Consider the following 57,671-nt stretch of genomic DNA (forward strand, 5'->3'; position numbering starts at 1 on the left):
AGGCCGCCGGCGGGGCGCCGGGCACGGCCGCGAGCGACGACCCGGATCCGGACCCGGGCCGGGGGCGGGGCACCACGCCCGGCACCGCCCCCGGCGCCGGATCGGAGGTGACAGAAGCGGGTGTGGCAGAAGAAGACGTCCCCACTGTGCGGCTCCTGAGCAGTCCCGGCGTAAACGCCGTAGTCCGACACCGACAGAGTGGCAGACATGCCGCCCTCATATGCGCCGAGTTACGCAAGTGAGCCGCGATGAGGGGAAAAATCAGGTGAACAGCGTGCCGGAGCCGGGGTGGCGGTGCGGAGGGGACGCCTCGTACGGCGCATGGGCCCCACCCGGCACAGCCGCCCGCGGCGACCGGCGCGCCATGAGTCCTCAGTCTTCCCGCGAGCCGGCGTACATATCCTCCAGCAGGTCCTTGTATTCCCGCTCGACTACCGGTCGCTTCAGCTTCAGGCTCGGCGTCAGCTCACCGTGCTCGACGTCCATGTCCCGCGGCAGCAGCCGGAACTTCTTGATCGTCTGCCAGCGCTGCAGCCCCTCGTTGAGCCGCCGCACATAGCCGTCGATCAGCTCCCGCACCTCCTCGGTGGCCACCACCTCGGCGTACGACTTGCCCTCCAGGCCGTGCTCCCGCGCCCAGTCCATGATCGTGGGCTCGTCGAGGGAGATCAGCGCGGTGCAGTAGTTGCGGTCCGCACCGTGCACCAGGATGTTGGAGACGAACGGGCACACCGCCTTGAACTGGCCCTCGACCTCGGCCGGGGCGACGTACTTGCCGCCCGAGGTTTTGATCAGGTCCTTCTTGCGGTCGGTGATGGTGAGGTAGCCGTCCGGCGAGAGCTCGCCGATGTCACCGGTGTGGAACCAGCCGTCGGACTCCAGCACCTGCTCGGTCAGCTCCGGCAGCCCGTGGTAGCCCTGCATGATGGACGGGCCGCGCATCAGGATCTCGCCGTCCTCGGCCACCCGCACCTCCAGGCCCGGGAACGCCTTGCCCACCGTGCCGGTGCGGTACTCCACCGGGTTCAGGAAGCCGGGGCCGCTGGTCTCGGTGAGCCCGTAGCCCTCCAGGATGTTGATGCCGGCGCCGGCGAAGAAGTAGCCGATCTCGGGCGCGAGCGCGGCCGCGCCGGACACCGCGGCCCGCAGCCGCCCGCCGAACGCCTCGCGCAGCTTGGCATAGACCAGCTTGTCGGCGACGGCGTGCTTGGCCCGCAGGCCCATGGGCACGGAGGCGGTGCCGGTGCGGCGGAAGTTGTCCTGGGAGGTCTTGGCGTAGTCGCGGGCGACCTCGACCGCCCAGCGGAAGATCTTGTACTTGGCGGCCCCGCCCGCGCGCGCCCGCTGCGCCACGCCGTTGTAGACCTTCTCGAAGATCCGCGGCACGGCGCACATGTACGTGGGCCTGACCACCGGCAGATTCTCGATGATCTTGTCCTGCCGGCCGTCCACGGCCGTCGTGTGCCCGACGTACACCTGCCCCGCCGTCAGCACCTTGCCGAAGACGTGCGACAGCGGCAGCCACAGGTACTGCACATCGTCGGGGAAGAGGATCCCGTCGAGGTTGCCGATCACGATGGCCATGTACGACCAGGTGTCGTGCGGCAGACGCACGCCCTTGGGGCGGCCGGTGGTCCCCGAGGTGTAGATGAGGGTGGCGAGCTGGTCGGAGCGGAGCGCGTCCATGCACTCCCGCACCACGTTCGGGTGCTCGTCGAGGAGGGTCCGGCCGCGCTTCTCCAGCTCGGCGAGCGAGAGCACCCAGCCCTCGGGGTCGCCCTCGGCCGGGGTCGCGTCCCCGTCCTTGATCACCACGACGTGGGCCAGCTCGGGAAGCTCCTCGCGCTGCTCCCGCGCCTTGGCGAGCTGCGCGGCGTCCTCGGCGATCAGCACCCGGCTGCCGGAGTCGGAGAGGATGAAGGCCGTCTCCTCGGCGTTGGTGTTCGGGTAGACCGTGGTGGTCGCCGCGCCCGCGCACAGCACCCCGAGGTCGGTCAGGATCCACTCGATGCGGGTGGAGCAGGCCAGCGCCACCCGCTCCTCGGGGCGGACGCCGAGATCGATCAGTCCGGCGGCGATGGCGAAGACCCGGTCCGCGGTCTCGCGCCAGGTCAGGGGCTGCCAGTCGTCGGGGCCTTCGCCCGAGGCGGGTGGGATCGGATAGCGGTAGGCCTCGGCGTCCGGCGTCGCCTCGACGCGCTGGAGGAAGAGCGTCGCCAGGGACGGCGGGCGGTTCTCGAGCAAAGTCTGTGTGTCGGTCACGGCATCCTCCGGAGCCCGCCTCATTGCTTGCCTCTGTGCTTATTGACTCGCGAGTAACCTTCGAGCAGTGATCAGGGTAAGGGCCGGAACCTTACCGCGTAAGGGGGGTTCGGCCACCTTGTCGAAACTTCGGGAGCGGTGCGGCGGAACTTCGGGAGCGGTGCGGCGGAAGTGACGAATGAGTCAGCGGGCCCGCACCGGACCCGCTGACCCACGACCCGCCCCCGGGCGCGTCGGCTGCTTCTTCGGCTACTTCTTCGCCTTCGCGTCGCCCTCGGAGTCGGAGGACAGCACCGCGATGAAGGCCTCCTGCGGGACCTCCACGCTGCCGACCATCTTCATCCGCTTCTTGCCTTCCTTCTGCTTCTCCAGCAGCTTCCGCTTCCGGGAGATGTCACCGCCGTAGCACTTGGCCAGGACGTCCTTGCGGATGGCGCGGACCGTCTCACGGGCGATGACCCGGCTGCCGATGGCGGCCTGGATCGGCACCTCGAAGTTCTGCCGCGGGATCAGCTCGCGCAGCTTGGCGACCAGCCGGACCCCGTACGCGTACGCCTTGTCCTTGTGGGTGATCGCGGAGAACGCGTCGACCTTGTCGCCGTGCAGCAGGATGTCGACCTTGACCAGGTCGGAGGCCTGCTCGCCGGTGGGCTCGTAGTCGAGTGAGGCGTAGCCCCGGGTCTTGGACTTCAGCTGGTCGAAGAAGTCGAAGACGACCTCGGCGAGCGGGAGGGTGTAGCGGATCTCGACCCGGTCCTCGGAGAGGTAGTCCATCCCGAGCATCACACCGCGGCGGTTCTGGCAGAGCTCCATGATCGCGCCGATGAACTCGCTCGGGGCCAGGATGGTGGCCCGCACCACCGGCTCGTGGACCTGCGAGATCTTGCCCACCGGGAACTCGCTGGGGTTGGTGACCGTGTGGGTGGAGCCGTCCTCCATGTCCACGCGGTAGATCACATTGGGCGCGGTGGCGATCAGGTCGAGTCCGAATTCGCGCTCCAGTCGCTCACGGATGACCTCCAGGTGGAGCAGGCCGAGGAAGCCGACGCGGAAGCCGAAGCCCAGCGCGGCCGAGGTCTCCGGCTCGTAGACCAGCGCGGCGTCGTTGAGCTGCAGCTTGTCCAGGGCCTCGCGCAGCTCCGGGTAGTCCGAGCCGTCCAGCGGGTACAGCCCGGAGAAGACCATGGGCTTGGGGTCCTTGTAGCCGCCCAGCGGCTCGGTGGCCCCGTTGCTGTACTGGGTGATCGTGTCGCCGACCTTGGACTGGCGGACGTCCTTCACACCGGTGATCAGATAGCCCACCTCACCGACGGACAGGCCGTCGGCCGGGGTCATCTCGGGCGAGTTGGTGCCGATCTCCAGCAGCTCGTGGGCGGCGCCGGTGGACATCATCTTGATGCGCTCACGCTTGCCCAGCGTGCCGTCGACGACCTTCACATACGTCACGACGCCCCGGTACGCGTCATAGACCGAGTCGAAGATCATCGCCCGGGCGGGGGCGTCCTTGACGCCCACCGGGGCCGGGACCAGCCTGACCACCTCGTTCAGCAGCTCGGCCACGCCCTCGCCGGTCTTGGCGGAGACCTTGAGCACGTCGGAGGGGTCGCAGCCGATGATGTGGGCCAGCTCGGCCGCGTACTTCTCGGGCTGGGCGGCCGGGAGGTCGATCTTGTTGAGGACCGGGATGATCGTGAGGTCGTTCTCCAGCGCCAGGTAGAGGTTGGCGAGGGTCTGCGCCTCGATGCCCTGGGCCGCGTCGACCAGCAGGATGCAGCCCTCACAGGCGGCGAGGGAGCGCGAGACCTCGTAGGTGAAGTCCACGTGGCCCGGGGTGTCGATCATGTTGAGGATGTGGGTGGCGCCCGCACCCCCGCCCTGATCCCCACCCTGGGTGGGCGCCCAGGGCAGCCGGACCGCCTGGGACTTGATCGTGATACCGCGCTCGCGCTCGATGTCCATGCGGTCGAGGTACTGCGCGCGCATCTGCCGCTGCTCGACCACACCGGTCAGCTGGAGCATCCGGTCGGCGAGCGTCGACTTGCCGTGGTCGATGTGCGCGATGATGCAGAAGTTACGGATGAGAGCCGGGTCGGTACGGCTCGGCTCCGGCACATTGGTAGGGGTCGCGGGCACGCAGGGTCCTGTGTCTAGGCGGGACTCGGTGTTGTCAGTCAGTCCATGGTCCCACGACTGGCGACCGCCTCCGGGTTCGGTACGCTTCCGGGCCCCCATCGGCGTGGTTTGGGTGGCCGGGAAGCCTGCTGGTAACCTGGCCGACTGTGTCTCGTGCCCCTCTCGCGCGCGACACCGGATGCGAAACGAAACAGCGAAATCCAACGAACCTGCGAAGGCTCTTTACGTGGCGAACATCAAGTCCCAGATCAAGCGGAACAAGACGAACGAGAAGGCGCGCCTGCGCAACAAGTCCGTCAAGTCCGAGCTGAAGACCGCGATCCGCCGGACCCGCGAGGCCGTGGCCGCCGGTGACGCCGAGAAGGCCACCGCCGCCGCCCGCGTCGCCGCCCGGAAGCTGGACAAGGCCGTCAGCAAGGGCGTCATCCACAAGAACAACGCCGCCAACAAGAAGTCGGCCCTGGCCCACCAGATCGCCGGCCTCCAGGGCTGATTTCCGGGGCGCCTCGCCCCACCCCGCCGGGATACGGGCACAAGCGGTCCCTCTCACCCGCTCCGACCGGCAGCCGACAGCTTCGACTGCGGCACCGCGCCGCACGCGGCCTGCGTTCGCCACGCGGGTGCGGCGCACTCGGCTTCGAACGAAAGCCCCAGGCTCGTCCTTTCCCCAGGACAGCCTGGGGCTTTTGGCCTTTAATCGGGTATGTTCACGTCATGTCGATACCGGGGGAGTCTCCCAACCCGTACGGGCCGCCCCAGCAGCCCCAGCCACCTCAGCCCGGCGTGCCGGCCCCGCAGCCGAACCCGTACAGCCAGGGCCCGCAGCAGCAGTCTCCGTATCCGTACGCGCAGCCGACGATGCCGGCCATGCCCGCCGTCACCGCGCCGCCCCCGGGACCCGCCGGCTCCGGCGGCTGGTCCACGCCCGAGACGGCGGCCGGCGGCGGATACGGCCCGATGGGCGCCCAGCCTCCCATGCCGCCCGCCGGCCCGGGCGGCCCGAACGGCGGCGGCGGAAAGGGCTGGCTGTGGGCCCTGGGCGGGGCGGTCGTCGCCTCGGCCGTGTGGGCCGGGGTCGTCTTCTCGACCGGCGGCTTCGGGAACGGTGAGAAGGAAGCCGACCTGGGGACCTACCAGTACGCGAGCGACCTGTGCGCCTCCAGCGACTTCACCCCCATCGAGAACGCCTCCTTCAAGGAGAAGGACAGCACCAGCGGGAGCAACCCGCAGCACAGCAGCTCGAAGGACCCGGCCATGGACTCGATGACGTGCAACGTCGACTATGAGCCGAGCACGTCCTCCAGCGGCGACTACTCCTCCGCCTGGCTCTACACGACGGCGTACCTGCACCGGAAGACGGACCCGACGCCGGAGTTCAAGGCGACGTACATGTCGTACAAGAACCAGAAGACCTCCTCCACCCACTACAAGGTGACCAAGGTCAGCGGCGTCGGCGACGAGGCGTATGTGGTGGCCCAGGAGTACGAGAGCAGCAGCAACAGCAGCGCCTATGTGATCCTCGGCGTGCGCGACGGCTGGATGACGTACCAGACGACGTGGTCGCAGTACGCGTCGAGCTCCTCGGACAACCCGGTCAAGAGCAACTCCGAGATCACGGAGATGCTGAAGGAGAGCGCCAAGGGGACGCTGGAGAAGCTGCAGAAGTAACGCGGACACCGCCCCGCCCCGCCCGGGGTCCGCCCCCGGGCGGGGCGGGGCGGGGGGCTGTGTGCGATCTCGCGCCGCCCGCGCCAGGGCTCGGGGGCTAGCGGCCCGCGCGGGCGGCGCGGGCGATGGTGACCACTGCCTTCTCCAGCGCGTACTCCGGGTCGTCACCGCCGCCTTTGACCCCCGCGTCCGCCTCGGCCACCGCGCGCAGCGCCACCGCCACGCCGTCCGCCGACCAGCCGCGCATCTGCTGCCGCACCCGGTCGATCTTCCACGGCGGCATGCCCAGCTCACGCGCCAGGTCGCCGGGGCGCGCGCCGCGGGGCGCGGAGGCGAGCTTGCCGATGGCGCGCACGCCCTGGGCGAGGGCGCTGGTGATCAGCACCGGCGCCACGCCCGTGGCCATGGCCCAGCGCAGTGCCTCCAGGGCCTCGGCGGTGCGCCCCTCGACGGCGCGGTCGGCGACGGTGAAGCTGGACGCCTCGGCGCGGCCCGTGTAGTAGCGGGCGACGACGGCCTCGTCGATGGTGCCCTCGACATCGGCGGTGAGCTGGGCGCAGGCGCTCGCCAGCTCACGCAGATCGCTGCCGATGGCGTCGACGAGCGCCTGGCAGGCCTCCGGCGTCGCGGACCGCCCGGTGGCCCGGAACTCCGTGCGCACAAAGGCCAGCCGGTCGGCGGGCTTGGTCATCTTGGGACAGGCGACCTCCCGCGCGCCCGCCTTGCGGGCCGCGTCGAGCAGCCCCTTGCCCTTGGCGCCGCCGGCGTGCAGCAGCACGAGGGTGATCTCCTCGGCGGGGGCGCCCAGATACCCCTTCACGTCCTTGATCGTGTCCGCCGAGAGGTCCTGCGCGTTGCGCACCACCACGACCTTGCGCTCGGCGAAGAGGGAGGGGCTGGTCAGCTCGGCCAGCGTGCCGGGCTGCAGCGCGTCCGGCGCGAGGTCGCGCACATCGGTGTCCGGATCGGCGGCTCGGGCCGCCGCCACGACCTGCTGCACGGCGCGGTCGAGCAGCAGGTCCTCCTGGCCCACGGCAAGAGTCACGGGGGCGAGCGGATCGTCGGTCATCGTCTTCCTGGCCATCGCCGTCCAGCATCCCACGGACCGCCGACAGCCCGGCTTTCCGGATGCCCGACAATGATCCGGTGACCGACGCGCGACCCGACCCCGTACGACACGTCCTGGTGCTGCCCGACCGCGACGCGGCGGAGGAGGTGGCCGAGGCGCTGTCCGAGCGCTTCGGCGTCCCCGAGGAACCCCACCTGGTCCGCGACGCGCTGGCCGGGGAGGACGACGCGGAGGACGCGCAGTGGCTGGTGGTCGTGGAGGACCCGGCCGGGGCGCTGGACCCGGCGGCGCTGGACGCGTTCGCCGCCGAATACGAGGGGTGGCTGGAGGCCGATTGACATCCTCGCCGCCCTGGAGGACGGCGATTCCTGCCTACCGCGCCGTTGAAGGCTGCGGTGTCGGGTGGGTTCCTGCTTCGCCGCGCGGTGCCGGGACGATTTCCGGTCTTACCTGCGCTCCACAGCTGGTGGCCCCGCCGGCCGTGTGGCTACGCGCTATCGGCGTGCGGAGTCAGCTCGACGCGCAGGTCCAGGTCGAGGGCCCGGGCGAGTCGGTCGAGGACCGGAATCGTGGGGACGGTACCGCCGCCCTCGAACCGCGCCACCGCCGACTGGGTCATCCCCGCTCGCCGCCCCAGCTCACTCTGCGACAGTCCGAGATCCGCCCGCCGTTCGCGGACCGTCTCGCCAAGCTCGAAGCGCAGCCGCGTACTCCTCTTCGACCTCGGGCGTGAAGGCCCGTGCCAGACGCGCCTGCGCGAGGCCGGTCCGTTTGGTCTCGGTCTCAGCAGTCACGACTCCTCCTCATCCACGGTGTGGCCTTCCGACCGGCAGCGCTTGAGGGCCTGTCCCGCACGCTCCACCTCAGGCTCCAGTTCGACACCACCCCACCTCATAGCATCAACGCTATGGAATGCGTCGGTGCCCGAGAGGTCGGTCGAGGGTTGGTCCACCCGATCGAGACCGGGGCGGACACGTGCACGAGTGAGATGGTCCAGGTCATGTGACCGCTGCCCTCAGGGCCGGGCCGGTGATGGCGATCGGGCCGGCGGAGTCGGTGCGCAGGACGGCGGCGCCCTGGGCGCGGAGCGTGGCCACGGTTCTGGGCGACGGGTGGCCATACGGGTTGTCCGATCCACAACTGATCACCGCCAGTCGCGGGCTCAGCCGGCGCAGCAGGCGCGGGTCCTGGTAGGCGGAGCCGTGGTGGGCGACCTTGAGGACGTCCACCTCGGGCAGCGCGGGGTGGGCCGCCAGCAGGGCGCTCTGGGCGGGTGGTTCGAGATCGCCCAGGAGGAGGAAGGTCAGTCCCGCCGTGCGGACCAGGAGGGTGACGCTCGCGTCGTTCGGCCCCTCCACGCCCGGCGCGACGGGCGTGGAGGGTGTGGTCGGCCCGGCCGGCACGGTGGGCCCGGCCGGGGGCGGGGGCCAGAGGACCTCCCAGGACAGGGAGCCGACCCGGCGGCGCTCCCCCGGCGTGGCGGTGATCACCGGGATGTGCGCCGCCTCGGCCCGGCGGCGCACGGACTCGGCCTGTTCCGGCGGATCCCGCAGGGCCGTCGTCTCGATCGCCCCCACCGCCCGCCCCCGCACCGCGCCGCTCAGCCCGGCCACATGGTCGGCGTGGAAGTGGGTGAGGACCAGCAGCGGTACGCGGACCACGCCGAGCGCCCGCAGGCAGCGGTCCACGGCGCGCGGCTCCGGCCCGGTGTCCACGACGACGGCCGTGCCGGGTCCGGCGGAGAGGACCAGCGCGTCGCCCTGGCCGACGTCGCAGACCACCATGCGCCAACCGGGCGGCGGCCAGCCGGTGATGACACGGACCAGCGGGGCCGGGCGGAGGAGCGCGAGCAACAGGAGCAGCGCACAGAGCGCGCACAACACCCGGTGTCTCAGCAGGCGACCGCCGGTGAGCACGGCCACCGCCGAGACGGCGGCCAGCAGCAGTCCTCCCGCCCAGCCGCCCGGCCAGGCCGTCTCCGCCCCGGGCAGCCCGGCGCCGGTGCGCGCCACGGTGGCGATCCACCGGGCCGGCCAACCGGCCAGCCAGGCCAGGCACTCGGCGACCGGGAACGCGAGCGGGGCCGCCGCGAGGGCAGCGAAGCCGAGGACCATGGCGGGGGCGACCGCGAGCTCGGCGACCAGGTTGCAGGGGATCGCCACCAGGCTCACCCGCCCGGACAGCAGCACGACGACGGGGGCGCACACCGCCTGGGCCGCCACCGCCGCCGCCAGCATCTCGGCCGGCCGGGGCGGCAGCCCGCGCCGCCGCAGGGCGGCGCTCAGGCCGGGCGCGAGGGTGAGCAGCGCCCCCGTGGCCAGCACGGACAGCACGAACCCATAACTCCGCGCCAGCCACGGGTCGTAGAGGACCAGCACGAGCACGGCGGCGGCCAGGGCGGGTAGGAGGGACCGGCGCCGGCCGGTGGCGATGGCCAGCAGTGTGATCAGCCCGCACGCGGCGGCGCGCAGCACGCTGGGGTCGGGTCTGCAGACGATGACGAAGCCCAGCGTGAGTGCGCCGCCGAGCAGCGCGGTCAGCCGCAGCGGGATGCCCAGCCGGGCGGCGAGACCGCGACGCTCGACCCGGGCGGCCAGATGGGGCGGGCCGATCAGCAGGGCGAGGATCAGGGACAGGTTGCTTCCGCTGACCGCCAGCAGGTGCGTCATGTCCGCGGCGCGGAAGGCCTCGTCGAGGTCCGGCGGCACCCGTGAGGTGTCCCCCACGACGAGTCCCGGGAGCAGGGCCCGCGCGTCGGGGGCCAGCCCGTCGGTCGCCGCGCGCAGTCCGGCGCGCAGCCGTCCCGCCGCGCGCTGGGCCGCGCTGGGTCCCGCGAGGATCCGCGGCGCACTCCCGCCGTCGACGACGCGCACCACGGCGGCGAGGCGGTCGCCGCCGTGGGAGGGTGGGGCGAGGCGGCCGTGCACGCGCAGGCGCGTGGAGGGCAGCAGCCCGAGCCAGGCGGCCCGCTGCCGGGGCGATGCGTAGGTGATCACGAGGACCGGAGCGCGGGTGGTGGCCGCCGGGCCGCCACGGCCGGGGGCGACACGGGTGACCTCCGCCTCCATCACCACGGACGCGTCCGCGAGCGCGGCCCCACGCACCCGGGGGCGGGTGGGGCGCGGGTCGCCCGTGACGGTCAGCTCGACGGTGGCCTCGGCGTACGCCCCGGCCAGCGCCGGCACCGGCCCCCGCCGCACGTCCGCCGCGTGCGCCCACGCGACGGCCGCCGCCGCGACCCCGCCCACCAGCGCCGCGACCACACTCCCCGCCAGCCCGCACCGCCCCGCCCGGCGCGCCCCACCGCCCCCCGCCCCGCCGGGCCGCCGGGGTGGGGTGCCGTTCGCGGGTGGAGGCTCGGCGTGGGGCGGCGGTGGGGCGCCGCGGGAGCGGTGGGTGATCCACAGCAGGGCGGCGGCCGCCAGGCACGCTGTCACGCAGACCAGGGCCACCGTACGGCCGGGCGCCTCGAGGGTGAGCGCGGCCGCGAGCCAAGCCGCGAGGGCGGGGGGTACGAGGCGCAGGTCGGTCGGGCCCTCCTGACGTGGGGCGGAGGCGCCACGCGGGGAGGCGGCCTCGGCATGCACCGGGGCGCGGGGGCGCGCGGCCTGCGGGGGCGTCATGGGCGTACCAGGGGGCGGAGGTCGGCGAACCGGCGCTCGCCGATCCCGTTCACCTCGCGGAGTTCGTCGACGGAGCGGAAGCCGCCGCGCTGAGCGCGGTAGTCGAGGATGTGGCGGGCCAGCACGGGGCCCACCCCGGGGAGGGTGTCCAACTGCTCGGCGGTGGCGGAGTTCAGGCTGATCGGCCCGACCGGCGCGGGGCCCGCGCCACCCGCTCCCCCGCCCGCACCGCCGTCCGTACGGCCGCCCGTACCGCCGCCCGCTCCGGCTGGGGCGGCGGGGCCGCCGCCGGCGGCGCTGGGGGCGGGCGGCGCGCCCACCACGATCTGCTCGCCGTCGGTCAGGACCCGGGCCCGGTTCAGCCCGCGGAGGTCCGCGCCCGGCCGGACCCCTCCGGCCGCCTCCAGCGCGTCGGCGACCCTCGATCCGGAGCGCAGCCGGTGCACCCCCGGGTCGCGGACCTTACCCGACACATCGACCACGACCGAGCCCTCGGCACCGGCCGTCGGCGCCGCCCCGGCGGCGGGCCGCGCCCCGGGCGGCGGAGCCGGGGGCGGCTCGGAGGCCGCCGCGCGGGGAGGCTCCGGGGGCGGCGCGGCGACCGTCTGCGGTCGGCCGGTCCAGAAGTGGTACGCGGCGAAGGCCACCGCGATGAGCAACGCGACCGCCAGGGCGGCCAGGGTCCGCGGCTCGATGCCACAGCGGAGCTGAAGCCACAGCGGCAGCCGCTCCCTGAGCGCGAGCCGCACCCGGTCGCGGCGCGGGAGGGCCGAGTCGCGGCGCGGGAGGGCCGAGTCGCGGCGCGGGAGGGCCGAGTCGCGGCGCGGGAGGGTCGAGTCGCGGCGCGGGAGGGTCGAGTCGCGGCGCGTGGCCTGTTCAGGGCGCGGCACCGTCGCCTCGCGGCGCGGCGTGTCCAGAGCGCGGCTCGGCATGGTCGCCTCCCGGCCCGACACAGCCGCCTCGCCGCGCGGCGTGTCCAGAGCGCGGCTCGGCATGGTCGCCTCCCGGCCCGACACAGCCGCCTCGCCGCGCGGCGTGTCCAGGGCGCCCCGTGGCCTGTTCAGGGCGCTGCGTGGCACGGTCGTGCGGGTGGTGCCCTCCGGGGTGCCTGGGCCGTCCGGGGCGCCGGGGTCGCCCGGGGCAGCCGAGGAGTTCGGTGCGCCCGGGCCGTCCGGGGCGTCCGGGTCAGCCGGGCCGTCCGGGGCGCCGAGGCCGTCCGCGGCATCCGCGCCGGCGGCCTCGGCGCTCGTCTTGGCCGGCACCGGGCCCCGCTCCGTGGTCGGCCCCGCGCCCCGTGCCGTGTCCCGCGCCGCGCACGGGGTGTCCGGGCGCCCAGGGGCACCGTCCGGCGGGTGAGCGCCATTCGGGGCGGCCTCCGGGGGTGGTGGGGGTGGCGCGGCGGGGAAGAGCGCGGCCGCACGCGCCTGGCGGTGGTATGCGGCGGCGGCCGGGCGCGCGCCGAGGCGGCGGCGCAGCTGGTGCCCCGTACCGGAGGGCGGTCGGTGGCGCAGCTGATGCCCTGTGCCGGAGGGCGGGCGGCGGTCGTGACGGCGGCGTGAAGCCGGCCTCGTGGTTACTGTGCGTGATCGGGCTCCCATGCGTCCTGACGGTAGGCCGCCCCGCCCGATCTCGCCGACGGGCCCCGATTTCCGGGGATAACCCACCGGTTGTGGATAACCCGGTCACCCGGACGTGTCCCCGAACCGGCCCGTCGAGCCACCGCCCCGCCGAGCCCGGCCCGCCGCCGCTCCCCCTACCGCGGTGAGACCACCGCGCCCAGCAGCCCGGGCCCCGTGTGGGCGCCGATGACCGCGCCGACCTCGCTCACGTACAGCTCCGCCAGCCCGGGGACCCGCTCGCGCAGCCGTTCCGCGAGGGCCGTCGCACGGTCGCTCGCGGCGAGGTGCTGGACCGCGATGTCCACGGGGCTCCGGCCCGCCCGTTCCACCACGATCTCCTCCAACCGGGCGATGGCCCTGGACGCGGTGCGGACCTTCTCCCGCAGTTCGATCCGGCCCTCCTCCAGCTGCAGCAGCGGCTTGACCGCCAGAGCCGAGCCGAGCAGGGCCTGGGCCGCCCCGATGCGGCCGCCGCGGCGCAGGTAGTCGAGGGTGTCGACGTAGAAGTAGGCGGCCGTGGACTCGGCCCGCTTCTCGGCTGCCGCGACGGCCTCGTCCAGCGTGCCGCCGCTCTCGGCGGTCTCGGCCGCCGAGAGCGCGCAGAAGCCGAGGGCCATGGCCACCATGCCGCTGTCCACGACCCGCACCGGCACGGGCGCGTCCTGGGCCGCGAGCACGGCGGCGTCGTAGGTGCCGGAGATCTCGGCCGACAGGTGGAGGGAGACGATGCCGGTCGCGCCCGCCTCGGCGGCGGCCCGGTAGGCGGCCGCGAACATCCCCGGGCTGGGCCGGGACGTGGTCACCGGTCTGCGCTTCTGCAACGCCTGCGCGAGGGACCGGGCCGAGATCTCGGTCCCCTCCTCGAGTGCCCGGTCTCCGAGCACCACCGTCAACGGCACAGCGACGATGCGGTGCCGCTCCATGGCCTCCTGCGGAAGGTACGCCGTGGAATCGGTCACGATCGCGACATGGCGGGACATGACTGGGAGGTTATCGGGGGACGGCCCGGGCCGACAGCGCGACCCCGCCGGATGATCAGGTCGTGTTCTCGCGGCGCGCGCCCGGGGTGTCGGCCGCCGCTGTCTCCGGAGCGTCGGCCGCTGACGTCCCCTTCTGCCACCAGCGGTCCGTCCCGACCGTGGGGGCGGGGCCGGTGATCGACCTCGGTGGTCCGTCGGCCGCCGCGGGCCCGGCCTCGGGGCCGGGATGAGCCGCACCCCCGGAACCGGCCGCACCCCCCGAGCCCGACGAAGCCGCGGAGGCCCCCGAGGCCCCGGACGCCGACGAAGCCCCGGAGACCCCCGAGGCCCCGGACGCCGCCGCCGGCTCCGGGCCCGGCGCCCAGTGCCGCAGCGCGCTCGCCTCGAACGCGATCTCCCGGTCCAGCTCGTCCAGGTCGTCCCGGGCGAACCGCTGCGCCCGGTCCTGTGCCGCCCAGCGCAGCGATTCGGCGGAGCGCGTGATGCGCTCGGCGCGCTCCCGGAGCTCGGGCAGCCGGGACTCCAGGCGGGGCTTGGTGGGCTCCTGCTCCAGCCGCCTCAGCTCCTCGTCCAGCTCGCGGCCATGGGCGCTGAGCCGGTCGAACAGGGCCAACGCCTCGGACAGCGAGGCGTCTTGCGGCGCCCGCGCGCGCAGCGCCTCGTCGGTCGCCCGCAGCGAGGTACGCAGCGACAGGCGCAGCTCGGCGAGCTCGCCGGCCGGGCCGGGCCGCGCGAGCCGCATGGCCCGCAGGCGGGTGTCCTCCACGGTGCGGCGGGCCTGGCCGACCGTGCGGTCGATGCCGCGCTTGGCCGCCTTGACCGCCCGCACGCTCACGTAGACCCCGGCCGAGACGAGGACCAGGAAGAGAAGCAGCAGGGTCCAGACAAGGGCTTCCATGCGCGCTCCTTCGCGGCGGTGGGCCGGGCGGCACCGGGCGCCACCGGGCGGCTGCGCCGACCGGTGGCACCGGACTCGTCTTTCCACCGTAAACGGAAGGGGCGGGCCGGGGGTTCCCGACGAACCCCCGACCCGCCCTTCCGCACCAAACGGTCAGCAGGTGATCACGCGGGGACGATGTTGACCAGCTTCGGTGCCCGCACGATCACCTTGCGGATGTCCGCGCCGCCCAGCGCCGCCACCACCGCCGGGTCGCCCAGCGCCAGCTTCTCCAGCTCCTCCCCGGAGACCGAGGGCGAGACCTCCAGGCGCGCCTTGACCTTGCCCTTGACCTGCACCACACAGGTCACGGTCTCGTCCACGACGTACGCCGGGTCGGCGACCGGGAAGGGCTCGTGGACGACCGTGGTGTCGTGGCCCAGCTTGCGCCACAGCTCCTCGGCGATGTGCGGGGCCAGCGGCGCGACCAGCAGCACCAGGGCCTCGGCGACCTGGCGGGGCACCTCGCGGGCCTTGGTGACGTGGTTGTTCAGCTCGGTGATCTTGGCGATGGCGGTGTTGAAGCGCAGGTTCACCATGTCCTGGCGGACGCCGTCGATCGCCTTGTGCATGGCGCGCAGCGTCGCCTCGTCCGGCTCGGCGTCCACGACGGTGACCTCGCCGGTGGCCTCGTCCACCACGTTGCGCCACAGCCGCTGCAGCAGCCGGTACTGGCCGACCACCGCGCGGGTGTCCCACGGCCGCGACACGTCCAGCGGCCCCATGGCCATCTCGTACAGGCGCAGCGTGTCGGCCCCGTACTCGGCGCAGATCTCGTCCGGGGTGACGGCGTTCTTCAGGGACTTGCCCATCTTGCCCAGCAGGCGGCTGACCTTCTCGCCCTGGTAGTAGTAGGCGCCGTCGCGCTCCTCGACCTCCGCCGCCGGGACCGCGATGCCGCGCTTGTCCCGGTAGACATAGGCCTGGATCATGCCCTGGTTGTACAGCTTGTGGAACGGCTCGGCCGAGGAGATGTGCCCCAGGTCGTACAGCACCTTGGACCAGAAGCGCGCGTACAGCAGGTGCAGCACGGCGTGCTCGGCGCCGCCCACGTACAGGTCGACGCCGCCGGTCGGCTGTCCGTCGCGCGGACCCATCCAGTACCGCTCGATGTCGGGGTCGACCAGCCGCTCGGCGTTGTGCGGGTCCAGGTAGCGCAGCTCGTACCAGCAGGAGCCGGCCCAGTTGGGCATGGTGTTGGTCTCGCGGCGGTACCGCTTGGGGCCGGCGCCGTCGCCCAGGTCCAGCACCACGTTGACCCAGTCCTCGTTCCGGGACAGCGGGGTCTCCGGGGAGGTGTCGGCGTCGTCGGGGTCGAAGGTGCGCGGCGAGTAGTCCTCGACCTCGGGCAGCTCCAGCGGCAGCATCGACTCGGGCAGGGGGTGGGCCACGCCGTCCTCGTCGTAGACGATCGGGAAGGGCTCGCCCCAGTAGCGCTGGCGGCTGAACAGCCAGTCGCGCAGCCGGAAGTTGACGGTGCCCTCGCCGATGCCGCGGGCGGCCAGCCACTCGGCCATCCGGGTCTTGGCCTCGGTGACGCCCAGACCGTCCAGCGAGATCCCCTCGCCCGTCGAGTTGATGATCTTGGCGTCGTACGAGCTGAAGGCGTCGTCCCAGGTCGAGGGGTCGGTGCCGCGGTCGTCCGATGGTTCGACGACGCAGCGCATCGGCAGCTCGAAGGCCCGGGCGAAGGCGAAGTCGCGGGTGTCGTGGGCGGGGACGGCCATGATCGCGCCGGTGCCGTAGCCCATCAGTACGTAGTCGGCGATGAAGACCGGCACCCGCTCGCCGCTGACCGGGTTGATCGCGAAGGCGCCCGTGAAGACGCCGGTCTTGTCCTTGACCTCGGCCTGCCGCTCCACGTCCGACTTGGCGGCGGCCTGCTTGCGGTACGCGGCGACGGCCTCGGCGGGGGTGGCGTGGCCGCCGGTCCACACCTCGTGGGCGCCCTCGGGCCAGGCGGCCGGGACGATGGCGTCCACCAGGTCGTGCTCGGGGGCCAGCACCATGTAGGTGGCGCCGAACAGGGTGTCCTGGCGGGTGGTGAAGATCGTGATCTTGGCGTCGGGGTGGTCCGCCACGGGGAAGTCCACCCGGGCGCCCTCGCTCCGCCCGATCCAGTTGCGCTGCTGCAGCTTGATGGCCTCCGGCCAGTCCAGCGCCTCCAGGTCCGCCAGCAGCCGGTCCGCGTAGGCGGTGATCCGCATGTTCCACTGCCGCAGGTTGGCCTTGAAGACCGGGAAGTTGCCGCGCTCGGAGCGGCCCTCGGCGGTGACCTCCTCGTTGGCCAGCACGGTGCCCAGGCCCGGACACCAGTTGACGGGCGCGTCGGAGGCGTACGCCAGGCGGTAGCCGCCCAGTACGTCGGCCCGCTCGGCGGCGGTCAGCGCCTCCCAGGGGCGGCCGTCCGGGGTCGGGCGCTCACCGGAGGCGAACTGCTCGACCAGCTCGGCGATGGGGCGCGCCTTCTGGGCCTGCTCGTCGTACCAGGAGTTGAAGATCTGCAGGAAGATCCACTGGGTCCACTTGTAGTAGTCCGGGTCGATCGTCGCGAAGGAGCGGCGCGGGTCGTGGCCCAGGCCCAGGCGGCGCAGCTGGCGCCGCATGTTCTCCATGTTGGCCTCGGTGCTCACCCGGGGGTGGGTGCCGGTCTGCACCGCGTACTGCTCGGCGGGCAGGCCGAAGGCGTCGAAGCCCAGGGTGTGCAGGACGTTGTGGCCCGTCATGCGGTGGAAGCGGGCGTAGACGTCGGTGGCGATGTAGCCCAGGGGGTGGCCGACGTGCAGACCCGCACCCGAGGGGTACGGGAACATGTCCATGACGAACTTCTTGGGTCGCGCCACGATCTCCGGGGCGCCGGCCAGCTCACCGCTCGGGTTGGCCGCGTCATACGTGCCGTTCGCGTCCCAGAAGTCCTGCCAGCGGGCCTCGATCTCGGCGGCCAGCGCGGCGGTGTAGCGGTGCGGCGCGGCCGCCTCGGCGGCATTGGTCTCGCTCATGGTCCTCAAAGCTCCATCGGTCGTCTCTGCCCGCGGTACCGGGCGACTCTTGTCGCAGCCGCGTCTGAAACAAAAAGACCCCTCGCACAGGAGGGGACGCCGCGCCGATTCCGACCGGGTGGATCACCGGCCGGGACTGATCAGCGCGGCCCGCTAAGCAGAAGGCGTACGGCACGCATGGAGTCAGGTTACCGCAGGGCACAGGCGGCCCGCACGAAGGTGGCGGCCGCGGGGCCGGGATGCCGGACCATGAGGGGGCGGCCTCCGGACAGACGACGAGGGGCGGGCCGTCCTCATCGGACGACCCGCCCACTCACACTGTGGAGCTAAGGAGAATTGAACTCCTGACCTCTTGCATGCCATGCAAGCGCTCTACCAACTGAGCTATAGCCCCAGGTCTTGCTCCGCCCGGTTCCCCCCGGCGGCATCGCCTACATTACACGGACCGCCCGGCCTTCTGCCAAATCGGTTTCCCCCGCCCCCGCGCGCGGCCCCGTTGGGCCGTCGCGAAGGACCCTTACGCCGTCGCGGAGAACCCTTACGCCGTCGCGAACGAGTAGAAACGCTTCAGGGTGCAGTGCTCGTCGAGGAGCCGTCCGTAGATCGGCTCCCCCTCGAGCTCCCGGTAGGTCTCGATCGGGTCGCCCTTGATGATCAGCGCCCGCGCGCACTCCACACACCAGTACTGGTAGTCGGGGTTGAGCGGCTCCATGTCGCGCACGATCGGCGTACCGCTGCCACACCAGTCGCACTTCCGGCTGTGCGCTCCCAATCTCACTCAGCTCCAGCTGTGGCCGCAGGCCGTACACACATAGGAAACACCGCCGTTGTCACCGAGGACTTGGGCCACCTCGCCGGAGCCGCAGGACGGACATCGCAGGATGCTGGTCCGCGTTCCCACCGGCCCCTCCCCTTCGGACTCGTCGCCCCATCCCCTCCGGCCGCCGATTCTGCCACGGGAGGGCGCCCAGGTCAGCGGAGATACCTCACACGCCTCACCAGACCCGCGATCGCTCCGCACAGCGCCGTGCCCGTCAGCGCCAGGCAGGTCACCCACAGGGCGTCCGCCGAGGCCCCCACGCCCGTCGCGCGGCCCAGAAAGACGGCGCCGAAGACCGCCACGCCGGTCAGCAGGCCGAGTTGAAGCGATGTCACCAGCACCCCGCTGGCGTCCGCCGCGTCCTGCGGCTTGACGGTCGCCAACGTCCGGGTCAGCACGGGGCTGTAGGCCAGCGAGAGCCCCGCCCCGACTCCCAGCAGGCATACGAACAGCCAGGCGCCGCCGTCGGATCCGTCCCGCAGCACGAGCCCGACCCCGGCGAACGAGACCGCCGCCAGCAGGAATCCGGCCGTGCTGGTGACGGGGTGCCAGCGGGTCGGCAGACGCCGCCAGTTGAGGCCGACCAGGCCGAACGCCGCGCAGGTCGGTGCGAAGGTCAAGCCGGCCCGCAGGGCGCTGTAGCCGAGCGCGCCCTGCATGTGCAGCGTCAGCACGAACAGGAAGCCCCCGTTGGCCGCCATCGACAGGAGGATCCGCACGACCGCCAGCGGCATGCCAGGCGCCCCCACCACCCGCGGCGAGATCAGCGGTGCCCCGCCGCGCCGGGCCAGCCGGGACTCGTACGCCGCGAAGGCCGCCGCCAGCACCGCGGCCAGGCCCAGCATGATCCAGCCCCACAGCGGCCAGCCCCGCTCCTGCCCCAGCACCATCGGCACGGTGAACAGCAGCACCGCCCCCGCGAGCAGCAGCAGTCCGGCCAGGTCCAGGGACCCGTACCGCCCCGCCGCCCCGCCACCCGCGGCGCCCGGACGCTCCTCCTCGGCGCCGCGCAGCCCGCGCGGCCCCAGGACCAGCAGCACCAGCCCGATCGGCACATTCACCAGGAAGACCGGCCGCCAGCCGGTCCCGAACAGATCCGCCTGCACCAGCACCCCGCCCAGGATCTGCCCGAGGGCGGCGCCGGAGGCCAGCACCGCGGAGTAGGCGCCGAGGGCCCGGGCTCGCGACGCACCCGTGAAGGCGCGCTGGATGAGGCTGAGCACCTGCGGCATCATCACCGCCGCGCCCGCGCCCTGGACGAACCGGAAGGCGATCAGCGCTCCGGTCCCGGGGGCCAGCCCGCAGGCGAGCGAGGCGGCGGTGAAGGCCGCGAGGCCGGCGAGGAACGCCTGCCGGTGACCGATCAGGGCGCCGAGACGGGCGCCGATGATCAGCAGCACGGCGTAGGAGATCGTGTAGCCCGCGACGACCAGCTGCATCCCGGCGCCCGAGGCGTGCAGATCGGTGCGGAGGGTCGGCACGGCGACATTGACGATGAAGACGTCGATGACCGCCATGAGCTGCCCGGTCAGGACGATCGCGAGCAGCTGGCCGGGGCCGGCCGCGCGGCGGGCCCGGTTGTCGGTGGCATCGCTTCTACTGGATCCACCGGCGTCGTCGACGGCGCCGGACGGCGCGGAGCCGGTCGGGATGGTCGAGCCGGTCGGGGTGGTAGGTGTCATGGAAGCGAGCCTGGGGCCGGGCCGGTACGGGTAACGAGAGCCCGCCGATGCTGGTACTGGCAGCACCTGGCAGCCTTCCCCGGCGGCGGGGAGCATGGTCGGGAGCGTGGCCGAGGGCATGGCCGGAGGGACTGTGGGGGAGACGACGATGACAGCGAAGACCCAGCGCCGGCGGCCCGAGCTGGCCGCCTTCCTGCGCACCCGCCGCGCCCGGGTCACACCCGCCGACGTGGGCATGGCCCCGGGCCTGCGCCGCCGCACCCCGGGGCTGCGCCGGGAGGAGGTCGCCCAGCTCTCCGGGGTCGGCGTGACCTGGTACACCTGGCTGGAGCAGGGCCGCCCGATCAACGCCAGCGCGCAGGTGCTCGACGCGGTGGCCCGCACCCTGCGCCTGGACCAGGCCGAGCGCGAGCACCTGTACCACCTCGCCGAGGTGCCGTACGTCCCCGGCCCGGCGGCCGAGGCGCAGACGGTCAGCCCCGAGGTGCAGGGCATCATCGACGGCCTGGACCCGCTCCCGGCGGTGGTCTACAACGCGCGGTACGACATGCTGGCGCTGAACGCCGCGTACCGGACCCTCTTCCCGTCCCTCGCGGTAGCCCCCCGCTCCGAGCGGAACGCGCTGTGGCAGCTGTTCAGCCACCCCGATTGCTGTTCTATGTTCATCAACCGGGCCAATGAGCTGCCGCTCATGGTGGCGACGCTGCGCGGCGGATACGGCCGCCATGTGGGCGAGCCCGCCTGGGAGGGGTTCCTCCACCGGCTGCTGGGCGCCAGCGAGGAATTCGGCCGGATGTGGCACAGCGGAGACGTCGCCCCGCCCGGCTCGCGGATCAAGGTCGTCCGCCATGCCTCGGTCGGCGAGCTGCGGCTGATCTCGACCTCCCTGGTGATCCAGGGGGCCCCGGAGAGCCGTGTCGTGGTCTACACCCCGAGCGACGAGCAGAGCCACGCCCTCCTGGCCCGGCTGCGCACGATCGACGACCCGCTGATCGGCTGCCCCCGCCACGCCCGTCGGGTCTCCGAGATCCTGGCGGAGCGGGCGGCGGTCATGGACGCGGACACGAAAGATCCCGCTTCCCTGTGAGAGAAGCGGGATCGGTGTGACTCGACTTCTGTGGAGCTAAGGAGAATTGAACTCCTGACCTCCTGCATGCCATGCAGGCGCTCTACCAACTGAGCTATAGCCCCGTGCTCCGTCGCGCCGGAGCGCTTGGAACGAGATGAAGCTTAGCCTGTGACCTGCCGGAAAAGGAAATCCGGCCGCTCGCCGCCCCGACCGCCTCCTAGACGTCGTCGCCGAGCACCGGCTCGGGCAGCGATCCGGCGTTGTGCTCCAGCAGCCGCCAGCCGCGCCCGCCCTCGCCCAGCACCGACCAGCAGCAGTTCGACAGCCCGCCGAGCGCCTCCCAGGACATCGGCTCCAGGCCCAGCAGCCGGCCGATGGTGGTCCGGATCGTGCCGCCATGGCTGACCACGACGAGCGTGCCGCCGTCCGGCAGCTTGTCGGCGGCCTCCGCCACGACCGGCGCGGCGCGGTCGGCCACCTCGGTCTCCAGCTCGCCACCGCCGCGCCGCACCGGCTCGCCGCGCTTCCACGCCGCGTACTGCTCGCCGAAGCGCGCCGTGATCTCCTCGTGGGTGAGCCCCTGCCACTGCCCGGCGTAGCTCTCCCGCAGCCCCGCGTCATAGTTGACCTCGAGGCCCGTGACGGCCGACAGCTCGGCGGCCGTCGCCTTGGCGCGGCTGAGGTCGGAGGCCAGGATCGCGTGCGGCTTCAGCGCGGCCAGCAGCCGGGCCGAGCGGCGCGCCTGGGCGACCCCCGTCTCCGTCAGCTCGATGTCCGTGGTCCCCTGGAAGCGGCGCTCCAGATTCCAGGCCGTCTGGCCGTGCCGCCACAGGACTATGCGGCGGCCCCGGCCGCCCTGGGAGCCGTTCAGCGCAGCTCACCGTCCAGCCCGCCGCCGGCGCCCTGCGCCTGGGCGTGCTCCTCCGCCTTGCCCCGGGTGGCCTCGGCGTCGGCGGGCAGCTCGAGCTGCGGGCAGTCCTTCCACAGCCGCTCCAGGGCGTAGAAGACGCGCTCCTCGCTGTGCTGGACGTGCACCACGATGTCCACGTAGTCCAGCAGCACCCAGCGCGCCTCCCGGTCGCCCTCGCGGCGCACCGGCTTGGCGCCCAGGTCCTTGTTCAGCCGCTCCTCGATCTCGTCGACGATCGACTTGACCTGGCGGTCGCTGGGGGCGGAGGCCAGCAGGAAGGCGTCGGTGATCGACAGCACGTCGCTGACGTCGTACGCGATGATGTCGTGCGCGAGCTTGTCGGCGGCGGCCTGGGCGGCGGCGTTGATGAGCTCGATGGAGCGGTCCGTGGCGGTCACAGGCAGGCTTTCGGTCGGTGGGACGTGATACCCCAAGGGTCTCACGCCCCACCGTCACCCCGTCCGGCCGTTCGCCCGCCGGTCAGCTCTTCGGGTCGTAGTCCTGACCGAGGACCACCGTGATGTCCGCGTTCGAGGCGACCTTGCCCTTCCGCGCGGCGCCGGCGGCCAGCCCGAGGGTCTTGGCCACCTCCTTGGCCTGGGCGGCCTGCTTCGCGTCCGCGTACAGCACCTGGGAGGCCGCCTGCGGCGTGCCGCCCTGCTCGCTGGCGCCGACGACCGTGAAGCCGCCGTTGACCAGCGCGACCTGCGCCTCGCCCGCCGCGCCCCGCACCGAGCCCGCGTTCCGCACGCTGACGCGCGGCGCCGCGTCCTGGTCGGTGTTCTTGACCGCGCCGCCCAGGATGGTCCTGACCACCCGGTCGGTGGACCGCTCGCTGAGCGTCCCGTCCGGCTGGACGGGCAGCATGGTGGTGTCGTACGAGCCGTTCTTGACCCGCTCGGCCAGCCGGGCCAGCGAGGCGCCGAGCTGCTGCTCGCTCAGCGACGGGTCCGGGATCTGGGCGAGCGACTCCACGGTGCTGGTGGCGCCGTCCGGATCGCTGGAGACCTTCTTCAGCGCCGCCTGCATGACCTGCCCGAACCGGGCGAGCTGCTTGGTCTGCGCCTCGCCCTGCCCCCGGTAGGTGGCGTACGCGACGGCGGCCTCGCCGCTCAGCTCGCGCCCCTTGCCGCGCTCGACCAGCGGGCCGTCGCCCTTCGCGGCGCCCGGGACGGTGGCGTCGGCGTCCACGGTGACGCCGCCGACGAGCTGGACCAGGTTCTCCAGATACGGGGTGTCCAGCCGCCAGGTGCCCTGGATGTCGGCGCCCAGCAGGGTGCTCAGGGAGTCCCGGGTGGCGTCGGAGCCCTCGTCCACCACCGACTTGCCGAGCGTGGTGGAGCCGCCGTCCTCGGTGGACAGGGCGAGCGCGTTCGGCAGCAGGACGGTGGTGCCCTTCTTGGTGGTCTCGTTGTCGACCAGCAGGGCGGTGGAGGTGCGCCCGCCCTTGGTCTCACGCAGATTGACCACGATCACGTCGCGCTTCTGCGAGCCCCCGGCGGCGGCCGGGTCCTGCCCGTCGTCGGACAGGCCCGGCAGCTTGCCTGCGTACCAGAGGTAGCCGACCCCGCCGACGGCGGCGAGGACCAGCACCACCACGAGCGCCACCAGGCGGTTGCGCCCCTTCCGCTTGCGCTCGTCGCGCCGCTCGGTGCGGGTCTCGGCGAACTTGAGCCAGTCGATGACGTCCTCGGAGTCCTCGTCGGGCTCCTCGACGAAGGAGAACTGCTCGGTGCGGTAGTCCTCGCCGTCGGGCTGCTTGGCCGTCCGCGCGGACGGCACCGGGGACGGCTCCGCGGACGGCTCCGCGGGGCGTTCGGCGGGGCGTTCGGCGGGGCGGGGCTGCTCGTACGTCTCGTAGGGGCCCGCTTGCGCCGCGCCGGTGCGGTCGTACGGCGAGGTCCCCTGCGAAGAGGTGTCGTACGTGCCGGGGTCGTATGTGCTGCCGGTGTCGTATGTGCCGGTGTCGTACGTCGCGGTGTCGTACCCGGAGCCGCCGTACGCAGAGGTGTCGTACGTCGTGCTCTCGTACATCGTGGTGTCGTACGCGGCCTGGTCGTAGCCCTGCTGCTGCGGGTCGTGCTGCTGCGGGTACTGCTGCCCGCCCGCGTACGGGTCGTAGCCGTAGCCGTCCTGCTGCTGCGGCTGCTGTGGCTGCTGCGACTGCCCCTGCGCGTACGGGTCGTAGGGCTGTGGCTGATACACCGGCCGGCCATAGGCGTCGTAGCCGTAGATCTGCGGGTCCTGGGGATGCGGATCCCGCGCGTACGGGTCGTACGGGTCCTGTCCGTCGTTCACCGGTGCCCCTTCAGCAGTCGTGCCGGTACAGCTCGCGCTTGTCGATGTAGCGCACCACGCCGTCCGGCACCAGATACCAGACCGGCTCGCCGTGGGCGACCCGCGCCCGGCAGTCCGAGGAGGAGATCGCCAGCGCGGGCACCTCGACCAGCGACACCCCGCCCTCCGGCAGCCCCGGATCGGCCAGTATGTGGCCCGGTCTGGTCACCCCGATGAAGTGCGCGAGCGAGAAGAGCTCCTCGGCGTCCCGCCAGGTGAGGATCTGGGCGAGCGCGTCCGCGCCGGTGATGAAGAACAGGTCCGCGTCCCTGTTCAACGCGCGCAGATCGCGCAGCGTGTCGGTGGTGTACGTGGGACCGCCCCGGTCGATGTCGATGCGGCTGACCGAGAACTGCGGGTTCGAGGCCGTCGCGATCACCGTCATCAGATAGCGGTCCTCGGCCGGGGACACCTTCTTGTGGCTCTTCTGCCACGGCTCCCCGGTCGGTACGAACACCACTTCGTCGAGGTGGAACTGCGAGGCCACTTCGCTGGCGGCGACCAGGTGACCGTGGTGGATGGGGTCGAACGTCCCGCCCATCACCCCTAGGCGCCGCTTGACGTGCCCCTTCTGCTCTCCCATGCGAGCAGACCCTACTGGGCCCGGCCCCGCGCCGGGACCCGTGGGGGCTGTGACCTCGGTCAGCGGTCCCGGTTGAAGCGCGTGGTGACCCACAGCAGCAGGAGGAGGATGAGCAGGGCCGCGCCGCCGGTCATGAAGGGGCTGATGCTCGGGTGGTTGCCGCCCTTCTCGCCCTCGGCGGCGAGGGTGGTCAGGGTGTGCGCGGTGCTGTGAAAAGCGGTCATCGCAGGCAGAACCTATCCGGATCGAGGCGGGCAAGTGCGTCCGCCACATCGTATGCGAGCCGGATCTCCGTCCTGCTCGTACCCGTCTCAGTCCTGCTTGTACCCCCGCAGCAGGAACCAGGCGAGCAGCACGGCGCCCACGACCCCCACCACGAGGACGATGCGCAGCAGCGCTCCGGGCCCTCCGCCGTGCTTGGTGGTGGCGGCGAGCACTTCGGTGAGACCAGTCATGTCGGGCATGCCTCCACGCTAACCCTCCCCCTGCCGGGGCCCCCGCCCACCCCGCCACGAGCGGCGGGCGGGGCAAAGGGCCCTAGGCTGGGGCATGGGCCGGGGACGGCACCGGCCATGAGTTGCGGCGAGGGGGCCCTGGATGAGCGACAGCGACACCTCGAGCGGCGGGGGCGGCGGTCCTGAGCGGGTGCCGGGGCGTGAGCGGCGGCGGTTCCCGGGGATCTCCTCGCGCGCGTACGAACACCCGGCGGACCGCTCGGCGCTGGTCGCGCTGCGCAAGCTGACCGGCTTCGACACCGTCTTCAAGGCGCTGAGCGGGCTGCTGCCCGAGCGGAGCCTGCGGCTGCTCTACCTGTCCGACTCGGTGCGGGTGAGCGACCGGCAGTTCGCACACCTCAACGACATGCTGCGGGACGCCTGCTACATCCTGGACCTGGACAAGGTCCCCGCGATGTACGTCACCCAGGACCCCCGGCCGAACGCGATGTGCATCGGCATGGACGAGCCGATCATCGTCATGACGACCGGCCTGGTCGAGCTGCTCGACGAGGAGGAGATGCGGGCGGTCGTCGGCCACGAGGTGGGCCACGCGCTGTCCGGGCACTCGGTCTACCGCACGATCCTGCTGTTCCTGACGAACCTCGCGCTGAAGGTCGCCTGGATCCCGCTCGGCAATGTCGCGGTGATGGCCGTGGTGACGGCGCTGCGCGAGTGGTTCCGCAAGTCGGAGCTGTCGGCGGACCGCGCCGGGCTGCTGGTCGGCCAGGACCTGAGGGCGTCGATGCGGGGGCTGATGAAGCTCGCGGGCGGCCACCACCTGCACGAGATGAACGTGGACGCCTTCCTGGAGCAGGCCGAGGAGTACGAGGCCGGGGGCGATCTGCGGGACTCCGTCCTCAAGATCCTCAACATGCTGCCGCGCAGCCACCCGTTCACCACCGTGCGCGCCGCCGAGCTGAAGAGGTGGGCCGCCGGCCGCGACTACCAGCGGATCATGGACGGTCACTACCCACGGCGCGACGAGGACAGGAACACCTCGGTCAGCGACTCCTTCCGGGAGTCGGCGAACCACTACGCGGAGTCGGTGCGCGCCAGCAAGGACCCGCTGATGGCGTTCGTGCGGGATGTGGCGGGCGGCGCGGGGGACCTGGGCAGCAAGCTGCGCGAGAAGTTCACCGGCGGGGGCGGCGCCGCGCCGTCCGACAGGTCCCGGGAGAAGCCCGGGGGAACGTCCCGCGACGCGTCCCAGGAGAAGTCCCAGGACCCGTCCCAGCCGCCCGAGGGCGGCCCCGAGCCGGACCTTCCGTAAGTCCCGTAACGGGTCGGGAAGCGGCTACGAGGGGGGCAGGTGGGGCAGGGCGGAGGGGGACAGCACGCCGCACAGGGAGGCCTTGGGGCGGCCGATGCCGTACGGGTTGGTGCCGGGCGGCGCGTCGTCCTTGGTGCTCTGCCCGGCCAGCAGCGGCCGCAGATATCCGGCCGCGTTCGCGGCGCAGGCCTGCGGGCCGGCCAGCACGGAGGACTGCACCAGCTCCAGGTGGTGGTCGCGCAGGTCGACACGGTCGAAGCGGAACCGCGTCTCGCGCCGCACGGTGAACAGCGAGGCGTGGTCCGTGCCGCCCTCGTGGGGCCGCCGCACGGCGTAGACGAAGGTGTGGTCGGCGGTGACCTCGAGCGTCGAGGCGTTCCGCTCGGTGGCCGTCAGGGTGCCGTGGACCCGTACGGCAGGCATGGCCAGCGCCACCTCGGCGGGGTTGAAGCGGGTCAGCCAGCCGGTGGCCGCGTACCGCCCGTCGTCGACCGGGTGTTCGAAGCTGCGGTCGAACTGGTCGAGTTGGTCGGGGTCGAGCAGCAGCCGCAGCGGCCGCACTTCGCCGCCGGTGAGCACGTCCGGGTCGAGGGCCGACTTGACGAGGTATTCCTTGGCGGTGGTGAGCGCGGCCATCACCTGGCTCTCGGAGAAGCTGTGGGTGCGCCGCACACCGGGCAGGGTGACGCCCTCGGCGCCGGTGGCGAAGGAACTGGCCGGGCTGTTCTCGAACAGGGCAGCGGGCTCCCCGCCGGGCACCTCGCCGCGCGGCGCCAGCGGCACCACGCTGCTGCGCAGCGGCTCGGCGGTCTGCGGCTCGGGGTTCTGGTAGGGGTGCCGTACGCCCATGTAGACGGCGACGGCGAAGGCGAGGGCGATCAGCAGCACCAGGACGACGGCCTGGCGCGAGGCCCCCGCCCGGGCCCAGGCGTGCCGGCTGCGCACCGCCCTGGCGTGCTCGCCCATGCGCTCCTGGGCGGAGAATTCCTGGAGCCGGGCAGCACGGACGAACGACTCGTCGAAAACGACGGAGCGATACTCGTCGTCGCCACCTCCCGGGACGCCCTCGGGGGTCCCCTCAGGAGGGTTTCCACGCCCGGTCATACCTCAAGAGTAGGTCGCGGGAGGCGCCGGTAAACGCGGTGATACTCCACAACTTCCGTTCACGGCGAGCCCTGCGCAGCTGAGGTCGCGGGCGCGTCAGAGCCGGCGGACACCGGGGGCACGGACGGAACGGCGCCCGGGCGCTCGGTGGGTGTGGCGTCGACACCGCTGGTGGCGGGCGGCGGGGCCGGGTCCTGGCGGTTGCCCGAGGCGCCGCGGTAGACGGCGGTGAAGGCCAGCGCGACCACCCCTATGCCCATCAGGACGGCCAGCAGCCAGGCCACGGGGCGGTGCCAGCGGGCATGACCCCGGTAGGGGCGCCCGGCGCTGCCGTACCGCCCGTATGGTCCGTACGGGCCATAGGGCCCGTCCGCGTCCCGGTCGGGGCCGTATCCGCCGGCCGGGTAGGTGTCGGCATCGGCGTCGTAATGGTCGTATCCGAACTCGGCGTCGCCGTCGGGGCCGTAGCCGTCCTCGTAGAGCTCGTCCTCGGGCGGGACGCCCGCCCTGCGGCGGCGGGACGCCTCGGCCTCGGCGCGGGCCTGGGCGGCGGCCAGCATCCGCTCGATGGCGGTGGGTTCGTGGATCGCGGCGGACCGTACGAAGTCCTCGTCGAAGACCACGGCGGCGAACTCGTCGTTCACTTCCCCGTGGCTGCGGTCGTCGGGCTCGTCACCGTCCGGGAACGGCTTGCCTCCCACGTCGTCCGGCACCCATTCAGAGTAGACCTGCCGGGTCAATTTGGGCAGGGTGAAATGCTATTCGGGGGAATGGCGGACGGGAGCGGACGGCGGAAACACCACCCGACCGGCGTACCCCCCGACCGACTGTCACATCCCCCGAACGGGTGACGCCGGACGGGGGACTCCAAACGGGTGACGTCGGACGGGTAATGCCGGACGGGAGACCCCGCTCAGCGGATGTGGCCGTCCCCGGTGAGGATGTACTTGGTGGAGGTCAGCTCGGGCAGGCCCATCGGGCCGCGCGCGTGCAGCTTCTGCGTGGAGATGCCGATCTCGGCGCCGAAGCCGAACTGGCCGCCGTCCGTGAACCGGGTGGAGGCGTTGACCGCGACCGTCGTCGAGTCCACCAGCTGGGTGAAGCGGCGGGCGGCCGCCTGGGAGGTGGTGACGATCGCCTCGGTGTGGCCGGAGGACCACAGCCGGATGTGGGCCACCGCGGCGTCCAGGGAGTCCACGACCGCGGCCGCGATGTCGTACGAGAGGTACTCGGTCTCCCAGTCGTCCACGTCCGCCGGGACCACCGTGGCCTTGGAGCCCTCCGACAGGGCCAGCACCCGCTCGTCGGCGTGCACCGTGACCCCGGCCTCGGCCAGCGCGTCCAGCGCGCGCGGCAGGAACGCGGGCGCGATGTCCTGGTGCACCAGCAGCGTCTCCGCGGCGTTGCACACGCTGGGCCGCTGCGCCTTGGAGTTCACCAGGATCTCGACGGCCATGTCGAGGTCCGCCTGCGCGTCGACGTACACATGGCAGTTGCCGGTGCCGGTCTCGATCACCGGGACCGTCGACTCCTGGACGACGGTACGGATCAGCGAGGCGCCTCCGCGCGGGATCAGCACGTCGACCAGGCCGCGGGCGCGCATCAGCTCGGCCACCGACTCCCGGCTCTCGCCCGGCACCAACTGCACCGCGTCGGCGGGCAGGCCGGCCCCGCCGACGGCGTCGCGCAGGACCTTCACCAGCGCGGTGTTGGACTGGTACGCGGAGGACGAGCCGCGCAGCAGGACGGCGTTGCCCGACTTCAGGCACAGCGCGGCGGCGTCCACCGTCACGTTCGGCCGGGCCTCGTAGATGATGCCGACGACGCCGAGCGGCACCCGCACCTGGCGCAGGTCGATCCCGTTGGGCAGGGTCGAGCCGCGCACCACCTCGCCGACCGGGTCGGGCAGCGCGACCACGTCCCGCACGTCCGAGGCGATGGCCCGCACCCGCTCGGGGGTGAGGGTGAGGCGGTCGACGATCGCCTCGCTGGTGCCGGCCTCGCGGGCCCGCTCCACGTCGAGCGCGTTGGCCTCGACGATCTCCTTGGTCCGCACCTCGAGCGCGTCGGCCATCGCGAGCAGCGCGTCGTCCTTGACGGCGCGCGGCAGCGGGGCGAGGTCGGCGGCCGCGGCCCGGGCCCGGTAGGCGGCCTGGAGGACCGGCGACTTCGGCCAGGGGTCGGTGAGGGGCGAGGTGGGTGCGCTGCTCATGGACCGAAGCCTACTGAGCGCCCGGCCGTATGCCCCGCGCCGTTTCGCTTTTCGAGACGGAATTCTCACCTATCAGTACAGGCGCGATCAGTACAGGCGCGATCAGTACAGGCGCGGTCAGTACAGGCGCGGTCAGTACAGGCGCGATCAGCACAGGCGCGGTCAGTGCGGCTGCGGTCAGTACGGGTGCACTCCCACCGGGGAGGCGGGCGGCGGGCCGTACCCCTCCGCGACCCGCTGGTGGTACGTGTCGCGGTCGATGACCTCGAGCCCGACGATCTCCCAGGGCGGCAGCTTGGCCGTGGCCCGGTGCTCGCCCCACAGCCGCAGCGCGACCGCCGCCGCGTCGTGCAGGTCCCGGGCCTCTTCCCAGTAGCGGATCTCGGCGTGGTCGTTGGCATAGCGGCTGGTCAGCAGGAACGGATGGTCCTGGGCCAGCCGCTCGAGCGCCTGCCGGACGTCCCTGAGCGGCGCCTCGGCGCCCGACAGACTGAGGGTGACATGCCACAGTCGGCCGGCCTCGGCGGGCGCGCCCACCGCGTCCGGCGCCCCCACGGGCCCGGCGCCGGCGGTCCCGACACTGGTCAGGGTGCGCGCCGCCGCGTGGGGCGGCGCCCCCGAGCGCCCTCGTCTCACCGGCGGCCTCCTGTTGCTCGCTGCTCCGCTCACGCACCGGGCGGAGCCGTGGTTCTCCTGCGGTTACCCGCGGTTCGCTGTACGGGCCCGCTGCCGGTGCGACCCCGTGCAACAAAGTTGACCAGCCCGCGGGAGGCCGCGGGGCGGTTTTCCGGAAGCTCTCCGTTGAATGAACGGACTTGTCGGATTTTCTCTCCCCTGAGTGACGTCCGTCACGGGTGCAACACGACCAGGTCGTCGCGGTGCACGACCTCGCGCTCGTAGGCGGGGCCCAGCTCCCGGGCCAGCTCACGGGTCGACCGCCCGATGAGCCGCGGGATCTCCTTGGCGTCGAAGTTGACCAGCCCACGGGCCACGGCCCGCCCCTCGGTGTCGCGCAGCTCGACCGGGTCCCCGGCGGTGAACTCGCCCTCCACGGCGGAGATGCCGGCCGGCAGCAGCGAGGTGCGGCGCTCCACCACGGCCCGCACCGCCCCGTCGTCCAGGGTGAGCGCCCCGCGCGGGGCGGACGCGTGGGCCAGCCACAGCAGCCGGTCGGCGGAGCGGCGGCCGGTGCGGTGGAAGTAGGTGCCGGTGGGGCGGCCCAGCAGGGCGTCACCGGCCCGGCTGGCGGAGGTGAGCACCACCGGGACGCCGGCCGCGGCCGCGATGCGGGCGGCCTCGACCTTGGTGACCATGCCGCCGGTGCCCACCCCGGAGCGGCCCGCGCTGCCGATCGAGACGCCGTCCAGGTCCCTGGGGCCGGTGACCTCGGCGATCCGGGAGGTGCCGGGGGTCCTGGGGTCCCCGTCGTAGAGGCCGTCCACGTCGGAGAGCAGCACCAGCAGGTCGGCCCGCACCAGGTGGGCGACCAGGGCGGCGAGCCGGTCGTTGTCGCCGAAGCGGATCTCGTCCGTGGCCACCGTGTCGTTCTCGTTGACGATCGGCACCGCGCCCATGGCCAGCAGCTGGTCCAGCGTGCGGGTGGCGTTGCGGTAGTGGGCGCGGCGGCTGGTGTCGTCGGTGGTGAGCAGCACCTGGCCGACCCGGCGCCCGTAGCGGGCGAAGGAGGCGGTGTAGCGGGCCACCAGCAGGCCCTGGCCGACGCTGGCGGCGGCCTGCTGGCGGGCCAGGTCGCGGGGGCGCTTCTCCAGGCCCAGCGGTGCCAGGCCCGCGGCGATGGCGCCGGAGGAGACCAGGACTATCTCCTTGCCCTCCGCGTCGCCGGCGCCCTCCAGGAACTTGGCCAGGACGTCGACCAGCGCGTCGACCCGGTCGGCGTCCAGGCCCCCCGCCGCGGTGGTGAGGGAGGACGAGCCGACCTTGACCACGATCCTGCGGGCCGCGACCACCTCGTCCCGTACCGCCGCCGCCCCGTACCGCTCGCTCACGCCGCTCCCCTGCTCGTCATCAGCTCGTCCACGCCCCGATGAGCGCTTGCCCTACACACTCATCATGACAAGCGGGCAATCTACGTCAGTCACGGCATCTCACGCCCGAGCGTTTCAGCCCCCGGACGCGCCCCGCGCCGGCGCCGCGGGGCCCGGTACAGGCCGCGTGGGGCCCCGGGCGGCTCCTTTGGACCCGATTCGGGGCGGTTGGCGCGGGCGCGGATTGTCACCGGACCTGACGGCGTCATACGGTCAGGGATCCTCCATAGTTAGTTGTTAGTTCCTCCGTACTCCTGCCAGGAGCCCAACCCGTGCCCTCTGCCGGAATCGCCCCCCGCCGGGCCGTACAGCTGGCGGCGCTGCTCGCGATGCTGGTGTTCTTCACCACACAGCTCATCGGCGCCGTCCTCCCGAACGTGCCCCTCCTCATCGCCGCGTCGGCGGGTGGCCTCGCGCTCGATCTGTATCTCCAGCACAAGCAACCGGGGCTGCTGTCGCTGCTGAGCAAGGTCCGCTTCGACGTCACGGTGCGCCAGCTGTTCCGGGACATGCTCATCGTGGTGGGCCTGCTGCGCATAGAGGGCATCGACCCGCTGCACGAGCAGGCGCCGCTCACCGTCGGGCTGCTGCTCTTCTACGTGACGCACTTCGCCTGCCAGGCGGTGGCCGTCCTGGTCCGCCGCCGCCGCCAGCTGCCGTTCGTCACCCGCAACATCGACACCACGGCGCTGCGGCTGAGCGACGCCCCGCCGCGGCTGTTCGCCCGCCAGCACGGCCGCCGGCTGCTGCGCCTGTCCGCCCCGATCACCGCGGGTCTGCTGGTCACCGCAGGCACCACGAACGGCTGGTGGGGCGGGATCGGCGTGGCCGTCGGCCTGCTGGTCGCCGTCGTCGGCACCGTCCACCTGGGCACCTGGCTGCTGCCGGGCAAGCGCGTGGTGAGCGAGGCCAAGGCGCTGGAGTGGCTGGACAAGTGGCTGGCCGAGTACCGGCCGACCGTGGGCATGTACTTCTCCGGCGGCACCACCTCGGCGTACCAGGCGAACATGTGGCTCTCCACGCTCGCCGCGCTCGAGGGCAACCCGATCATCGTGCTCCGCGAGCGCTTCATGGTGCAGAAGATCGACGCGACGGACGTGCCGATCGTGTGCCTGCCGAAGGTCGCGCACCTGATGCGGCTGGAGCACTCCACGCTCAAGGTGCTGCTGCACCCGGCGAACTCCGGCAAGACCTCGCAGGTGCTGCGCATCCCGTCGATCAAGCACGCCTTCATCAACCACGGCGAGAGCGACAAGCTCTCCAGCTGCAACCCGTACGCCAAGGCGTACGACGAGGTGTGGGTCGCGGGCCCGGCGGCGCGGGAGCGCTACCAGCTCGCCGACATCGGCGTCGAGGACAAGGACGTCGTCGAGGTCGGCCGCCCGCAGCTGGCCCCGATCCGCCCCTACGCGGCCGCGTCCACCGGCGCGCTCGGCGGCGCGGGCGGGGAAGACTTCACCACCGTGCTGTACGCGCCGACCTGGGAGGGCTGGGACGGCAACCCGGGCAACACCTCGGTCATCCTGGCGGGCGAGAACATCGTCCGCGAGCTGCTCGCCGACCCCAAGGTGCGCCTCCTGTACAAGCCGCACCCGATGACCGGCTCGGTCGACCCGCGCGCCGGCCGCGCCGACGAGCGCATCAGGGCGATGATCACCGAGGCGAACACCAAGCGCGGGGGCGCCCGGCCCGGCGCGGAGGCCGCCGCCGAGCTGGCCCGACGCACCGAGGAGCTCAACCGCCTCACCAGCACCTCCTTCCGCGCCAGCGCGGATGAAATCGAGCGCATGAAGCTCCAGGGCGCCCCGGACGGGGACCGCGCCGCGGCGGTCGCGGCGGCCATCACGGCCTGGGAGAACGCCTACTGGGCGTCGATCCCGGTGTGGGAGCACCAGATCATCACCGGCCCGCGGCCGGCCCTGTTCGCCTGCTTCAACCAGTCGGACCTGCTGATCAGCGATGTCTCCAGCGTGGTCTCGGACTATCTGACCAGTGAGAAGCCGTACGCGGTGGCGAACACCAGCGGGCTGTCCGAGGCCGAGTTCAAGGCGGGCTTCCCGACGGTGCGCGCCGCGACCATCCTCACCCCGGACGCCCACGGCGTCCCCGCCCTCCTCGAAGCGGTCCGCGACCCGGAGAAGGACACCAACGTGGCCGCCCGCGCCGAGCTGAAGGTGCACCTGCTCGGCCCGTCCGACCCGCCGTCGCTGGTGCGCTTCGACCGGGCCGCCCAGGCCCTGTGCGCCAAGGCCGACGCCCGCCGGGCCCGGATGGCCACCCGCCTGGCGGACGAGATCCCCGCGCAGCGCGAGGCCAGGGACGCCGCCGAGGAGGCGGAGCTGGAGACCGGCTCGCCCGAGACGGAGGAGACGGCGGCGGTCTGAGGACCGCGGCCCAAAGGCCGCGACCCGAAGGCTGCTTTCTGAAGCCGCGCATCCTCTACGCACCACCCCCAAGGGCCCCGGGAGTTCGCTCCCGGGGCCCTTGGCGTACGCTGCCGCCCAGCGTCTGACCGATCGGTCAGACAGCTGACCGGCCGGTTAGGAAAGGCGGCGGGAAATGGAGCGCACGACGTGCTGTGTGGTGGGCGGCGGCCCGGCGGGGATGATGCTGGGGCTGCTGCTGGCCAGGGCCGGCGTGGAGGTGACCGTCCTGGAGAAGCACCGCGACTTCCTGCGGGACTTCCGCGGGGACACCGTCCATCCGTCCACCCTGCGCCTGCTGGACGAACTGGGCCTGGGCGAGCGGTTCGCCCGGCTCCCCAGCCGCAGGCTCGGCGAGATGCGGATGCTGATCGGCGGCGCCACCGTGGTCGCGGCCGACTTCCGGCGCCTGCCGGGCCGCCACAAGTACATCGCCATGGTCCCGCAGTGGGACTTCCTCGACCTGCTGGCGAGCGCCGCCGCCGAGGAGCCCTCCTTCACCCTCCGGATGGGCACCCCGGTCACCGGGCTGCTCACCGAGGGGGGACGGGTCACGGGCGTCCGCTACACCGCCGAGGACGGTTCCCCCGCCGAACTGGCCGCGGACCTGACCGTGGCCTGCGACGGCCGTGACTCGGTGGTCCGCCGGGCGGCCGGGCTGCGCCCGGACTGGTTCGAGGTGCCCATGGACGTCTGGCAGGTGCGGGTGCCCGCGCGGCGCGGCGACGGCGGCGCCTCCCAGAACAGCCGGGTCTTCGCGCGCTTCGGCGGCGGGCAGGCCGCGGTCACCATGGACCGCGGCGACTACTACCAGACCTCGTACCTCATCGCGAAGGGCCGGGACGCGGAGCTGCGGTCGAACGACATCCAGTGGCTCCGGGACCGGCTCGGCGGCCTGTTCGGCTGGGACAGCGGGGTGACGGAGGCGATCCGCTCCTGGGACGACGTCAAACTGCTGGACGTCACCATGGGCCGGCTCCCCCGCTGGTACGCCCACGGCCTGCTGTGCATCGGCGACGCGGCCCACGTCATGTCGCCCGTCGGCGGCGTCGGCGTCAACCTGGCGGTGCAGGACGCCGTCGCGGCCGCCCGGATCCTCGCCGGACCGCTGCGCGGGGGCGCGGTCGGGCTGCGCGACCTGGCCCGGGTGCAGCGGCGGCGGTGGCTGCCGATGGCCGTGACGCAGAGGTCGCAGCGGGGCGAGCACGAGATGCTGCTGCGCCCGGCCCTCGACGGGACGCTCAGCGGGGACCGGCTACCGGTGCCGCTGCGGCTGCTCCGCCGGATCCCGGCCCTGCGGGCCGTCACCGCCTATGTGGGCGGCGTCGGGGTGCGGCCCGAGCACGCGCCCCCGTTCGCCCGGGCGCGGCGCTGAGGCGGCGAACGACGGGCGGTGGGGTCAGTCGCGGCGCTCGATCGCGTTCAGCGTGAACCGCTCCAAGTCGTCCGCCGCCGCGTCGAGATCGAGGTCGGGATGGACCAGCCAGTGCGCGATGACGCCGTCGATGGCGCCGCCGATCGCGAGCGCCACCGTCCGGGTGTCGAAGGCGCGCAGCCGGCCCGCCTTCTGCCCCTCGGCCAGCAGCTCGGCCAGGGCCTGCCAGCGGCCGCCGGTGTCATGGGAGCCGGGGTTCTTCAGCCGGGTGCCGCCCCTGTCGTCCAGCAGCATCTCGGTGATCACCCGCACATGGCGGCGATTGGCCTTCTGGTAGCCGATCATGGCGCGCACATAGGCGACCACGGCGGCGCGGGGGTCCGACTCCCGCGCCACGCGCTCGCTGACGTACGCGCCGAACCGCTCCAGCACATGCGCCAGCGTCGCCTGCGTGAGGTTGTCCTTCGAGGAGAAGTGGTAGAGCACCGCGGCCTTGGAGATGCCGGCCTCCTCGGCGATCGCCGACAGCGAGGTCGCGGGGTAGCCGCGGGTGGCGATGGAGTCGATGGTGCACTCGACGATCTGCTGCCGCCGGGCGCGCTCGGTGAAGGTCAGCGCCTCGGGGTCGGTGCGGTCGGCGGTCCGTCGAGGGGCCATCGATACGCCACCCTTGCCTTTCTTCGAACGAGCCCGCCTTCGAACGAGCCCCTCTTCGAACGAACCCGTCTTCGAACGAACCCGGCGGGACGCGGTACGCGCGCGGGTCACGCGCCGCGCGGCTTACGCGGTCAGAACGGCTTGAACGTGTCGTACTCGGCTTCCGCGTCGTCCCGCGCCGCGTCCCGCTCGCGGCGGCGCTGCGCGGCCGGGCGCGGGGCCTCGAAGCGGTGGTCCTCGCCGCGGCGGCCGAGCATCTCCGCGCCGGCCGTGACGGTCGGCTCCCAGTCGAAGACGACGGCGTCGTCCGTGGCGCCGATGACGACCTCGTCGCCCGCCCGCGCCCCGGCCTTCACCAGCTCCTCCTCGACCCCCAGGCGGGCCAGCCGGTCCGCGAGGTAGCCGACGGCCTCGTCGTTGTTGAAGTCGGTCTGGCGGACCCAGCGCTCGGGCTTCTCGCCCACCACGCGGTAGAAGCCCTCCTCGACGACGATCCTGAAGCCCGCGTCGTCCACGGCCTTCGGGCGGATGACGATGCGGGTCGCCTCCTCCTTGGGCTTGGCCGCACGCGCATCGGCGACGATCTTCGCCAGGGCGAACGAAAGTTCCTTGAGGCCGTGCCGGGAGACCGCCGACACCTCGAAGACCTGGTAGCCGCGGGCCTCCAGGTCCGGCCGGATCATGTCGGCGAGGTCCTGGCCGTCGGGGACGTCGACCTTGTTCAGCGCGACCAGCCGCGGCCGGTCCTCCAGGCCGCCGTACTGCGCCAGCTCCGCCTCGATGACGTCGAGGTCGGTCAGCGGGTCCCGCTCGGACTCCAGCGCCGCCGTGTCCAGGACGTGGACGAGCACCGAGCAGCGCTCGACGTGGCGCAGGAACTCCAGGCCCAGGCCCTTGCCCTGGCTGGCGCCCGGGATCAGGCCCGGCACATCGGCGATGGTGTAGACGGTCGAGCCGGCCGTCACCACGCCGAGGTTGGGCACCAGGGTGGTGAAGGGGTAGTCGGCGATCTTCGGCTTGGCGGCCGAGAGCACCGAGATCAGCGAGGACTTGCCGGCGCTCGGGTAGCCGACGAGGGCCACGTCCGCGACCGTCTTCAGCTCCAGGACCACGTCCCCGGCCTGGCCCGGCTCGCCCAGCAGCGCGAACCCGGGGGCCTTGCGGCGGGCCGAGGCCAGGGCGGCGTTGCCCAGGCCGCCGCGGCCGCCCTGGGCGGCGACGAAGGTGGTGCCCTGCCCGACCAGGTCGGCCAGGACGTTGCCCTGCTTGTCGAGCACGACGGTGCCGTCCGGGACGGGCAGTACCAGGTCCGTGCCGTCCTTGCCGGAGCGGTTGCCGCCCTCGCCCGGCTTGCCGTTGGTGGCCTTGCGGTGCGGGCTGTGGTGGTAGTCGAGCAGCGTGGTGACCGACTGGTCGACGACCAGGATCACATCGCCGCCACGGCCGCCGTTGCCCCCGTCCGGGCCGCCGAGCGGCTTGAACTTCTCCCGGTGCACGGAGGCGCAGCCGTGGCCCCCGTTACCCGCGGCGACATGCAGCTCGACGCGGTCCACGAAGGTGGTCATGACGGTGTGCCTCCAGATGCGTATGTACGGAATGTCTTAGGCGTAACGCGCCGAGGGCGGACCCGCTTCCCCGCGACGGTGTAGAACCCGTCACGGGAGAAGAGCGGTCCGCCCTCGGAAAGGTGTGGTGTCGCGCCGGGCCGATTACTCGGCGACCGGGACGATGTTCACGACCTTGCGGCCACGGGAGGTGCCGAACTGCACCGCACCGGCGGCCAGCGCGAACAGCGTGTCGTCGCCGCCGCGGCCGACGCCCGAGCCGGGGTGGAAGTGCGTGCCGCGCTGGCGGACCAGGATCTCACCCGCGTTGACGACCTGGCCGCCGAAGCGCTTGACGCCGAGCCGCTGGGCGTTGGAGTCGCGACCGTTCCGGGTGGACGATGCGCCCTTCTTGTGTGCCATCTCTCCTCAGTCCCTTACTTCGCAGCCGCGTCGATGCTGGTGATCTTCAGCGCGGTGTGCAGCTGGCGGTGGCCGATCCGCTTGCGGTAGCCGGTCTTGTTCTTGTACTTCAGGATGTCGATCTTGGCGCCCTTGTGGTGGTCCACGACCTCGGCGTGCACCTTCACCCCGGCCAGCACCCACGGGTCGCTGGTCACGGCGTCGCCGTCGACAACGAGCAGAGTCGAGAGCTCGACGGTGTCGCCGACCTTGCTGCTGGACAAACGGTCGACCTCGATGACGTCGCCCACGGACACCTTCTGCTGGCGGCCGCCGGTGCGCACGATTGCGTACACGCGGTTCTCACTCTCTCGTCAGTAATCGGGACCTCTGATGCCAGCCGCTCCCCACCGACCCGCACGGTCCGTGGTTCACCGATCGTCTCGTATCGCCTTACGGCGTGATCCGGCATCGGCGAGCGGCCTCTCCCGACGGAACGGGAGGGATTTGCTCAGGGGTTTGGCGTACAAACGCCGACGGTCAAGGTTACGGGGCCGGGACCAGGCGGTCAAACCGGGGCCGGGGCGGGGCGCCCACCCTGGTGTGTGGGTGGGCGCCCCCGCGCTCCGGCCCCGGTCCGGCCGCGCGGTCAGTCGTCGGTGGAGGCCGAGACCGAGGACGGCGTCTGCTGCTCCGCCGCCGCGGTCTTCTTGGCCGCCGACTTCTTGGCCGTCGTCTTCTTCGCGGCGGTCTTCTTGGCGGTGGTCTTCTTCGCCGCCGTCTTCTTGGCCGCCGCCTTCTTCGCCGGCGCCTTCTTGGCGGCCTTGCGGGCCGTCTTCTTCGCCGCCGTCTTCTTGGCCGCCGCCGCCTCCGGCTCGGCCGGCTCGGCCGGCTCGGCCGCGCCCTCGGGGGTGGCTTCCGGCGCGGCCTCGGGGGCCTCGGGGGCCTCCTCGGGCTCGCTCACGGCCGCCGCCGGCTCCGGGGCCGCCTCCGGCTCCAGGGCGGGCTGCGGGGCGGCTTCCGGCGCGGCCTCGGGCTCCGGAGCGGAGTCCTGGGCAGGCGCGCTGACGACCACCACGGCCGCCTCCGCGGAGCCCGACGGCGAGCCCGCGGGAGCGGTCACCTTCCGGGTCGCCCGGCGGCGGGTACGGGGCGCCGGCACCGGCTCGGGGGCCGGCTCGGCCGCCGCCTCCGGCTTCGGCTCCTCCGCCGGGGCCTCCTTCGGCTCCTCGGCCGGCACGACGACCACGGCCGCCTCCGCCTGCCGGGCGGCCTTCGGGGCGCCCGCCGGGGCGGACACCTTCCGGGTCGCCCGGCGCCGCGTACGGCCACGGGTGGCGGCCGCCTCGGCCTCGGCGGCGCTGCTGTACAGCTCCTCGTCGGCGGCGAAGGTCACCGGCTCTGGCGCGGTGCGGTGCTCCGTCGCCTCGGCCGCGGCCTCGGCCACCGTCTCCGGCTCGGCCTCCACGGCCTCGGCCGCCTCCACAGCCTCGGCCGTCTCGGCGGCCTCCGCCACCTCCGGCGCCTGCTCGATCTCGGGCTGCTGACCGGCGACCGCGCCCTTCTTCTTCTTGCGCTTGCCGCCACCGCCGCCGACCGCGGCCGGCTGGTCCATGTGGACGATCAGACCACGGCCGTTGCAGTGCACACAGGACTCGGAGAAGGACTCCAGCAGGCCCTGGCCGACCCGCTTGCGGGTCATCTGGACCAGGCCCAGCGAGGTGACCTCGGCCACCTGGTGCTTCGTACGGTCGCGTCCCAGGCACTCCAGGAGGCGCCGCAGCACCAGGTCCCGGTTGGACTCCAGCACCATGTCGATGAAGTCGATCACGATGATGCCGCCGAGGTCGCGCAGCCGCAGCTGGCGCACGATCTCCTCGGCCGCCTCCAGGTTGTTCCTGGTGACCGTCTCCTCCAGGTTGCCGCCCTGGCCGGTGAACTTGCCGGTGTTGACGTCGACCACGACCATCGCCTCGGTCCGGTCGATCACCAGGGAGCCGCCGCTGGGCAGCCACACCTTGCGGTCCAGCGCCTTCATCAGCTGCTCGTCGATCCGGTACGTGGCGAACACGTCGACGTCCGACGTCCACTTCTGCAGCCGGTCCGCGAGGTCCGGCGCGACGTGCGAGACGTATCCGTGGATCGTCTCCCAGGCGCCGTCACCGCTCACGATGACCTTCGAGAAGTCCTCGTTGAAGATGTCGCGGACGACCCGGACGGTCATGTCCGGCTCGCCGTACAGCAGCGTGGGGGCGCTGCCGCTCTTCGCCTTCTTCTGGATCTCCTCCCACTGCGCCTGGAGCCGCTTGACGTCGCGGGCCAGCTCCTCCTCGCTCGCGCCCTCGGCCGCGGTGCGGACGATGACGCCCGCGTCCTCGGGGACGATCTTCTTGAGGATCTGCTTCAGGCGGGCGCGCTCGGTGTCCGGCAGCTTGCGGCTGATGCCGGTCATCGAGCCCTCGGGCACGTACACCAGGTAGCGGCCGGGAAGGGAGACCTGGCTGGTCAGCCGGGCGCCCTTGTGGCCGATCGGGTCCTTGGTGACCTGGACCAGGACGGACTGGCCGGACTTGAGGGCGGTCTCGATGCGGCGCGGGCCGTTGGCGAGACCCAGCGCCTCGAAGTTGACCTCGCCCGCGTACAGCACGGCGTTGCGGCCCTTGCCGATGTCGACGAAGGCGGCCTCCATCGACGGCAGGACGTTCTGCACCTTGCCCAGGTAGACGTTGCCGACGTAGCTGTTCGACTGCTCCTTGTTGACGAAGTGCTCGACGAGGACGTTGTCCTCCAGCACGCCGATCTGGGTGCGCTCGCCGTTCTGCCGGACGACCATCACCCGCTCGACCGCCTCGCGGCGGGCCAGGAACTCGGCCTCCGTGATGATCGGCACCCGGCGGCGGCCCTGCTCGCGGCCCTCGCGGCGGCGCTGCTTCTTCGCCTCCAGACGCGTCGAGCCCTTGATCGACTGCACCTCGTCGGCGCCGGACTCCGCCTCCTTGGCACGCCGCTCGCGCGGCTCGCGGATCTTGACGACCGTGCGCTCCGGGTCGTCGCCCGCCTCGACCTCGGCGGCGTCCCCGCTGCGCCGGCGGCGGCGCCGGCGACGACGGCTGCTGCTGGAGCCGGCCGCGCCCGACTCGTCGGCCTCGTCGGCCTCCTCGCCCCCGGCCTCACCGGTGGCCTGCTCGCCCTCGGTCTCGCCCGGCTGCTCGTCCTCGTACCGCTCGCCGGACTCGCCCTCGGCGCTCTCGGCCTCCGCGGCCTCGCCACGGCGGCGGCGCCGCCCGCCCCGGCGACGGCGGCGGGACGGGCGGTCGCCCGACTCCTCGTCGCCGTGCTCGCCCTCGCCGAACTCGGCCTCCTCGGCGGTCTCGGCCGCCTCCTCCGCCTCGGCCTGCGCGGCCTGGTCCTCGGACGGCTCGCCCCGGCGACGGCGCCGGCGGCGCGCGCCGGCGGGCGCCGCCGGCTCGGCGGCCTCGAACGCTTCCGTGTCCTCCGTGTCTTCCGTCTCCTCCGCCTCGGCCGCCTCCGCGGCGGCCGCGGCGGCGGCCAGAGCCGCGCTCTCCGGCGTCTGGAACACCGGCTCGGTGAACACCGGCGCCTGGAACACGGCGGTCGGCGGGCGCACCGCCCTGCGCCGCGTCCTGGCCGGGGCCTCCGGCTCGGCCTCGGCCGGCTGCGGGGCCTCGGCCCGCGGGCTCGCTGCCTGCGGCGCGGCCTCGGCCGACTCGTCGGCGGCAGCGGCACGGGTCGCCCGGCGGCGGGTACGGGCGCGCGCCGTGGCCTCGGCGGCCCGCGCGGCGGCTTCGGACGCGGCGGCGCCCTCGGCGGCCGGCTCCTCGGCGGGCTGCGTGGTGGGCTGCGTGGTGGGGGCTTCGGCGGTCTCCTCTGCCTCGGCCTCGGGCGCGCCCGCCGGGGCGGTCGCCTTACGGGTCGCCCGGCGGCGGGTACGGCGCGCGGGCTGCGCGGGCTCCTCCGCCGCCTCGGCTCCGGACTCGGTCGCGGCGGCCTGCGCGGCGGCGTCGGTCTCGGCGGTCGCGCTCACGGTCCCGCCCGCCGGGGCGGGCTGCGAGGTCTCCTCGCCGGCGGCGGGCGGCGGGCCGGCCGGGGCGGTCGCCTTGCGCGTCACCCGACGACGCCGGCGCACCGGCTCGGCGGGCTCAGCGGTCCCGGCGGCCTCCACGGCGGCGGGCTCCGACACGGCCTCGGCGGCCTCGTCCTCCGCGTCCGCCTCGGCTTCCGCTTCGTCGGGCTCGGCGGCCTCCGGCGCACCCGCCGGAGCGGATGCCCGGCGCGTCGCGCGACGGCGCCTGCGGGCCGGCACGGCGGCCTCCTCCGCCTCGGCTGGCTGCTCATCAGCCGCCGCATCCGCCTCTTCGGCCTCTTCGGCCTCAGCAGCGGGCTCGACGGCGGGTTCGGCGGCGACCACGGTCTCAGCGCCCTCCGACGCAGCCGCCGGAGCGGACGCCTGACGCGTCGCACGGCGGCGCTTGCGCGCCGGCGCGGCGACCTCGGCCGTCTCCTCGGCCTCAGGAGTCTCGTCCGCCCCAGTGGCGGGCTCCGCAGCGGGCTCCGCGGCGACCACGGTCTCAGCGCCCTCCGGCGCGCCCGCCGGAGCGGTCGCCTTGCGGGTCGCGCGACGGCGCGTCCGCGGCGCGGGCACCGGCTCTTCCGCCGGTGCGGCGTCCTCGGCGGCGGAGCCGGGCTCCGCCGCGGCGACCACCGTCTCGGGTGTGGTCCCGGCCTTCTCCGGCGAGCCCGCCGGGGCCGTCGCCTTGCGGGTCGTGCGACGGCGCGTCCGCGGCGCGGGCACCGGCTCGTCGGCGGCCGCCGCGGCCTGCGCGGCAGGGGCCTCCGGGTCGGTGGACTGGGTGGCCGGTATGGCCGGAGCCGCGGCCTGGGCCTCGTCGCCCAGCGCCCCCGTGGGTGGGCCGGCCGGGCGGGAGGCCGCGCGCCGGCGGCGCGGCGGCAGCGTGTCGCTGGGCGAGTTGTTCTCGGTGGTGTCCCTGGGGGCGACGGCGCGCGGAGCGGCCTGTCCCAGCGGCTGGATAGGTTCGATCGGCTCAATGGGCTCGAGCATGCGGGCGTTTCTCCCGTCACGCTCCCGGGCGCCGCGTCTGCGTCCGGCGGCAATCCGCGCTGTGCGCGTTCGCCGCCGCCCGCGGCGCGGGCGCCGCACGGGAGCTGTCGTCTCGCTCGCCGGGACCGGAAATGCCCGGACCGGCGAAAGTCTCCTGGTCAGTGCGCCTGCCGGACCCGGGTGGCTCCCTGGTGCGATCGGCGGCGCATCGACGGCGGTCCTACGCGGAACCTCCCGGCGCCATCGCGGCGGTCAGCCCGGCGGCCGTGGGTGGGGCGGCCGGTGCTGCCTCGCGATCGGGCGCGAGCGGGTCGGTCACCGTGCCGGACTCCTCATCGAGCAGCCCCTGCGCCAGCCTGGTCACCGCTGCGGGGACCGGCGGCGCCAGGTCGGCCGTAGCGCGGAGACCGGACAGGACGTCGTCGGGTCGTACGGCAGGTGTCAGATGCCGTACCACCAGCCGCAGTATCGCACAGCCGGGGTGCCCTGGCCTATCGACCGGCGCGGGGAGGGCCTCGAGCCGGGCCACCGCGGCACGCGCGTCGAAGGTCCGCAACCCGTTTTTCGTCATGCGCTCGACCTCGACCTTCTCGGCCGAGAGGAAGGCGGCGGCGGCTCGCTCGGCCTCCTCGGGGGCGACTCCGTCGAGCCGGATCTCCCAGACGGAGGCCTGCAGCCGGTCGGCCAGACCCGAGGTGCGGGCCTCGACGGCGTCGATGACGTCGAGGCCGTCGGGCAGCGACTCGTCGAGGAGTTCCCGCAGCCTCTCGGGGTCGCGCGCCTCGGTGAGCTGGATCTCCAGGTACTCGGCCTCACTGCCCGTGCCGGTGGGTGCGGCATTGGCGTACGACACCTTGGGGTGCGGGGTGAACCCCGCCGAGTACGCCATGGGCACCTCGGCGCGGCGCAGCGCCCGCTCGAAGGCGCGCTGGAAGTCGCGGTGGCTGGTGAACCGGAGGCGGCCGCGCTTGGTGTAGCGCAAACGGATGCGCTGCACCGCGGGTGCGGGCGGCGGGCCTTCGGGCTGTCGCTTGCCCAGGGGTCCTTCTCCTTGCTGTCTGACGCCGCTGTCCGACGCGGCTGACTACGCCGCTGACTGACGGCTGTCGTACGTCGGTGGCCGGGCGCTCACCCGGGCGGGTGCGCGGCCCGTGCCTCTTCCAGCGTACTTGTCGGGCCGGGGGTTACTTGACGACCGACAGCGGCAGCAGCTTCCTGCCGGTCGGTCCGATCTGGATCTCGGTGCTCATCTGCGGGCACACGCCGCAGTCGAAGCACGGGGTCCAGCGGCAGTCGTCGACCTCGGTCTCGTCGAGGGCGTCCTGCCAGTCCTCCCAGAGCCAGTCCTTGTCGAGGCCGGAGTCGAGGTGGTCCCAGGGCAGGACCTCCTCGTAGCCGCGCTCGCGGGTGGTGTACCAGTCGACGTCCACGCCGAACTCGGGAAGGGTGCGCTCGGCGCACTCCATCCAGCGGTCGTAGCTGAAGTGCTCGCGCCAGCCGTCGAAGCGGCCGCCGTCCTCGTAGACGGCGCGGATGACCGCGCCCACCCGGCGGTCGCCGCGGGAGAGCAGGCCCTCGACGATGCCGGGCTTGCCGTCGTGGTAGCGGAAGCCGATGGACCGGCCGTACCTCTTGTCGCCGCGGATCTTCTCGCGCAGCTTCTCCAGGCGCGCGTCGGTCTCCTCGGCGCTGAGCTGCGGCGCCCACTGGAAGGGGGTGTGCGGCTTGGGGACGAAGCCGCCGATGGAGACGGTGCAGCGGATGTCGTTCTTGCCGGAGACCTCGCGGCCCTTGGCGATGACCTTCGTCGCCATGTCGGCGATCTGCAGCACGTCCTCGTCGGTCTCGGTGGGCAGGCCGCACATGAAGTACAGCTTCACCTGCCGCCAGCCGTTGCCGTAGGCGGTGGCGACGGTCCTGATCAGGTCCTCTTCCGAGACCATCTTGTTGATGACCTTGCGGATGCGCTCGCTGCCGCCCTCGGGGGCGAAGGTGAGGCCGGAGCGGCGGCCGTTGCGAGTGAGCTCGTTGGCGAGGTCGATGTTGAAGGCGTCGACCCGGGTCGAGGGGAGCGACAGCCCGATCTTGTCTTCCTCGTAGCGGTCGGCGAGGCCCTTGGCGATGTCACCGATCTCGGTGTGGTCCGCCGAGGACAGGGACAGCAGGCCGACCTCCTCGAAGCCGGTGGCCTTGAGGCCCTTGTCGACCATCTCGCCGATGCCGGTGATGGACCGCTCGCGCACCGGGCGGGTGATCATGCCCGCCTGGCAGAAGCGGCAGCCGCGGGTGCAGCCGCGGAAGATCTCCACGGACATCCGCTCGTGGACCGTCTCGGCGAGCGGCACCAGCGGCTGCTTCGGGTACGGCCACTCGTCCAGGTCCATGACGGTGTGCTTGGACACCCGCCACGGCACGCCGGAGCGGTTCGGCACGACGCGGGCGATCCGGCCGTCGGGCAGGTACTCCACGTCGTAGAACTTCGGCACGTAGACGCCGCCGGTGCGGGCGAGCCGGAACAGCAGCTCGTCCCGGCCGCCGGGGCGGCCTTCGGCCTTCCAGGCGCGGATGATCTCGGTCATCTCCAGGACGGCCTGCTCGCCGTCGCCGATCACCGCGCAGTCGATGAAGTCCGCGATCGGCTCGGGGTTGAACGCGGCGTGGCCACCGGCGACCACGATGGGGTGGTCGTCGCCGCGGTCCGCGGCGTCCAGCGGGATCCCCGCCAGGTCGAGCGCGGTGAGCATGTTGGTGTAGCCCAGCTCGGTGGAGAAGGAGATGCCGAAGACGTCGAACGCCGCGACCGGGCGGTGCGAGTCGACGGTGAACTGCGGCACCTTGTGCTCGCGCATCAGCTCTTCGAGGTCCGGCCAGACGCTGTACGTGCGCTCGGCGAGCACGCCCTCGCGCTCGTTCAGCACCTCGTAAAGGATCATGACGCCCTGGTTGGGCAGGCCGACCTCGTACGCGTCCGGGTACATGAGCGCCCAGCGGACGTCGCAGCTCTGCCAATCTTTGACGGTGGAGTTCAGCTCCCCGCCTACGTACTGGATCGGCTTCTGCACATGCGGGAGCAGGGCCTCGAGCTGTGGGAAGACCGACTCGACAGACATCCGGGAGACCTTCGTGAGCTGACAGGGGTGACCCTCAAGCCTAACCCGCCCGGCGGACACCGATTGACGCTCGCCCGGGCCTCACCGCGTCACCGCCGCGAGGCGGGGCGGCGGGGCCGGCGCCGCAGTGCCGCCCGGTGCTTCTCGCGGGACGCCTCGGCCCAGAGCGCGGGCAGTTCCGCCTCCCGCCGGGCCGCCAGGGCCTCCTCCCGCCCGTACATGACACCGAAGGCGAAGGCGCTCTCCCCGGCGGCGTGCGCCTGCTCGGCCAGCTCGCGCAGCGCCCGGCGCGCGACACAGCTGTCCTGGTGGTCGCCGAGCAGATCCTGCAGCCCGGTCATGAGGTCCGCGAACGCCTTCGCCGGCCGGCCCAGCGCGGGGCGGGCGGCCTCGGCGGCGTAGCGGGCGCGCTTGGCCTCCTTGCGCGCCTCGTGCATGGCGAGGTCCCGGTCCTGCCCGGGAGGAGCGGCGAGAGCGGTGGTGACGAGGGCGGCGAGCCGCCGGTAGTCGCGCTCCACGGCCTCGACGAGCACGTCCTCGGGCGGCCGGGCGGCGGCGGGGCGCAGCGGTGGGTCGGCCGAGAGCGCGTCGAGGGCGTTCAGGAGGGCGAGACAGCGGTCCCCGTCCAGGACGCCGAGGAGCCGGTCGCGGGTCCCGCCCCGGCGCTCCCGCGCCCAGGCGCTCAGCCGGGCGGCCACGGGACCGGCGCGCAGATCGTCCGGGAGTTCGCGCAGCCGCTCTTCCAGCCGGGCGGTGAGCACTTCGCGGTCCCGGTCGATGCCGAGCTCCCCGGCCAGCCATTTCAGCTCGTCGGCGAGGGGGTCGGTGGCGGCCCGGTCCAAAACCTTGCGGAAGGAGCGGAAGGCACTGCGCAGCCGGCGGGTGGCGACGCGCATGCGGTGGACGGCGTCGGGCGCGTCCAGGCGTACGGCGGGGTCGAGCGCGACGACGGCGGCGATCTGGGCGCGGACGTAGTCGAGGACGGTGTCGCCGGCCGTGGCCCCGGCGGCCGCGCCCGCCTCAGCCCCGGCCTTCGCCCCCGCCTTCTCCTCTGCCCCGGCCGGGTCGGCGGTCTCGGCCAGGGCCCTGGCCAGCTTGGACGCGGCGGCCGCGCGGCGCACCCCGCCCCGGGTCAGGTGCGACTCGAGCGCGTCGAGGAGCGCCGGGTCGCCGCCCGGGGCGAGCTCCACCTCGACCTCCGTCCACCGCACCGGCTCGCCCGGCTCCGGGGTGAGGCGGCGCGCCGTGACCCGGTCGGCGGACAGCTCGGCGAGCAGGGCTCCGTGGGCGTCCACGAGGTGCCGGACGTCCCGCTCGGACAGCAGGCGGACGAGGGGCACGAGTTCCGCGTCGCGGACGCGGGAGCGTACGAGGGCCGCGAGTTCGGCGGGCAGGGTGTCGGACAGCGGGGCGCGGATCTCGTCCCGGGCGTCCGGCCCGGCCGGCAGCTTGAGGTGCCATCCCGCGTCGCCGCCGCCGGTGCGGCGGCGCAGGGTGACGCCGTGGGCCGCGAGCCGCTGGTCGGCGGTGTCGTAGTACGTGGCGTCCAGGGTGGCCGTGCCCCGGTCCACCACCTCCGCGACCCCGGCGGCCCCGGTCAGGTCCGGGAGCCGGCCGCCGTCGGGGACCTCGTACTTGCGCTCGATCTCACGCACGGTGTCCGCCATGACGCGAATGTACTGCCCTGCGGCGTTGGAGGGCAGACCAGCAGGCCGGACCAGGAGGGCAGGCCCGTGCGGACCCCGTGCCTCAGGCCGATACGGGGCGCTGCACCCGGATCGACTGGAGCAGGCCCACCGCTATCCACACGGCGAACATCGACGACCCGCCGTACGAGACGAAGGGCAGCGGCAGACCGGCCACCGGCATGATGCCCAGCGTCATGCCGATGTTCTCGAACGCCTGGAAGGCGAACCAGGCGATGATCCCGGCGGCCACGACCGTCCCGTACAGCTCGGTGGTGTCCCGCGCGATGCGGCAGGCGCGCCACAGCACGACGCCGAGCAGCACGATGATCAGGCCCGCCCCGAGGAAGCCCAGCTCCTCCCCCGCGACCGTGAAGACGAAGTCGGTCTGCTGCTCGGGCACGAACTGGCCGGTGGTCTGGGTGCCGTGGAACAGCCCCTTGCCGGTGAGGCCGCCGGAACCGATGGCGATCCGCGCCTGGTTGGTGTTGTAGCCGACGCCCGCCGGGTCGAGGGCCGGGTTGGCGAAGGCGGCGAAGCGGTCGATCTGGTACTGGTCCAGGACGCCGAGCTGCCAGACGAGGACGGCGCCGACGACGGCCGCGCCGATCAGCCCCACGATCCACCGGTTGGAGGCTCCGGAGGAGAGCAGCACGGCGAGCACGATGACGGCCATGACCATCACCGAGCCGAGGTCCGGCATCAGCAGCACGACCGCGATGGGCAGCGCGGCGAGCCCGAGGGCCTGGACGACGGTGCGGTGGTCGGGGTTGACGCGGTCCCCCGCGTCCACGCGCGCGGCCAGCAGCATCGCCATCCCCAGAATGATGGTGATCTTGGCGAACTCGGAGGGCTGGAGGGAGAAGCCGCCGCCGATCACGATCCAGGCGTGCGCGCCGTTGATGGTCGAGCCCAGCGGGGTGAGGACGGCCAGCACGAGCAGCACCGACAGCGCGTACAGCACGGGCACGGCCCCGCGCAGGGTGCGGTGACCGAGCCAGATCGTGCCGACGGCCAGCACCAGCCCGATGCCGGTGTTCATGGCGTGCCGGATCAGGAAGTAGTACGGGTCGCCCTGGTTGAGCTCGGTGCGGTTGCGGGTGGCGGAGTAGACGAGGACGGTGCCGATCGCGGACAGGGCGAGCGCGGCGAGCAGCAGTATCCAGTCCAGCCGGCGCACGATCGAGTCGCGCGCCATGAGCTTGCCCCAGGTGCCGCGCTCGGGGGTGAAGCGGCGCGCGGTGTACGTATGCGTCGAAGCGCTCACTGCTGTGTTTCCCGCCTTCCGACCACCTGGATCGGCTTGCCCAGCGGCTGGGCCTCGATGGTGCCGTCGGAGTCGATCTTGGGGAGCTTCGCCTGGGGCTTGGGCAGCAGCGCCTTCTTGTTGTCGATGTTGCCCTTGGCGTCCACCCCGTAGAGGGCGTTGTAGATGTTGCGCACGGCGGGCCCGGAGGCGCCGGAGCCGGTGCCGCCCTGGGAGATCGTCATGACGATCGCGTAGTCCTTGGTGTACGTCGCGAACCACGAGGTCGTCTGCTTGCCGTAGACCTCGGCCGTACCCGTCTTGGCGTGCATCGGGATCTTGTCCTGCGGCCAGCCGCCGAATCGCCAGGCGGCGGTGCCGCGGGTCGCGACTCCCGCGAGAGCCTTGTCTATCTTGCTGCGCGTCTGCTGGGTCATCGGCAGCTTGCCGTGCGACTTCGGCTTGATCTCCTGGACCTTCTTGCCGTCGGCGCTGATGATCGCCTTGCCGATGGTCGGGTCGTACAGCGTGCCGCCGTTGCTGAGCGCGGCGTAGATGGTGGCCATCTGGATCGGGGTGACGAGCGTGTCGCCCTGGCCGATGGAGTAGTTCACGGAGTCACCGGCGCGCATCTTCATCCCCTCGAGGCAGTTCTCGTAGGCGATGCGCCGGCCGTAGTCCCCGTCCTTCTTGCCGTACTTGCACCAGGCGTTCTTGTTGGCCTTCCAGTAGTCCTTCTTCCACTGGCGGTCCGGGATCCGGCCGGTGACCTCGTTGGGGAGGTCGACGCCGGTCTCCTTGCCGAGGCCGAACTGGTGGGCGGTCTTGTAGAACCAGTCGGCGGGGTGCTTCTTGGGCTTGTTGCCGCCGTCCTTCTGCCACTGCTTGTACGCGAGGTCGTAGAACACGGTGTCGCAGGAGACCTCGAGCGCCCGGCCGAGGCTGATCGGGCCGTAACCCTTGGACTCGAAGTTCTTGAAGACCTGTGAGCCGATGTTGAACGAGCTGCTGCAGTTGTAGCTGCCGTCGAAGGGGTATCCGGCGTTGACCGCCGCGGTGCTCGAGACCACCTTGAAGATCGAGCCGGGGGCCGCCTGGCCCTGGATCGCCCGGTTCAGCAGCGGGTAGTTGGACTTCTTGCCGGTGAGCTTCTTGTAGTCCTTGCCGGAGATGCCGCCGACCCAGGCGTTCGGGTCGTAGGTCGGGTTGGAGGCCATCGCGACCACCCGGCCCGTCTTCGCCTCCATGACCACGACCGCGCCCGCGTCCGCCTCGTACCTGCGGCCCGTGTTCCGGTCCATCTCCTTGCGGGCGTCCTTCATCGCCTGGTCCAGCTCCTTCTCGGCGACGGCCTGCACCCGGGCGTCGATGCTGGTGACCACGTTGGCGCCGGGCTGCGCCCGCTGGCTCTCGGCCTGGCCGATGACCCGGCCGAGGTTGTCGACCTCATAGCGGGTCACCCCGGCCTTGCCGCGCAGCTCGTCGTCGTACTGGCGCTCCAGGCCGTTGCGGCCGACCTGGTCGGAGCGCAGCAGCGGGGACCGGCTGTCCTCGGCCTTCTTGATCTCCTCGTCGGTGACCGGGGAGAGGTAGCCGAGCACCTGCGCGGCGTTGGCGTCGCCCGGGGAGGCGTAGCGGCGCACGGCGGTCGGCTCCGCGCTTATCCCGGGGAAGTCCTCCTCGCGCTCGCGGATCTGCAGGGCCTGCTTGGGGCTGGCCTCGTCGGTGATGGGGATGGGCTGGTACGGGGAGCCGTTCCAGCAGGGCTGGGGCGTCTTGGCGTCGCACAGCCGCACCTTGTCCAGGACGTCCTTGGGCTTCATGTTCAGGACGCCCGCGAGGCGGGTGAGGACGGCCTTCCCGTTGTCCTTCATCTTCATCAGCTCGGTGCGGCTGGCGGAGACGACCAGACGGGTCTCGTTGTCGGCGAGCGGCACGCCGCGGGCGTCCAGTATCGAGCCGCGCACGGCGGGGTGGACGACCTGCTGGACGTGGTTGTTGGCGGCTTCGGCGGTGTATTCGTCGCCGTTGCGGATCTGCAGGTACCACAGGCGGCCGCCGAGGGTGAGCAGCAGCGAGAAGACGATGATCTGGATGGCGACGAGCCGGGTGGTGACGCGCGGGGTCCGCCCGGTCTCAGGAATGTTACTCATGGCGCGTAGCGCCTCCCTTGAGGGTGGCGGTGGGCGACGGGCGGGCGTTACTCATGGCGCGTACCGCCTCCCTCGAGGGTGGCGATGGGCGACGGGTGGGCGTTGCTCACAGGCGCTTGACCCCCTTGAGACGTCCCGTGCTCCGGCCCGCGGCCTTCGCCAGGAGGCCGCCGCGCTGGGTGCCGACGCGGGAGCCGCCGGAGCTGTCGGCCATCGGGTCGTTCTCGCTCTTTCTGGCCATCCCCATGATCAGCGGCACGGTGAAGGGGGCCAGCAGCAGGTCGTACAGCGCCGCGGTGAACAGCAGCTTGCCGAGGCCCACATGGCGGGCGGCGTCGTCGCCGACGAGCTGGCCGACGCCCGCGTACAGCAGGGTGCTGCCGATGGCGGCCGCGACGACCACGAGCATCGGCCCCGTGGCGGACCTGAGCTGGCCGGTCTCGGGCCGGGCGAGGCCCGCGAGATAGCCGATGACGCACAGCACCAGCGCGTAGCGCCCGGCGGCGTGGTCGGCGGGCGGGGCGAGGTCGGCGAGCAGGCCGGCGCCGAAGCCGATGAGCGCGCCACCGGTGTGGCCGTACACCAGCGCGAGGCCCAGGACGACGAGCAGCAGCAGGTCGGGGACGGCGCCGGGCAGTTGCAGCCGGGCGAGCACGCAGACCTGCACGACCAGGGCGATGACCACGAGGAGGGTCGACAGGAGGACCCGGTTCAGTCGCAGCATCGGTCAGCTCCTGTTGGCGGCGGCGCTCGAGGACGAGGACGGTTTGACCGTGACGGTCACCGTGGGCGTCGGCTTGGGCTTGGCGGGCTTGGGCGGCAGCACGGTGTCGCGCGGGTTCTCGCGGGGCGGCTCGACGACGACGCCGACGATGTCGAGCTTGGTGAAGCCGACGAACGGGCGCACCAGCAGGGTGCGGGTCAGATCGCCGCCGGAGGGGTCGACGCGGACCACCTTGCCGACCGGGACGCCGGGCACGAACGGCTTGTTGGCCTGGGAGCCGAAGGTCACCAGCCGGTCACCCTTCTTGATCTTGGCCTTGCCGTTGAGGAGCTGGACGCGCACCGAGCGGTCGCCCTGACCGGTGGCGAAGCCGAGTTCACCGGACTTCTCCATACGGGTGCCGACGGTGAAGTCGGGGTCGATGGCCAGCAGGACGGTGGCCGTGGACGGGCCGACGGTGGTGACCCGGCCGACCAGGCCGTCGCCGTTGATGACGGTCATGTCGCGGCGGATGCCGTCGTCGCGGCCCACGTCGATGGTGACGGTCCAGGAGAAGCCCTGGGCCGCTCCGATGGCGATGACCTGGGCGCCCTTGATGCCGTACTGGCCGGCGCCGGCGGTCTTGCGCAGCTTGTCGAGCTCGACGACGCGGGCGCGGTTGCGGGCGTCGCTGCCCAGCCGCTGCTTGAGTTCCGCGTTCTCCCGCTCCAGGGCGCTGATCCGGTCGTGCCGCTCGTCGGAGTCCCGTACGGCCGCCACGGCGTTGCCGATCGGGTCGACCGCGGACGCGACCCCGTCCTCGACGGGGCCGAAGACGGACGCGGCGGCCTGCCGGGCGCCGTCGAGGGGCGAATCCTCGCCGCCGCGGATGTCCACCGTGATCAGCGCGAACGCGATGGCGACCAGCAGCACCAGGAGCAGCCGGCTCTCTCGTGTGTCCCTCACGTGCGGCGACGTGCCTTCCTCGTCGGAGTCGGACCGGTTACGGCTTCGTCAGGTGTTTTCCTGCGCGTTGCCGGTCATGGGAGCCATATGCCTGTATATCAGTGAACCGCCGCTCCGCCGTACGGGAGGACGGCGGGAAGTCGGCCACCCGTACGGCGGATTCAGCGGGTCGTCATCTGCGGGGCTGGGCGTCCAGGACCTGCTGGAGCGCCTCGAACTCCTCGACGCACTTGCCGGAGCCGAGCGCCACCGAGTCCAGGGGGTCCTCGGCGATGTGGATCGGCATGCCGGTCTCGCGGCGCAGCCGCTCGTCGAGGCCGCGCAGCAGGGCGCCGCCGCCGGTGAGCACGATGCCGCGGTCCATGACGTCGCCGGACAGCTCGGGCGGGCACTTGTCGAGGGTGGTCTTGACCGCGTCGACGATCGCGTTGACCGGCTCCTCCATGGCCTTGCGGACCTCGGCGGCGGAGATCACGACGGTCTTCGGGAGTCCGCTGACCAGGTCGCGGCCGCGGATCTCGGTGTGCTCCTCCTCGCCGGTCTCGAAGGCGGAGCCGATGGTGATCTTGATGTTCTCGGCGGTGCGCTCGCCGAGCAGAAGGCTGTACTCCTTCTTGATGTGCTGGATGATCGCGTTGTCCAGCTCGTCGCCCGCCACCCGGATGGACTGGGCGGTGACGATCCCGCCGAGCGAGATGACGGCGACCTCGGTGGTGCCGCCGCCGATGTCCACCACCATGTTGCCGGTGGCCTCGTGGACGGGCAGACCGGAGCCGATGGCGGCGGCCATGGGCTCCTCGATGATGTGCACCTGGCGGGCGCCCGCCTGGGTGGAGGCCTCGATGACCGCGCGGCGCTCGACGCCGGTGATGCCGGAGGGCACACAGATGACGACCCGGGGACGGGCGAGGTAGCGGCGCTTGTGGATCTTCAGGATGAAGTAGCGCAGCATCCGCTCGGTGATCTCGAAGTCGGCGATCACACCGTCCTTGAGGGGGCGCACGGCGACGATGTTGCCAGGGGTGCGGCCGATCATCTTCTTCGCTTCTGCACCCACCGCGAGGATTCCGCCGGTGTTGGTGTTGATGGCGACGACGGACGGCTCGTTGAGGACGATCCCGCGGCCCCTGACGTACACCAGCGTGTTGGCGGTCCCGAGGTCGACAGCCATGTCACGGCCGATGAACGACATGTTGTTCCCCATGAGGATGCGTCAGGCCTTCCCACTTGAGCGTTTGCTTGCTGAGGTCGGCAGGATGTGGTGCGCTGCGAGGCGCGGAAGCTCTCATCGTAGTCACGCCCGCTCGAACACGCTGCGGGGGTCCTCCGCCATTGTCAGCAGAACACGGGCCCGCCCCCTGCTAATGGTGACGTCGTGTCGCGGGGATGCGTTCCCCCGTTCGGCCCGCATATGCCGAAGGGCGGCCGAACAATGACGGCCGCCCCTGGTCAGACGGGGTGACGAGGTGATGAACGGTCACCGTTGCCCCATCCGTGTCCCGGCCGGTCCCCCGGGACCGGCCGGGTGCGGACGGTTCAGGCGAGTCCGGGGAAGAAAATCTTGATTTCCCGCTGGGCGGACTCCTCCGAATCGGAGGCGTGGATCAGGTTTTCCCGCACGATGGTGCCGAAGTCGCCGCGGATGGAGCCCGGCGCCGCGGCGATCGGGTCGGTCGGCCCGGCCAGCGCCCGCACGCCCTCGATGACGCGCTCGCCCTCGACGACCAGGGCGACGACCGGGCCGGAGGCCATGAACTCCACCAGCGGCTCGTAGAACGGCTTGCCCACATGCTCGGCGTAGTGCTGCTCCAGGACGTCCCGGCCGAGCTCGCGCAGCTCCAGCGCGCTGATCGTCCAGCCCGCCTTCTTCTCGATGCGGCTCAGGATCTCGCCGACCAGTCCGCGTCGTACGGCGTCGGGCTTGAGAAGGACGAGCGTGCGCTGGGTCACTGCGAGAACTCCTTAGGAACGTGGCATGCGGGTGATGCTGTGCCGCGAAGGCTACATGGGTGAACGACGGCCACGTTACGCAGTGTCAGCACCGGCGGCGGCGAAGCGCGCCTTGGCCTCGTCGACCTTGCGGCCGAAGTGCACCGAGGCCCACCACAGCCCCGCGAACGCCGCGCCCAGGACGTACATGGTGGTGACGATCAGGCCGCTCAGCACCAGGCCGATCTGCAGGGCCCAGCCGATCCGCACCGCGCCGGGGCGGCCGAGCATCCCGCACAGCAGGACGCACAGCGCCATGGCGACGCCGCAGACCGTCCACACCGTGGCCGCGGACAGGCCGGAGGTCTTCATGGCCACCAGGCCCGCGAAGCCGATCACGAAGAATTCACCGATCAGGGTGGACGCGCACAGCGTTCGCATATCAGCCCCTTCCCAGGAGCAGCCGGGCCTCGCCGACCGTAATCACCGATCCGGTCACCAGCACTCCCGCGCCGGCGTACTCGCCCTCTTCCTCCGCGAGCGTGATGGCCGCCTCCAGGGCGTCGTCCAGCCGCGGCTCGACCTGCACCCGGTCCGGGCCGAAGACCTCGACGGCGACGGCGGCCAGCTCGTCCGCGTCCATCGCGCGCTGGCTGGAGTTGCGGGTGATCACCACCTCGGCGAAGATCGGCTCGAAGGCCTCCAGGACGCCCCGCACGTCCTTGTCGCCGCTCGCGCCCACCACGCCGATCAGCCGGCTGAAGGCGAACGCCTCGGTGACCGCCTCGGCCGCCGCCCGCGCGCCGGCCGGGTTGTGCGCGGCGTCCAGGACCACGGTCGGGCTGCGGCGCACGACCTCCAGACGGCCGGGGGAGCTGACGGAGGCGAAGGCGGTGCGGACGGTGTCGAGGTCGAGCACGCGGGCGTGCTCCGAGCCGACGCCGAAGAACGCCTCCACGGCGGCCAGCGCCACCGCCGCGTTGTGCGCCTGGTGGGCCCCGTAGAGCGGGAGGAAGACCTCCGGGTACTCCCCGCCCAGCCCGCGCAGGGTCAGCAGCTGCCCGCCGACCGCCACCTCGCGGGAGAGCACGCCGAACTCCATGCCCTCGCGGGCGACCGTGGCGTCCACCTCGACCGCGCGCTTGAGGACCACGGACGCGGCCTCCACGGGCTGCTGCGCCAGCACGACCGTGGCGTCCTGCTTGACTATCCCGGCCTTCTCCGTGGCGATCTGCTCGGGCGTGGTGCCCAGCCGGTCGGTGTGGTCCAGCGAGATCGGCATGATCACAGCGACCCCGGCGTCGATCACATTGGTGGCGTCCCAGGTGCCGCCCATGCCGACCTCGACGACCGCGATGTCGACCGGCGCGTCCGCGAAGGCCGCGTACGCCATGCCGGTGAGCACCTCGAAGAACGAGAGCCGGTGCTCCTGCGAGGCGTCGACCATGTCGAGGTACGGCTGGATGTCCCGGTAGGTCTCGATGAACCGCTCGGCGGAGATCGGCGCCCCGTCCAGGCTGATCCGCTCGGTGATCGACTGCACATGCGGGCTGGTGTAGCGGCCGGTGCGCAGCTCGAAGGCGCCCAGCAGCGCCTCGATCATGCGGGCGGTGCTGGTCTTGCCGTTCGTCCCGGTGATGTGGATCGAGGGGTACGCGCGCTGCGGGGAGCCGAGGATGTCCATCAGCGCCTCGACGCGCACCAGCGAGGGGTCCAGCTTGGTCTCGGGCCAGCGCCCCGCGAGCTCCGCCTCCACCTCCCGCAGCGCCCGGTCCAGCTCAGGGTCGGCCGGGCGGGAGGGGACGCCGTCCCCCTGCGGCGGCCCGGACTGGGTGCGCAGCGTCCGGCTCCCGGCCTCGATCACGGCGAGATCGGGGTCGCGGTCGGTCTCGGCTCCGACGATCTCGTCGAACTCGTCGGGTTCCTTCTGGGGGCTCTCGCTCACAACGTCAGTCTACGAGGCAGGTCCGACGATTCCCCGCGACCCCGGCGGCCCCGTCCGAGCACGGTGGTGACCCCGCGCACAGCGAAGCGCCCCCGGCGCCTTCCGCTGAGGCGGCGGGGGCGCTTCGGCGCCGGGTGGGCGGTCAGCCCTGGGGCAGGGCCGCCAACTGGGCGGTGATACGGGCGATGTCGGCCTCGGCGGTCGACTGCCGCATCCGGATCTTCTCCACGACGTGGTCGGGCGCCTTGGCCAGGAAGGCCTCGTTGCCCAGCTTGGCCGTGGTCTGCGCCTTGTCCTTCTCGGCGGCCGCGAGGTCCTTGGCCAGCCGCTTGCGCTCGGCCTCCACGTCGATCGCGCCGGACAGGTCGAGGGCCACGGTCGCGCCCGCGACCGGCAGCGAGGCGGTGGCGGTGAAGTCCTCACCGGCCGGCTGGAGCCGCAGCAGCGACCGCATGGCGTCCTCGTGGGCCATCAGCGGAGTGCCGGACAGCTCGAGGCGCGCCGGGACCTTCTGGCCGGGCTGGAGGCCCTGGTCGGCCCGGAACCTGCGGACCTCGGTGACCACCTGCTGGAGTGTGGTGATCTCCTGCTCGGCCGCCGCGTCGCGGAAGCCGCTGTCGGCCGGCCAGTCGGC

48 protein-coding genes and 2 tRNA genes (1 of these 50 running past the window's edge) are annotated in these 57,671 nt (G+C 72.7%); 8 read left to right on the forward strand and 42 right to left on the reverse strand.

All coding sequences use genetic code 11. The features are described from left to right. From ABFY07_RS11150 to lepA, 3 genes are all read right to left on the reverse strand, one after another. Nucleotides 1–209 (reverse strand): hypothetical protein (locus ABFY07_RS11150; RefSeq protein ID WP_346174340.1); only part of this gene is annotated, 209 nt, incomplete at its 3' end. Nucleotides 210–372: 163 nt separating this feature from the next. Next, a complete protein-coding gene (locus ABFY07_RS11155; protein ID WP_346174341.1) occupies nucleotides 373–2,262 on the reverse strand; it encodes an AMP-dependent synthetase/ligase in 1,890 nt (629 codons plus the stop codon). Nucleotides 2,263–2,511: 249 nt separating this feature from the next. Continuing rightward, nucleotides 2,512–4,395 carry a translation elongation factor 4 gene (gene lepA, locus ABFY07_RS11160; protein ID WP_346174342.1) on the reverse strand — a complete coding sequence of 628 codons (1,884 nt, stop codon included), beginning with the start codon at nucleotides 4,393–4,395 and terminating at the stop codon, nucleotides 2,512–2,514. Between the two features lie 226 nt (nucleotides 4,396–4,621). Here lepA and rpsT point away from each other — a divergent pair, with 226 nt between their 5' ends. Together rpsT and ABFY07_RS11170 are read left to right on the forward strand one after the other, a co-directional pair. After that, entirely contained in the window at nucleotides 4,622–4,888 is a 267-nt protein-coding gene (gene rpsT / locus ABFY07_RS11165; RefSeq protein WP_065959264.1) for a 30S ribosomal protein S20, read from the forward strand. 221 nt (nucleotides 4,889–5,109) lie between these two features. Then, nucleotides 5,110–6,063 carry a hypothetical protein gene (locus ABFY07_RS11170; protein WP_346174343.1) on the forward strand — a complete coding sequence of 318 codons (954 nt, stop codon included), beginning with the start codon at nucleotides 5,110–5,112 and terminating at the stop codon, nucleotides 6,061–6,063. A gap of 97 nt (nucleotides 6,064–6,160) precedes the next feature. Here the strand turns inward: ABFY07_RS11170 and holA are convergent, their stop codons facing one another. Next, nucleotides 6,161–7,147: a DNA polymerase III subunit delta gene (gene holA / locus ABFY07_RS11175; protein WP_346174344.1), complete on the reverse strand. Its 987-nt coding sequence runs from the start codon at nucleotides 7,145–7,147 to the stop codon at nucleotides 6,161–6,163. A gap of 44 nt (nucleotides 7,148–7,191) precedes the next feature. Between holA and ABFY07_RS11180 the strand changes: the two genes are divergently transcribed. Next, a complete protein-coding gene (locus ABFY07_RS11180) occupies nucleotides 7,192–7,470 on the forward strand; it encodes a hypothetical protein (protein WP_346174345.1) in 279 nt (92 codons plus the stop codon). 149 nt (nucleotides 7,471–7,619) lie between these two features. Here ABFY07_RS11180 and ABFY07_RS11185 read toward each other — a convergent pair whose 3' ends face one another. From ABFY07_RS11185 to ABFY07_RS11195, 3 genes are all read right to left on the reverse strand, one after another. Next, nucleotides 7,620–7,922, reverse strand: coding sequence for a helix-turn-helix domain-containing protein (locus ABFY07_RS11185; protein WP_346174530.1), 303 nt, complete (start codon nucleotides 7,920–7,922; stop codon nucleotides 7,620–7,622). A gap of 208 nt (nucleotides 7,923–8,130) precedes the next feature. Further along, nucleotides 8,131–10,755 (reverse strand): ComEC/Rec2 family competence protein, encoded by a 2,625-nt coding sequence (locus tag ABFY07_RS11190; protein WP_346174346.1) that lies wholly within the window; start codon nucleotides 10,753–10,755, stop codon nucleotides 8,131–8,133. Beyond that, nucleotides 10,752–12,017: a ComEA family DNA-binding protein gene (locus ABFY07_RS11195; RefSeq protein WP_346174347.1), complete on the reverse strand. Its 1,266-nt coding sequence runs from the start codon at nucleotides 12,015–12,017 to the stop codon at nucleotides 10,752–10,754. The genes ABFY07_RS11190 and ABFY07_RS11195 overlap by 4 nt, the downstream gene beginning before the upstream one ends. A 90-nt stretch (nucleotides 12,018–12,107) precedes the next feature. On the opposite strand from ABFY07_RS11195, the gene ABFY07_RS11200 reads away from it, so the two are divergent. Continuing rightward, on the forward strand, nucleotides 12,108–12,314 hold the full coding sequence (locus ABFY07_RS11200; RefSeq protein WP_346174348.1) for a hypothetical protein: 207 nt from the start codon (nucleotides 12,108–12,110) through the stop codon (nucleotides 12,312–12,314). 194 nt (nucleotides 12,315–12,508) lie between these two features. On the opposite strand, the gene ABFY07_RS11205 is transcribed toward ABFY07_RS11200, so the two are convergent. From ABFY07_RS11205 to ABFY07_RS11230, 6 genes are all read right to left on the reverse strand, one after another. Then, a complete protein-coding gene (locus ABFY07_RS11205; protein ID WP_346174349.1) occupies nucleotides 12,509–13,354 on the reverse strand; it encodes a DegV family protein in 846 nt (281 codons plus the stop codon). A gap of 55 nt (nucleotides 13,355–13,409) precedes the next feature. Beyond that, nucleotides 13,410–14,252 carry a hypothetical protein gene (locus ABFY07_RS11210; RefSeq protein WP_346174350.1) on the reverse strand — a complete coding sequence of 281 codons (843 nt, stop codon included), beginning with the start codon at nucleotides 14,250–14,252 and terminating at the stop codon, nucleotides 13,410–13,412. A 164-nt stretch (nucleotides 14,253–14,416) separates the two neighbouring features. After that, complete coding sequence (gene leuS, locus ABFY07_RS11215) at nucleotides 14,417–17,290, reverse strand: leucine--tRNA ligase (RefSeq protein ID WP_346174351.1); 2,874 nt, start codon at nucleotides 17,288–17,290, stop codon at nucleotides 14,417–14,419. 321 nt (nucleotides 17,291–17,611) lie between these two features. Continuing rightward, nucleotides 17,612–17,684, reverse strand: a tRNA-Ala gene (locus ABFY07_RS11220). A 144-nt stretch (nucleotides 17,685–17,828) separates the two neighbouring features. Next, nucleotides 17,829–18,062 (reverse strand): hypothetical protein, encoded by a 234-nt coding sequence (locus ABFY07_RS11225; protein ID WP_065959277.1) that lies wholly within the window; start codon nucleotides 18,060–18,062, stop codon nucleotides 17,829–17,831. A 200-nt stretch (nucleotides 18,063–18,262) separates the two neighbouring features. Then, on the reverse strand, nucleotides 18,263–19,792 hold the full coding sequence (locus ABFY07_RS11230; RefSeq protein WP_346174352.1) for an MFS transporter: 1,530 nt from the start codon (nucleotides 19,790–19,792) through the stop codon (nucleotides 18,263–18,265). A gap of 148 nt (nucleotides 19,793–19,940) precedes the next feature. Between ABFY07_RS11230 and ABFY07_RS11235 the strand changes: the two genes are divergently transcribed. Then, nucleotides 19,941–20,879 (forward strand): helix-turn-helix transcriptional regulator, encoded by a 939-nt coding sequence (locus tag ABFY07_RS11235; protein WP_346174353.1) that lies wholly within the window; start codon nucleotides 19,941–19,943, stop codon nucleotides 20,877–20,879. A 31-nt stretch (nucleotides 20,880–20,910) separates the two neighbouring features. Here ABFY07_RS11235 and ABFY07_RS11240 read toward each other — a convergent pair. From ABFY07_RS11240 to ABFY07_RS11270, 7 genes are all read right to left on the reverse strand, one after another. Beyond that, nucleotides 20,911–20,983: transfer RNA gene (locus ABFY07_RS11240), tRNA-Ala, on the reverse strand. A gap of 95 nt (nucleotides 20,984–21,078) precedes the next feature. After that, on the reverse strand, nucleotides 21,079–21,732 hold the full coding sequence (locus ABFY07_RS11245) for a histidine phosphatase family protein (protein WP_346174531.1): 654 nt from the start codon (nucleotides 21,730–21,732) through the stop codon (nucleotides 21,079–21,081). Beyond that, nucleotides 21,729–22,169 (reverse strand): ribosome silencing factor, encoded by a 441-nt coding sequence (gene rsfS / locus ABFY07_RS11250; protein ID WP_065959283.1) that lies wholly within the window; start codon nucleotides 22,167–22,169, stop codon nucleotides 21,729–21,731. Before rsfS ends, ABFY07_RS11245 begins: the two co-directional genes overlap by 4 nt. Nucleotides 22,170–22,251: 82 nt before the next feature. Continuing rightward, complete coding sequence (locus ABFY07_RS11255; RefSeq protein WP_346174354.1) at nucleotides 22,252–24,069, reverse strand: LCP family protein; 1,818 nt, start codon at nucleotides 24,067–24,069, stop codon at nucleotides 22,252–22,254. A 10-nt stretch (nucleotides 24,070–24,079) separates the two neighbouring features. Next, nucleotides 24,080–24,691: a nicotinate-nucleotide adenylyltransferase gene (nadD, locus tag ABFY07_RS11260; RefSeq protein ID WP_065959288.1), complete on the reverse strand. Its 612-nt coding sequence runs from the start codon at nucleotides 24,689–24,691 to the stop codon at nucleotides 24,080–24,082. A gap of 59 nt (nucleotides 24,692–24,750) precedes the next feature. After that, nucleotides 24,751–24,915 carry a hypothetical protein gene (locus tag ABFY07_RS11265; protein WP_170066535.1) on the reverse strand — a complete coding sequence of 55 codons (165 nt, stop codon included), beginning with the start codon at nucleotides 24,913–24,915 and terminating at the stop codon, nucleotides 24,751–24,753. 87 nt (nucleotides 24,916–25,002) lie between these two features. After that, nucleotides 25,003–25,155 (reverse strand): hypothetical protein, encoded by a 153-nt coding sequence (locus ABFY07_RS11270; RefSeq protein WP_346174540.1) that lies wholly within the window; start codon nucleotides 25,153–25,155, stop codon nucleotides 25,003–25,005. Nucleotides 25,156–25,288: 133 nt separating this feature from the next. On the opposite strand from ABFY07_RS11270, the gene ABFY07_RS11275 reads away from it, so the two are divergent. Then, nucleotides 25,289–26,458, forward strand: a complete 1,170-nt coding sequence (locus tag ABFY07_RS11275; protein WP_346174355.1) for a M48 family metallopeptidase — start codon at nucleotides 25,289–25,291, stop codon at nucleotides 26,456–26,458. Between the two features lie 24 nt (nucleotides 26,459–26,482). Here the strand turns inward: ABFY07_RS11275 and ABFY07_RS11280 are convergent, their stop codons facing one another. The 5 genes from ABFY07_RS11280 to proB form a co-directional block, all read right to left on the reverse strand. Next, entirely contained in the window at nucleotides 26,483–27,562 is a 1,080-nt protein-coding gene (locus ABFY07_RS11280; RefSeq protein ID WP_346174356.1) for an SCO2583 family membrane protein, read from the reverse strand. 59 nt (nucleotides 27,563–27,621) lie between these two features. Next, complete coding sequence (locus ABFY07_RS11285; RefSeq protein ID WP_346174357.1) at nucleotides 27,622–28,275, reverse strand: SCO2584 family spore wall biosynthesis protein; 654 nt, start codon at nucleotides 28,273–28,275, stop codon at nucleotides 27,622–27,624. A 200-nt stretch (nucleotides 28,276–28,475) separates the two neighbouring features. Further along, nucleotides 28,476–29,774, reverse strand: coding sequence for a glutamate-5-semialdehyde dehydrogenase (locus ABFY07_RS11290; RefSeq protein ID WP_346174358.1), 1,299 nt, complete (start codon nucleotides 29,772–29,774; stop codon nucleotides 28,476–28,478). A gap of 177 nt (nucleotides 29,775–29,951) precedes the next feature. Continuing rightward, nucleotides 29,952–30,410, reverse strand: coding sequence for a hypothetical protein (locus ABFY07_RS11295; RefSeq protein WP_065959295.1), 459 nt, complete (start codon nucleotides 30,408–30,410; stop codon nucleotides 29,952–29,954). A gap of 212 nt (nucleotides 30,411–30,622) precedes the next feature. Continuing rightward, complete coding sequence (gene proB, locus ABFY07_RS11300) at nucleotides 30,623–31,780, reverse strand: glutamate 5-kinase (RefSeq protein WP_428836903.1); 1,158 nt, start codon at nucleotides 31,778–31,780, stop codon at nucleotides 30,623–30,625. A gap of 311 nt (nucleotides 31,781–32,091) precedes the next feature. On the opposite strand from proB, the gene ABFY07_RS11305 reads away from it, so the two are divergent. Together ABFY07_RS11305 and ABFY07_RS11310 are read left to right on the forward strand one after the other, a co-directional pair. After that, entirely contained in the window at nucleotides 32,092–34,203 is a 2,112-nt protein-coding gene (locus tag ABFY07_RS11305; protein ID WP_346174359.1) for a hypothetical protein, read from the forward strand. 175 nt (nucleotides 34,204–34,378) lie between these two features. Beyond that, nucleotides 34,379–35,617: an FAD-dependent oxidoreductase gene (locus ABFY07_RS11310; RefSeq protein ID WP_346174360.1), complete on the forward strand. Its 1,239-nt coding sequence runs from the start codon at nucleotides 34,379–34,381 to the stop codon at nucleotides 35,615–35,617. Nucleotides 35,618–35,641: 24 nt separating this feature from the next. On the opposite strand, the gene ABFY07_RS11315 is transcribed toward ABFY07_RS11310, so the two are convergent. The 17 genes from ABFY07_RS11315 to ABFY07_RS11395 all read right to left on the reverse strand — a co-directional run. After that, complete coding sequence (locus ABFY07_RS11315; protein WP_346174361.1) at nucleotides 35,642–36,274, reverse strand: TetR/AcrR family transcriptional regulator; 633 nt, start codon at nucleotides 36,272–36,274, stop codon at nucleotides 35,642–35,644. 131 nt (nucleotides 36,275–36,405) lie between these two features. Further along, complete coding sequence (obgE, locus tag ABFY07_RS11320) at nucleotides 36,406–37,839, reverse strand: GTPase ObgE (RefSeq protein WP_346174362.1); 1,434 nt, start codon at nucleotides 37,837–37,839, stop codon at nucleotides 36,406–36,408. A 144-nt stretch (nucleotides 37,840–37,983) separates the two neighbouring features. Beyond that, nucleotides 37,984–38,241 carry a 50S ribosomal protein L27 gene (gene rpmA, locus ABFY07_RS11325; RefSeq protein WP_065959305.1) on the reverse strand — a complete coding sequence of 86 codons (258 nt, stop codon included), beginning with the start codon at nucleotides 38,239–38,241 and terminating at the stop codon, nucleotides 37,984–37,986. Nucleotides 38,242–38,255: 14 nt separating this feature from the next. Further along, a complete protein-coding gene (rplU, locus tag ABFY07_RS11330; RefSeq protein ID WP_065959306.1) occupies nucleotides 38,256–38,576 on the reverse strand; it encodes a 50S ribosomal protein L21 in 321 nt (106 codons plus the stop codon). A 293-nt stretch (nucleotides 38,577–38,869) separates the two neighbouring features. After that, a complete protein-coding gene (locus tag ABFY07_RS11335) occupies nucleotides 38,870–43,300 on the reverse strand; it encodes an Rne/Rng family ribonuclease (protein WP_346174363.1) in 4,431 nt (1,476 codons plus the stop codon). A gap of 220 nt (nucleotides 43,301–43,520) precedes the next feature. Beyond that, on the reverse strand, nucleotides 43,521–44,297 hold the full coding sequence (locus ABFY07_RS11340) for a TIGR03936 family radical SAM-associated protein (protein ID WP_346174364.1): 777 nt from the start codon (nucleotides 44,295–44,297) through the stop codon (nucleotides 43,521–43,523). A gap of 187 nt (nucleotides 44,298–44,484) precedes the next feature. Then, the gene (locus tag ABFY07_RS11345) at nucleotides 44,485–46,410 is read right to left on the reverse strand and encodes a TIGR03960 family B12-binding radical SAM protein (RefSeq protein ID WP_346174365.1); all 1,926 of its coding nucleotides are present in this window, start codon (nucleotides 46,408–46,410) and stop codon (nucleotides 44,485–44,487) included. A gap of 89 nt (nucleotides 46,411–46,499) precedes the next feature. Next, a complete protein-coding gene (locus tag ABFY07_RS11350) occupies nucleotides 46,500–48,077 on the reverse strand; it encodes a CYTH and CHAD domain-containing protein (protein ID WP_346174366.1) in 1,578 nt (525 codons plus the stop codon). An 82-nt stretch (nucleotides 48,078–48,159) separates the two neighbouring features. Continuing rightward, entirely contained in the window at nucleotides 48,160–49,293 is a 1,134-nt protein-coding gene (rodA, locus tag ABFY07_RS11355; protein ID WP_245737910.1) for a rod shape-determining protein RodA, read from the reverse strand. A 65-nt stretch (nucleotides 49,294–49,358) separates the two neighbouring features. Continuing rightward, complete coding sequence (mrdA, locus tag ABFY07_RS11360) at nucleotides 49,359–51,494, reverse strand: penicillin-binding protein 2 (RefSeq protein ID WP_346174367.1); 2,136 nt, start codon at nucleotides 51,492–51,494, stop codon at nucleotides 49,359–49,361. Between the two features lie 106 nt (nucleotides 51,495–51,600). Next, complete coding sequence (gene mreD, locus ABFY07_RS11365; RefSeq protein WP_065959371.1) at nucleotides 51,601–52,215, reverse strand: rod shape-determining protein MreD; 615 nt, start codon at nucleotides 52,213–52,215, stop codon at nucleotides 51,601–51,603. A gap of 6 nt (nucleotides 52,216–52,221) precedes the next feature. Next, entirely contained in the window at nucleotides 52,222–53,163 is a 942-nt protein-coding gene (gene mreC, locus ABFY07_RS11370; protein WP_065959317.1) for a rod shape-determining protein MreC, read from the reverse strand. A 172-nt stretch (nucleotides 53,164–53,335) separates the two neighbouring features. Beyond that, nucleotides 53,336–54,355: a rod shape-determining protein gene (locus tag ABFY07_RS11375; RefSeq protein ID WP_065959322.1), complete on the reverse strand. Its 1,020-nt coding sequence runs from the start codon at nucleotides 54,353–54,355 to the stop codon at nucleotides 53,336–53,338. 344 nt (nucleotides 54,356–54,699) lie between these two features. After that, nucleotides 54,700–55,113 carry a nucleoside-diphosphate kinase gene (gene ndk / locus ABFY07_RS11380; protein WP_065959326.1) on the reverse strand — a complete coding sequence of 138 codons (414 nt, stop codon included), beginning with the start codon at nucleotides 55,111–55,113 and terminating at the stop codon, nucleotides 54,700–54,702. Nucleotides 55,114–55,188: 75 nt separating this feature from the next. Beyond that, nucleotides 55,189–55,533, reverse strand: a complete 345-nt coding sequence (locus tag ABFY07_RS11385; protein WP_346174368.1) for a DUF4233 domain-containing protein — start codon at nucleotides 55,531–55,533, stop codon at nucleotides 55,189–55,191. Between the two features lies 1 nt (nucleotide 55,534). After that, on the reverse strand, nucleotides 55,535–57,037 hold the full coding sequence (gene folC, locus ABFY07_RS11390) for a bifunctional tetrahydrofolate synthase/dihydrofolate synthase (protein ID WP_346174369.1): 1,503 nt from the start codon (nucleotides 57,035–57,037) through the stop codon (nucleotides 55,535–55,537). Between the two features lie 142 nt (nucleotides 57,038–57,179). Further along, nucleotides 57,180–57,671, reverse strand: the end of a protein-coding gene (locus tag ABFY07_RS11395) for a valine--tRNA ligase (protein WP_346174370.1). 2,142 nt of this gene lie beyond the right edge of the window; the window shows 492 of its 2,634 coding nt (coding positions 2,143–2,634); its start codon lies off the right edge, out of view; the stop codon is at nucleotides 57,180–57,182.

This window comes from Streptomyces sparsogenes subsp. cuspidosporus (genome assembly GCF_039532705.1).
In the GTDB taxonomy this organism is placed as follows: domain Bacteria; phylum Actinomycetota; class Actinomycetes; order Streptomycetales; family Streptomycetaceae; genus Streptomyces; species Streptomyces sparsogenes.

Excerpts from the sequence above, each read along its gene's own strand:
- rodA (WP_245737910.1), bottom strand. The coding sequence starts at position 49,293 with ATGGCGCGCGACTCGATCGTGCGCCGGCTGGACTGGATACTGCTGCTC.
- ABFY07_RS11270 (WP_346174540.1), bottom strand. The coding sequence starts at position 25,155 with ATGCCCGACATGACTGGTCTCACCGAAGTGCTCGCCGCCACCACCAAG.
- ABFY07_RS11265 (WP_170066535.1), bottom strand. The coding sequence starts at position 24,915 with ATGACCGCTTTTCACAGCACCGCGCACACCCTGACCACCCTCGCCGCC.
- holA (WP_346174344.1), bottom strand. The coding sequence starts at position 7,147 with ATGGCCAGGAAGACGATGACCGACGATCCGCTCGCCCCCGTGACTCTT.
- ABFY07_RS11210 (WP_346174350.1), bottom strand. The coding sequence starts at position 14,252 with ATGGAAGCCCTTGTCTGGACCCTGCTGCTTCTCTTCCTGGTCCTCGTC.
- nadD (WP_065959288.1), bottom strand. The coding sequence starts at position 24,691 with ATGGGAGAGCAGAAGGGGCACGTCAAGCGGCGCCTAGGGGTGATGGGC.
- ABFY07_RS11190 (WP_346174346.1), bottom strand. The coding sequence starts at position 10,755 with ATGACGCCCCCGCAGGCCGCGCGCCCCCGCGCCCCGGTGCATGCCGAG.
- ABFY07_RS11335 (WP_346174363.1), bottom strand. The coding sequence starts at position 43,300 with ATGCTCGAGCCCATTGAGCCGATCGAACCTATCCAGCCGCTGGGACAG.
- ABFY07_RS11170 (WP_346174343.1), top strand. The coding sequence starts at position 5,110 with ATGTCGATACCGGGGGAGTCTCCCAACCCGTACGGGCCGCCCCAGCAG.
- ABFY07_RS11315 (WP_346174361.1), bottom strand. The coding sequence starts at position 36,274 with ATGGCCCCTCGACGGACCGCCGACCGCACCGACCCCGAGGCGCTGACC.
- ABFY07_RS11350 (WP_346174366.1), bottom strand. The coding sequence starts at position 48,077 with ATGGCGGACACCGTGCGTGAGATCGAGCGCAAGTACGAGGTCCCCGAC.
- ABFY07_RS11375 (WP_065959322.1), bottom strand. The coding sequence starts at position 54,355 with ATGTCGTTCATCGGCCGTGACATGGCTGTCGACCTCGGGACCGCCAAC.
- ABFY07_RS11310 (WP_346174360.1), top strand. The coding sequence starts at position 34,379 with ATGGAGCGCACGACGTGCTGTGTGGTGGGCGGCGGCCCGGCGGGGATG.
- ABFY07_RS11230 (WP_346174352.1), bottom strand. The coding sequence starts at position 19,792 with ATGACACCTACCACCCCGACCGGCTCGACCATCCCGACCGGCTCCGCG.
- obgE (WP_346174362.1), bottom strand. The coding sequence starts at position 37,839 with ATGACCACCTTCGTGGACCGCGTCGAGCTGCATGTCGCCGCGGGTAAC.
- ABFY07_RS11205 (WP_346174349.1), bottom strand. The coding sequence starts at position 13,354 with ATGTCCCGCCATGTCGCGATCGTGACCGATTCCACGGCGTACCTTCCG.
- rpmA (WP_065959305.1), bottom strand. The coding sequence starts at position 38,241 with ATGGCACACAAGAAGGGCGCATCGTCCACCCGGAACGGTCGCGACTCC.
- mrdA (WP_346174367.1), bottom strand. The coding sequence starts at position 51,494 with ATGAGTAACATTCCTGAGACCGGGCGGACCCCGCGCGTCACCACCCGG.
- ABFY07_RS11180 (WP_346174345.1), top strand. The coding sequence starts at position 7,192 with ATGCCCGACAATGATCCGGTGACCGACGCGCGACCCGACCCCGTACGA.
- ABFY07_RS11385 (WP_346174368.1), bottom strand. The coding sequence starts at position 55,533 with ATGCGAACGCTGTGCGCGTCCACCCTGATCGGTGAATTCTTCGTGATC.
- ABFY07_RS11290 (WP_346174358.1), bottom strand. The coding sequence starts at position 29,774 with ATGAGCAGCGCACCCACCTCGCCCCTCACCGACCCCTGGCCGAAGTCG.
- ABFY07_RS11280 (WP_346174356.1), bottom strand. The coding sequence starts at position 27,562 with ATGACCGGGCGTGGAAACCCTCCTGAGGGGACCCCCGAGGGCGTCCCG.
- ABFY07_RS11235 (WP_346174353.1), top strand. The coding sequence starts at position 19,941 with ATGACAGCGAAGACCCAGCGCCGGCGGCCCGAGCTGGCCGCCTTCCTG.
- ABFY07_RS11275 (WP_346174355.1), top strand. The coding sequence starts at position 25,289 with ATGAGCGACAGCGACACCTCGAGCGGCGGGGGCGGCGGTCCTGAGCGG.
- leuS (WP_346174351.1), bottom strand. The coding sequence starts at position 17,290 with ATGAGCGAGACCAATGCCGCCGAGGCGGCCGCGCCGCACCGCTACACC.
- ABFY07_RS11345 (WP_346174365.1), bottom strand. The coding sequence starts at position 46,410 with ATGTCTGTCGAGTCGGTCTTCCCACAGCTCGAGGCCCTGCTCCCGCAT.